We start from the raw sequence: 57671 nt of genomic DNA, 5'->3' as shown, positions 1-57671 counted from the left end.
ATTTGATCGTGGATTTATCTTTGGGGATGGGATTTATGAGGTTGTGCCGGTGATAAACTCAATTATAGTAGAAAAAGATGGATTTTGGGATAGATTTCAAAGAAGCTTAAATGAGATTAGCTTAAATTTACCCTATACACATGATGAATTTGAGAGTATATTAAACAATCTAATAGAGATAAACTCACTTAAAGAAGGTGGATTATATATCCAAATCACCCGTGGTGTAGCCCCAAGAGATTTTAGCTTTGTAAAAGGAGTTAAACCAACGATTATGGCCTTTGCTTTTAGTGATAGTGTGCTAGAGCATCCAGCAGCAAAAAGCGGTATTACCATCATTTCAACACCTGATATAAGGTGGAAGCGACGAGATATCAAGTCCATATCCTTATTAGGTCAATGCTACGCCAAAAATCAAGCTACGATAGCCGGGGCCGATGAGTGCTTTATGGTAGAAGATGGCTATGTAACTGAAGCTGGCAGTAGCAGTGCTTTTATCATCAAAGACCACACTCTCATCACCAAACCACTATCCAATGAGATTCTACCTGGGATTAGACGCAATAGACTCTTAAATTTAGCTAAGCAAATTGGCTTACAAATACAAGAGCGTAAATTTAGCATGGATGAAGTCTATAACGCAGATGAGTGCTTCATAAGTGCTGCGACTATAATATTATTGCCAGTCATTAAAGCCGATGGCAAGGCGATAAATGGCGGCAAAATCGGAGAATATACAACTAAACTTAGAGAGCTATATAAAAGAGCTTTAAAACTAGAGGCTAATATAAGTTGATAAATAGCACAATTGCCAATTTCTAATTATAAAGAAACGATAAAGATTTAAATCACTCAAGCCTAGCAAAGCTAATACTATATCCTTTGCTAAGCTTTAATAAATAGACCAAAGCAAGTAGATTTAAAATGGTATCTCATCATTGATTTTGTAACCATAAAACATACCACTCATATTAGTTACACTGCTAGTATTTATATAGCTTAAAATCAAATTTACATCTTTTACAAGCTCTATTAGCTCATCTTTTGTTTTTAGTGTGTATTTACTCATTTTTTTATTTTCTTTTTTGGTTTTGCAATTATAATACAAAAATACGAACGCTTTTGGTTATATTTTTTAAAATTATGGTAAAATTACAAATATTTTTTAGGAGTTAAAATGGCTGAATTCACACAAAAATATCAAAAGTTTTTTGATGAGTTTGAAAAGGCTTATAAAGAATATGAAAATAAGGTAAAAGAGCGTAGAGCTCGTGGAATTCATGATTATAATGTTTTTGATGTGCTTGAAACAAGAGAAGTAAAACACTCAAAATTTATAGCCTCTTTGCTAGACCCTAAGGGCTTACATTATCAAGGTGATTTGTTTTTAAATAAATTTATAGAAGTATGTGGTATAGATGATTTTGGGCTTAATACCTTAAACTCGCAAGTGTATAGAGAGTATAAAAACATAGATATTTATATCACTGATGGCAATAAACACATTATCATAGAAAATAAAATTTGGGATGCCAAAGACCAATATAAGCAAATATATAGGTATATAGAAACTATTAAAAAAGAAAATTCATCATTAGATAACGATGAAATTCTAGTTTTATATCTTACGCCTAATTTTGATAAAACACCGAGCCAAGAAAGCTTAAACGGCTTTAAAATCAAAGATGGCTTTTTAGAAAAAGGCAATGATAAAATTCCCTACAAACATATAATTTGTAATGACATTTTAAAGTGGCTAAATGAAGTAAAAATTGAAATTGTTAATTTAACTGATTTAAATGTAATAATCACGCAATACGAAAAAGCAGTAAAAAATCTAATAAATGGAGAGAAAATGGAAAATAACTTAATAATAGAACAAATCAAAAAAAATTATAAGCTTTGTGTAAATATACATAATGAGTTTGAAAACGCAAAAATAAATTTATTAAATGAATTGTTTAGCAAAGTTTATGAAACTTTAAAAGAAACAATAAAGACAAAAAATACAAAAGATTGGGAAATAGAAAAATTTCACGAAATAAAACGGAGTAATAAAATTTTTTCTATAAAATTAAAAGGATATAATGAAGAAAACCACGATGGCAATTATATTTATTATTGTGTAGAACCGCAAAACGGATATAATAATATATTTTTTGGTCTAAAACGTAGTATTAAAGTAAAGAATAGATTAGATAATGATTGTTTTCAAGATATTGTAAAAGAAAGTGATTATTATAAAAATAAAAGTAGTAATAATAGCGACGAATGGAACGGGAGCGGCGAATGGTGGGCATGGTATTATTGTAATAAAAAATTTAGCAATGCTGATAATTTGATTTTGGATTATTTAAGCAATGATGAAATTATTAGTGAAATCGTTAATAAAATCTGTGATGATTTGGAAAAATTAAAAGATGTCTTAGAAAAATTAAACAAAAAACTTATAGAAAAATACTCTTTGGCTAAGTAAATTGGCCTACAAATACAAGAGCGTAAATTTAGCATGGATGAAGTTTATAACGCAGATGAGTGCTTCATAAGTGCTGCTACTATAATCCTTTTGCCAGTCATTAAAGCCGATGGTAAGGCCATAAATGGCGGCAAAATCGGACCATTTACGACAAAGCTTAGAGAACTTTATAAAGAGATTTTAAAAGCCCAAGCTAAAATGATTTAAGATAATTTAAAGGGTGAAATAGACTATTTTACCCTTTAAAAATTATTTAAAAAAACTCTTTAAAAGCGAAGTTAAATTTGCTATCTCTTGCTCTCTTTGCTCTTGGCTAACGCTATTTCCAAGATGCTCTTTGATATGCCCATCCAAGACTTCTGCCATTAAAGATGTGATAGCACCTCTTGCGGCACTAATTTGCTGAAGTACTTTAAAGCAATCTTTCTCATCTTCTAAAGCCTTTTCTAAAGCTGAAATTTGCCCTTTTATCTTTTTAATACGCAAAAGAAGCTTATCTTTATTTGCTACTATGTGAGCCATAATTTTCCTTTATCTTTTTATAAGTTATACTGGGGTATAGTATCATAATATTTTTAAAAAGGATTAAATATGAGTAATAATATTTTAAATTTTTCATATAATCACAATTTTCACTCAGCTAATCTTACCGCCAAGAAAAACACGCTATATGCGATGATAATCACAATATCTATGATGATAGCTGAAATTATAGGCGGTATATACTTTAACTCTATGGCGTTACTAGCCGATGGTTGGCATATGAGCTCTCACGCATTAGCACTTGGACTAGCGTATTTTGCTTATATTATGTCAAATAGATATAAAAGCGATGCTAGATTTAGTTTTGGTACTTATAAGATGGAAATTCTAGCTAGTTACACTAGTGCCTTGTCGCTTTTAGTGATTGCATTTTTGATGATTTATCACTCTATTTTAAAGTTTATAAATCCAGAATCCATAGCATATAAAGAGGCGATTTTGATAGCTATTATCGGACTTATGGTGAATTTAATCTGTGCTTGGCTATTAAGGTCTAGCCACGATCATCATCATAACCATCATCATCACGATGATTTAAATTTAAAAGCTGCTTATATACATGTCCTTACTGATGCGCTTACTTCTATTTTGGCTATTGTGGCTTTGGGATTTGGGCTGCTTTTTGGAGTTGATTTTTTAGATCCACTTATGGGGATTATTGGTGCTATTTTGGTATTAGTGTGGGCTATAGGGCTATTAAAACAATCGGGCAAAATACTACTTGATGCTAATATGAATGAGCCAATAGTTAGCGAAGTGGTAGATATTTTACGCCTATTTAGAAGTGATATAGAAATCAAAGATCTACACCTTCTAAAAGTAGCAAATGACAAATATACTTGTATAATCTCTTTAAATTCCATTAATCCAATTGATATAAATCTTATCAAAAAAGAGCTATCAAAGCACGAAGAACTAGTTCATATAATAGTGGAAATATATCCCTATTAAGTATTTTTTAAGTATAGGGGGTAAAATTATTCTTAATTTTAATAACAAGGAGAAAATATGAACAAAATTTTATCTATTATATTATTTACTAGTGTTTGCTAAGCTTTAATAATTAGACCAAAGCAAGTAGCTTTAAAATGGTATCTCATCTTCATCATCATCTTTTTCCATCAAATCATACATATTAGTAAATTTAGGCTTATTCTCATCATTGATTTTGCAATCATCAAATATCCCACTCATTTTAGTTACATTAGATACATCCCAGTTATTAATTGGTTGATTAAAATTTTTGCAACCAGCAAACATCCTAATCATATTAACTACACTGCTTACATTCCAGCTATCAAGTGGTTGATTGAAATTTTTGCAACCTCTAAACATATAACTCATAACAGCTACACTGCTTACATTCCAGCTATTAAGCGGTTGATTGAAATTTTTGCAACCAGTAAACATATTTTCCATATAAATTACACTGCTTACATTCCAGTTATTAAGTGGTTGATTGAAATTTTCGCAACTAGAAAACATCCCATTCATATCATCCACACTGCTTACATCCCAGTTATTAAGCGGTTGATTAAAATTTCTGCAAACAGCAAACATCTGACCCATATCAGTCACACTGCTTACATCCCAGCTATTAAGCGGTTGATTGAAATTATCGCAAAGGCAAAACATCCAGCTCATATTAACTACACTGCTTACATTCCAGCTACCAAGTGGTTGATTGAATTTTGTGCAATTTCTAAACATCTCACTCATATCAGTTACACTGCTTACATCCCAGTTATTAAGCGGTTGATTGAAATTCTTAACTTTATAAAACATAGAATTCATATACTTTACATTAGATACATTCCAGTTATCAAGTGATTGATTAAAATTTCTGCAAACAGCAAACATCTCACTCATATCAATTATACTGCTTACATCCCAGCTATTAAGTTGTTGATTAAAATTTGTGCAACCTATAAACATCTGACCCATATCAGTTACACTGCTTACATCCCAGTTATCAAGTGGTTGATTGAAATTTTTGCAACCAGCAAACATCTCACCCATATCAGTTACACTACTTACATCCCAGTTATTAAGTGGTTGATTGAAATTTTTGCAACCAGAAAACATCCCACTCATATTAACTACACTGCTTACATCCAAGTTATCAAGTGGTTGATTGAAATTTTCACAATTATAAAACATCCAGCTCATATTAACTACACTGCTTACATTCCAGCTATCAAGTGGTTGATTGAAATTTTCGCGACCAGCAAACATCCCACTCATATTAGTCACACTGCTTACATCCCAATTATCTATACCGCTAAAATCTTCACGCCCACTCCAAGCAAACAACTCACTCATATCAGTTATAGCACTAGTATCTATATCGCCTAAATATATATCTTCATCATAAATTAAGCCCTTTAGCTCATCTTTGCTTTGTGGTGCATATAGCTTAATAGGAAAGAAATACTCCATATCCGCTACAGCTGTAATGTTGTAATTACTAGCAATACTCTTAGCTATAGAGCTATCTTGACAGATGATACCAGCTATCATATCAATTGACAAATGCGTAGGCACAAGCGCCTCAGCCATCATTTTATCTATTTTAGATTGTTTGATGGATCTATCGGCGTGGTTCCAGTCTTTTGACATCACCTCACTCCAGCTGATAAACTGCGTATTTAGTAAGTCGCTAAGCTCATTTGCACATTCATATCTAGCAGCAGTGGCACTAGCGTTAGTAAATATCACTCCATCAGCTAGTAGAGCAGTTTTGTGAATTTGTAGGATTATAACCTTACTTCTGTAACTCTTTTGTGCTGAGTATAAGGTGGCGTTGCGTGGGTTGAAATATAGGCTTACATATTCACTAATTGCCTTGCCATATATCGGCTCAGCGTGGGAGCGCTTTGGGTCAGTGGAGATAGCGCTAATGCCGTGGCTCATTATATCACTTAAATTATCAAGATTGGCAATATAATAGATGTAGCCATTTTTGAGTGGGAGCTTTTCTAGGATGCTAATTGTGTTAGTTACTTGGAAAATTGCCATTTATATGCCTTTAGATACTACTTGTTAATATAATATTATTTCACATAGACCTTATACTCAGAATAACCCCTTTTATCCATCTCATCATAAGGGATAAACTCCAAAGAAGCGCCATTGATACAATATCTTAATCCACCTTTATCGCTTGGCCCATCATCAAAGACATGCCCCAAATGGCTTCCACTCTGTCTAGAAGTTACCTCTATCCTATCCATACCATGGCTTAGATCACGATTATAGCCAGTCGCATCAGTGGTTATAGGCTTAGTAAAGCTAGGCCACCCACATCCAGCATCATACTTATCACTAGAGCTAAAAAGTGGCTTTTTGCTTACTATATCCACATATATACCACGCTCATCAAATTTATCATATTTGCTGCTATATGGGCGTTCGGTGGCCTTTTCTTGTGTTACCCTATACTCTAAATCACTTAGAGTATTTTTAAGCTCATCTTTGCTAGGGAGCTTAAATTTGCTCTCATCATATAGAGGTTTATTGGCTAAATTTAAATCTATATGACAATATCCATTTGGGTTTTTTTCTAAATATTTTTGGTGATACTCTTCTGCCTCTACATAGTTTTTCAAAGGCTCTATTTCAACGGCTATTTTCTTATCAAATTTAGCTTGTTTAGCCCTTATAAACTCAATTATAATCGGTTTTAAACTCTCATCATTATAATAAATTCCGGTGCGATACTGCCTACCTATATCGTTGCCTTGTTTATTTATAGAAAATGGATCTATAATGCGAAAATAGTGCTCTAAAATTTCATTTATATCCACCACATTAGCATTAAATTTCACTCTAACAACCTCAGCGTGATCGGTATTATTTATCTCATAATAGCTTGTATCTTTGCTCTTTCCATTTGCGTAACCTACTTGAGTAAATTCAACACCTTTAATACGATCAAAATAGCCTTGAGTCCCCCAAAAACAGCCCCCACCTAGATATATCTCTTTTAAATTTGACATATTTTCACCTTTTGGATTAGCCATTAAAGCAGTAATGGCAAGAATTATTGTAGTTATGTATTTTATCATTATACAACCTTGAAATCTAAATTTGGACAATTTTAGCAAAAGCAAAAAAATAAAATCTAAATATATTATTAAGGTTTAAATTTAATCAAAAGTCCATTTAAAGGGGCAAAACTCTCAAAAGAGCTTTGCTATATGTAACCCTATAAACGAAACCAAATAAGCAACAAATGTAGTAAAAATGAATAGATAAGCTATATATTTATATCCGCCAGCCTCTTTGCCAAAGACAATTGTAGCAGCCAAACAAGGATTATATAACATCACAAATAGCACATACGCCACAGCCACCTCAATCGGTATAGCTTCTTGAATTTTTTGTATTAATCCATCGTTATTTTCATCTACTTCGCCACCTAACGAATACAATACACCCATTGTAGATATCGCAACCTCCTTAGCTGCTAAACCACTAACAATAGAAACACTCAATCTCCAATCAAACTCCAACGGAGCAAAAAATGGCTCAATAAATTTGCCCACCTTTCCTAAATAGCTATTTTCTATTAAGATATTTTCTAATTCATTAGATAATCTCTCTTTGTCTTCATCAGTTGCGGCTATCTCTATTTTTTGTTCATAAATCTCTTTAGTAGAGTCTTGAAACGGAAAACTACTAGCAAACCATATAAGCACAGCTGCAGCTAGAATGAAGGTACCGGCCTTTTTGATATACATTTTAGCTTTGTTATAGACCATAAACCAAATGAGCTTCCAATTTGGCATTCTATATTTTGGCATCTCAACAACAAAAGGCTCATCAGGGCCTTTAAATGCCGTCATACGCAAAACCTTAGCCGCTATAAGCCCTAAAATCGCACCAAAAATATATATACCAAATAGCCAATTTCCAGCTTGAGCTTTTGGAGCAAAAGCACCTATAAATAGCACATATACAGGCAACCTAGCACCACAACTCATAAAATTAATTATGAAAAGAGTAAGCAAGCGGTCTTTTTCGTTTTTGAGAGTTCTTGTAGCCATAAATGCTGGGACAGAACACCCAAATCCAGTCACCAATGGGATAAAGCTTTTACCATGCAAGCCAAATTTATGAAAAAATCCATCTAACAAAAATGAAACCCTAGACATATATCCAGTAGTCTCCAAAAGCGCAATTCCAAAAAATAGTATCATAATATTTGGCAAAAATAGTATCACAGACCCAACCCCACCTATGATGCCATCAGCCAATAACGATGCCAAAAGCTCACTACTAACACTCTCTTTAACCATATCACCCAACGCCACATATCCAGCCTCGATATAGTCCATAGGCACCGCACCAAGAGTAAATGTAAGCTGAAATATCAACCACATAAAAAACAAAAATATCGGAATCCCAATATATTTGTTTATCAAAATTTTATCAATCATCCTAGTATAATTAATCTCTTTAGGTTTATGATATTTCACGCTCTCAGCGATCGCACCATTGACAAAATTACTACACTCTTGCATAAATATCTCACTTACAGATTGAGTTTTGTAGTGGATATATAGGTTATTGTGAGCTGTCTGGATCACCTTTGATAGCTCTATCCAAATGGGCTTATCGTGTAAATACTTATAAATTTGATTATCTTGCTTTAACAAAGCTATCGCTATATCTTTATTGCTTAATTTTAACTCTTTTATATTTGTATCATTTTTAGATTCTAAAAATTGCGAAATATTATCTATCTCTTTTTCAATCGCATCACTATAAATTCGCTTATTTGGGATATATGGTGATTTGTAAATTTCTATTATCCGTTCTATCAACTCATTTAAATTTGATTTTAAACTAGCAGATACTGATACGCAAGGCACTCCAAGGAGATTTTCAAATTTCTTAGCATCAATATTTATCCCCTCTTTTGATGCTTCATCGCTCATATTTAGAGCTAAAATCATCTTTTTATTTCTCTCCATAATTTGGGTAGTCAAGATCAAATTGCGCTCTAAATTTGTAGAATCTACCACATTTATGATGATATCATAATCATTTTTATTGATAAAATCTTTAGTTATCCTCTCTTCAAGCGAGTAATCATTAATAGAGTAAGTTCCAGGAAGATCTATAATCTTAATATCATAATCTTTATATTTAAAATTCGCTTCAGATTTTTCAACCGTCACACCAGGGAAATTCCCAACCTTCAAATGCGATCCGCTAAGCGAATTTATAAGCAGAGTTTTACCTACATTTGGTTGGCCTACAAGTGCGATTTTAATAATCTTTTTCATCTAAATTCTCTCTACCTCGATACTCTTTGCCTCATCATATCTTAGCATCAAGAACATTCTATTACACTCAATCAAGATAGTCGAACTCCCCAATGAACTCTCTATCTTTTTAATAGTTTTGAATTTAGATAACCCTAAACTAAAAAACCTCTCAAGCAATCTCTCAGTTACATTAAAATTTAAAATTTTAGCCATTTGACCATTTTCTAAAAGATCTAAAGTCATTTAAACCTCAAATAATGAAATTTATTATCAATTATAGCTAAATCAAATTTAATATTTAATTAAATTTGATTATTGTTTTATAAACAATTATAATAATATAAAAATCTAGATTTATCTATTTAAAGAATTATAAAAATTTATTACTTTTGTAGGAGATAAATAGTGGTCTCCCCAATAGGATTTGAACCTATGGCCTCAGAATTAGGAATTCTGCGCTCTATCCTGCTGAGCTATGAGGAGAAAACCCCACAAAAGCGGGGTTAAAAGATATTAGCCATTTCTTTTTTTGATTATCTCATCAGATACATTTTTAGGAACTTCTTCATAGTGATCAAATTCCATTGAGTATGAAGCACGACCTTGAGTTTGGCTCCTTAAATCTGTAGAATATCCGAACATTTCAGCAAGCGGACAGAAAGCAGTAACTATCTTGTTGCCGCCTCTTTCATCCATTGAGTTGATTTGACCACGGCGTCTATTTAAATCGCCTATTACATCACCCATATACTCTTCTGGAGTCTCTACTTCGACTTTCATCATAGGCTCAAGAATAACAGCACCAGCCTTTCTAGCACCCTCTTTAAAGCCCATAGATGCAGCTAGTTTAAATGCCATTTCAGATGAATCCACCTCATGATAGCTACCATCAAATAGCGTAACTTTAACATCCTCAACAGGATATCCTGCTAATACACCGCTTTGAAGTGCTTCATTACAACCTTTTTCAACAGCTGGGATATACTCTTTTGGTACAACCCCACCTTTGATATCATTGACAAATTCAAATCCACTACCTGGTTCAAGTGGCTCAAGGCGTAAAAATACATGACCATATTGACCACGACCACCTGATTGTTTAGCGTATTTATACTCTTGCTCAACTGTCTTTTTGATAGTTTCACGATAAGCAACTTGAGGCTGACCAACTTCAGCTTCAACCTTAAATTCTCTTAGCATTCTATCTACGATAATTTCAAGGTGAAGCTCACCCATACCAGCGATAATTGTCTGACCACTCTCTTCATCGGTACTAACTCTAAAGCTTGGATCTTCTTGAGCTAATTTGCCTAGAGCTATACCCATTTTTTCTTGATCAGCTTTAGTTTTTGGCTCAACAGCGACACTAATAACTGGCTCTGGGAAGTCCATTCTCTCTAGAATAACTTTATCTTTTTCACTAGCTAGAGTATCACCTGTTAAAGTATCTTTAAGACCAACTACAGCACCAATTTCACCAGCATAAAGCACCTTAATCTCTTCACGCTTATTTGAGTGCATTTTTAGTAAGCGGCCGATTCTCTCTTTTTTATCTTTTGTTGAGTTATAAGCATAGCTACCGCTCTCTAGTTGGCCTCTATAAACCCTTACGAATGTAAGTTGTCCAACAAATGGGTCAGTCATAATCTTAAATGCAAGACCAGCAAATTCGCCATCATCTGTGCTATCTACAACTACTTCAGTACCATCTTCAAGCTCACCTCTAATAGCTTCAACTTCATCTGGAGCTGGTAAGTAATCAACAACTGCATCTAGAAGTGGTTGAACGCCTTTATTTTTAAATGAAGTACCACAAACCATAGGAATTATGCTCATAGATAGACAACCAGCTTTGATACCTTTTTTAATCTCTTCAATAGTTAACTCTTCGCCACCAAAGAATTTTTCCATTAGAGCATCATCAGTCTCAGCTACAGCTTCAATCATTTTATTGCGATACTCTTCAGCTTTTTCTACAAGATCAGCTGGAATATCTTTAACTACAAAATCAGTTGGTTTTGTATCATCTTCCCAAACAAGTGCTTTCATAGTAATTAGATCTACAACACCCTTAAACTCATCTTCAGCACCAATTGGAATTTGGATAGGCACCGGATTTGCTTTTAAGCGGTTTTTGATCTGCTCTTCAACATTATAGAAGTTAGCACCGATTCTATCCATTTTATTTACATAAACCATTCTTGGAACACGGTATTTATTAGCTTGTCTCCAGACAGTCTCACTTTGAGGTTGGACGCCACCAACAGCACAAAATACAGCTACAGCACCATCTAAAACACGCATAGATCTTTCAACCTCTATAGTAAAATCAACGTGTCCTGGAGTGTCTATAAGATTGATTTGATGGTTTTTCCAAAAACAAGTAGTCGCAGCAGAAGTAATCGTAATACCGCGCTCTTTTTCTTGTTCCATCCAGTCCATAGTAGCAGCACCATCATGAACCTCGCCGATCTTATGGCTCATACCTGTAAAAAATAGAATTCTCTCACTAGTTGTAGTTTTACCAGCATCGATATGCGCAGCGATACCGATATTTCTAACCATATTTAATGGAGTTTTTCTTGACATAGATACTCCTTATTACCAACGATAGTGAGCAAATGCTTTATTAGCTTCTGCCATTTTATAGGTATCTTCTTTTTTCTTAAATGAAGCACCTTTTGAATTTGATGCATCTAGCAACTCAGCGGCTAATTTTTCTATCATTGTTCTCTCACTTCTTTTGCGAGCAAAACTGATAATCCAACGGATTGCTAGGGCTTGTTGGCGAGCTGGGCGGACTTCTACTGGCACTTGATATGTAGCACCACCTACACGGCGAGATTTAACTTCCATAATAGGTTTTACATTATCGATAGCGCTATTAAACACATCTATGCCTTTTAGCTCTCCACCTTTAGAATCAATAGCTTTTAAAGCGCCATACATAATCTGTGTAGCTACACTTTTTTTGCCATCATACATAAGTGAATTAATAAATTTAGTTATAACTTTATTGCCATAAATTGGATCAGGCATTACTTCCCTAACAGGGGCTTTTCTTCTTCTCATAACTTTCCTTCAAATTTAAATTTTACTCAAACTAAGCCATATCTAAGGGCTAGTCTGCGTCCTAAAAGATTACTTTTTAGCTTCTTTTGGGCGTTTAGCACCATATTTAGATCTAGATACAGTTCTTTTAGCCACGCCAGCTGTATCAAGTGCACCACGGACAATATGATATTTAAGACCTGGTAAGTCTCTTACCCTACCGCCACGCACTAGCACGATGCTGTGCTCTTGTAGATTGTGACCTTCACCGCCTATATAGCTGATAACTTCAAATCCACTTGTTAGCCTTACTTTGGCAACTTTTCTCAAAGCTGAGTTTGGTTTTTTAGGAGTTGTTGTATAAACTCTGGTGCAAACTCCTCTTCTTTGAGGACACTCTTTTAACGCTGGTGATTTAGATTTTACGATCACTTTTTTGCGTTCTTTTCTGACCAATTGATTAATGGTTGGCACAATTTTTCCTTTCAACTAAATTTATTAAAAAAGTCTAATTTTACTAAAAATTATCTTAAATTATAATGAAATAAAGAGTAATCTAGGCTAAAATATTAAAATAAATCTATGCTTTAGCAATTCAAAAATTTATTCAAAATTGCTAAATAATATCTATTTGTTTATAAAATTTTTTAAAGCTTGCTCTATTGCTTGATTTCTAGTTTCTATATCAGTTTTTGACCAAATTTTATCATCTCTATTGCCAAGATCTCTTACCTCTTGCGAGTTTTGACTCTCTTTATATGTTTCTTGTTTTAAAGAAAAAAAGTTATTAGCGCATTTGATATTTGTGGCTTTATCAAGTAAAATTTTATTACCTATTTGCTCTAAATACTCCGAATGGGTTATCTTATCCCACTCATCAAAATTTGCATTTTGCCAAGTTTTAGGCAAAATATGCTCTACTTCTAACTTATAATTTTTTATATCACTAGAGAAATCATCATAAAGATGAGCATAAAGATATAAAAGATATTTTACTTTTCTAGCGTCTGGCTTGATATCCTTATCATTACTAGAAAAATTATTTAAAAATCCCTCTAGTAAGGATTTGCTATAAGAAAAATTTATATTTTGATTTAGCTCTGCATTCATTTTAAAAACTAAATCTCTTATCTCATTTGCACTTGATCTATTGTTTAAAAATTTAATAGTTATCGCCTTTAATAATTCAAGTAAATTGCTCTCAAATTCATTACTAAAACTATCCTTAAATTCACCTTTTATAAAATTATCTTTGTTTCTCCAAATCAAAAAAGCTACAAAAAATTTCCACATATCATTTTGATATAAACAAAGAATTTTAAAATATCTATAAGCTTTTCCTTTTAAATATATCTTTGGTGAAGCCCAAAAATATACTAAAGTTTCAATAAATTTCATAAGCTCTTTTATCTGATCTTCTTTTACAAGATACCCACCTATTGCTCCAAAATTATTTTTATTAATCTTTGTAAAAAAGTCCAACACGCTTGGCGTAGTATTATCTGTATGATTGTTCATAGCCCTTATTGCATGCATTGCCTGGATAAAAAGCACACTCATATCTTCTTTTGGATTATATTCTTCAAATTTTGAGCTAATTTCTTGCCATTTTTTAGCAAATTCTTCTTTATTTTCTATATTTTTATAAATATAACCTTTTATGATATCAGCATTTGAAAGTGGCATACCACGAGAATTTAGAGTATTAAAAATAGTCATTGCTGATTCTTGACTATCGCAGGTCACACACAATACAAAAAATGTATCAGATAAAATAGTATCACATAATTCTTCAAACCTACGGGCGTTTTTTAGTTTAAAATCATTTATAGCTTCATGAAAAAAGATAAAATTTTTAGCATAATTAGATTTGAAGTTTTTTCTTAATTTTTCAATATCAATATCTTCCATTAAAATATATTCTAATTCTTCTTTATCTTTGTCAGTAATAACCTGAGAACTTAAATAGGGCTTATCAAATTCAAAGCCTTTATTTCTAATTTTCTTCCAAATAAACTTACCAAAATCATCTTGTTCATCCTTTTTGTCTTCACTTTTTAAGCTCTCAAAAAACGCTCTAAAAAGCAAGGTTAAAGTAGTGATTCTTTGCTGTCCATCTATGATTTCTAAATCACCATGATCATTTTCAAAACTTACAATAGAGCCCAAAAAATATTCAAATTTTTCATTACCTTCCTTTTCATTCTTATCACCTTTCTTTTCATAGAACGCATTTATAATATCGTCCCAAAGCGTTTGACACTCATCAATTTTCCATCTATAAGGCCTTTGATATTCTGGAATAATAAATTTTTGACTTTCTTTATCTCTTATATTTACTATAAATCTCTGTTTTGGTTCAAATCGCATTTTATCTCCTTTTTTAGAACAAATTGTATATTAGAATTTTAGCTGCAGGTTTAAGTAAAATTTGGATCCATAGACCCAAATTTTACTAAGTTGTATAAAGTTAATTAATTATTATACTTCATCTTGATTTTTTTATCTTGATAAAGTCCGGTGCCCACAGGTATCATACGACCTAAAATAACATTTTCTTTTAAGTCTTCAAGGTAGTCAAATTTAGCCGATATACTAGCTTCTGTAAGCACTTTTGTAGTCTCTTGGAAAGAGGCCGCAGAGATGACGCTATCGCTACCAATAGCTGCTCTAGTAACGCCTAAAAGCACAGGCTCAGCGATCGCTGGCTCTCCACCCATTTTGATAATTCTATCATTCTCTTCACGGAATTTGCGACGGCTAACCATATCACCAACGATGAAATTTGTATCGCCACTATCGATAATCTTAATCTGTCTTAACATTTGTGATACAATAATCTCAATATGCTTATCACTAATAGCAACGCCTTGAGAGCGATAAACTTGTTGAATTTCACTAATCAAATATCCATGAAGTGCTTTTTCTCCAAGGATTCTTAAAACATCATGGCTACTTACCAATCCATCTGTTAGCTTCTCACCAGCATGGACAAACTCACCATCACGGACTTGAATTTGGCGTGATTTATCTATCAAATACTCTGCTGTTGTGCCATCTTCTGCCATTATGACTACTCTTTCTTTAGAGCGAAGTGGCTTTTCGAATTTAATCACACCATCAATCTCGGCTATGATAGCGGTATTTTTAGGGCGTCTTGCTTCAAATAGCTCTGAAACTCTAGGAAGACCACCGGTGATATCTTTTGATTTGGCTACGGCTTTTGGGGTTTTAGCTATAGTATCAGCTCTATTTACTTTAGCTCCATCTTTGACAAATATCGCAGTTTTTGGATCTAGTTGATAGCGGATCAATTTGCCATTATTGGTAGTTATAACTATCGTTGGTTTGACTCCACTTGGTAGATATTCATTGATGACTAGCCTACTCTCGCCTGTTGCTTCATCATATTGCTCTGTTACACTATATCCTGGCTCGATATCTTCGTATGCTACTATACCGGCTTCTTCGGCGATTACAGGATTTGAGTATGGATCCCACTCAGCTATAACCAGCTTAGAATCAACCTGTGGTTTAGCCAAAATATCAGTAGCTACAACATTTGAGCTATCGTTAAATTCAATTACACTATTTCGTGGGATATAATGACGCACAGCCTCTCTATCTTCTTCATCAGCGATAACTACAAATAGGCCTTTTTCTGTTACTATATCGCCTTTTTTGATATCTTTGATTCTCTCTAGATAATCGCCTTTTAGGATATAGTATTTTAGCACACCATGCGCACTAGCTACAATCTCTTGAGTAACTGGATCACCATCAGCTACTTTAATTTCACTAGCAAATGGGATACGATTTGGTATATTCCATCCATCTTTAATCATCTCTACGATACTTTCATTCTCTTTTACTTTATCGCCTTTTGAGTATGGGATATAGAATTTACCATCGATTTTACCACTTACACCGGCTAGCTCATTTGGTTTAGCTAAATCATGTCTTCTTAAAACATACTTAACTTCATCTTTTTTGCCTTTTATAGTGATATTTACATCTTCATGAGCAACTTCAATATCTATAACACCATCAAATGGAGCTTTAATCTTTGGTTCAACCAACAATATAGCAGCATTGCGTCTATTTATAACTATAGATTTACCATTGTTTTCATAGGTTTTAAGATTATAATATCTTATAAAGCCCTCTTTTTGCGCTATTATTTGTCTATCTTGTTGCTCTGTAGAGGCGGTACCACCGATATGGAAAGTTCTTAGCGTTAGCTGAGTACCAGGCTCACCGATTGATTGAGCTGAGATGATACCTACGGCTTCACCTGGTTTGACTAATTTACCCTCACCTAGATTTATGCCATAGCACTTAGCGCATACGCCTTTTGGTGCTTTACAAGTGATTGGTGTTCTAATGCTAATTGATTTAATACCAGCATCGATAATCACTCTAACTTTATTTTCATCAATTAAAGTGCCTTCTGTGTATAGAATTTCATTTGTGATAGGATCGATCACATCATCGCTTAAAACACGACCCAAAACTCTCTCTTCAAGGCTCTCTATAAGCTCACCATTTTCAGTAATTTCTGTTATCTCAACGCCTTCGTGAGTACCGCAATCCTCCATTGTCACTTTTACATTTTGTGCTACATCAATTAGTTTTCTTGTTAGATATCCGGCATTTGCGGTTTTAAGCGCAGTATCAGCAAGACCTTTTCTAGCACCGTGCGTTGAGATGAAATACTCAAGGACATTTAGACCCTCACGGAAATTTGAAGTAATTGGTGTCTCAATAATACTACCATCAGGCTTAGCCATAAGACCACGCATACCGGCAAGTTGGCGAATTTGAGCCGCACTACCCCTAGCGCCGCTATCAGCCATCATATAAATAGAGTTAAATCCGCTCTTATCATTTTTGATGAGTTTCATCATATCACTGGCTACTTTATTGTTTGTATCTGTCCATATATCAACAATTTTATTGTATCTTTCTGAATCAGTTAGCAAACCTGAGCCATATTGATTTTGGATTTCACGAACTCTTTTTTTGGCTTCATCTACATATGAATATTTGCTATCAGATACTATTATATCAGCTATTGATATGCTAACTCCAGCTTTTGTAGCGTATCTAAACCCAAGATTTTTAAGCTTATCCAAAAATCCCGCAGTTGATTCTAGACCGCCGTTTTTATAGACATAATCAACTAAATTTGCTATGTCTTTTTTCTTCATTACTTTATTCCACATACTCTCTGGAACTGAATTCTCTCCCAAATCAGGTAGAATTGATTTGATAATCAATCTTCCCGCAGTTGTAAATACAGTCCTGCCATCTACCATTGTCTTAATCTTAGCATGTAGATCAAGGAAGTGAGTCTCAACTGCTATCATAACTTCATCAACGCTAGCAAAAATTTTATTTGAGCCTATTACATCTACTTTTTCAAGGCTTAAATAATAGATCCCCAAAACCATATCTTGGCTAGGGACTGTCACAGCCTTACCACTTGCTGGAAGCAAGATATTCATAGAGCTAAGCATTAAAATTTTACACTCAGCAATTGCCTCTTGAGATAAAGGGACATGAACGGCCATTTGGTCACCATCGAAGTCAGCGTTGAAAGCTGAACAAACAAGTGGGTGAAGTTGAATAGCCTTGCCCTCTATCAATACTGGATGGAAAGCTTGAATCGACATCTTATGTAGAGTTGGAGCCCTATTTAATAGCACTGGATGATCAGCAACAACCTCTTCAAGGCACTCCCAAACCTCATTTGTCTTATCTTCTATCATTTTTTTGGCTAATTTTACATTTGTAGCATAGCCTTTTTCTTCAAGGCGGGCTAAGAGATGTGGTTTAAATAGCTCTAAAGCCATTTTTTTAGGCAATCCACACTGATCCATCCTAAGTCTAGGGCCAACAACGATAACGCTACGACCAGAGAAATCCACCCTTTTACCAAGCAAATTTTGTCTAAAGCGCCCTTGCTTACCTTTGATAATCTCGCTTAGAGATTTTAGTGGGCGTTTATTCGCACCTTTTACAGCATTTGCTCTTCTGCCATTGTCAAATAGAGCATCAACTGACTCTTGTAACATTCTCTTTTCGTTACGGATGATAATCTCAGGTGCATCAAGCTCCATAAGTCTTTTTAGTCTTGCGTTGCGATTTATAACACGGCGATAAAGATCATTGACATCACTAACTGCGAATTTACCACCATCAAGGCTAACAAGAGGTCTTAAATCAGGCGGTAAAACTGGTAAATTTGTTATCATCATCCACTCAGGGCGGTTACCTGAATTTAAAAAGCTCTCAACTACTTTTAGTCTTTTTACAATACTCTTCTTCTTAGCTTCACTATTTGTGCTATCTATCTCAACTTTTAACTGCTCTAAAATAGCTACTAAATCTAAATTTTCAAGCATATCACGGATAACTTCACCACCCATTCTAGCCTTAAATCCACTCTCGGCAAATCTCTGTTCTAATAGCACATATTGCTCTTCATTTAATACATCATAAATTTCAACTTTTTTGCTATTTTCATTATCATAGTATGCTTCGCCTGGATTTTCTACTATGTATGCTTCATAGTATAATACACGCTCTAAATCCTTCATTTTAATACCAAGAAGAGTTCCGATACGACTAGGAAGTGAATTTACATACCAAATATGAGCCACTGGAGTAACTAACTCTATATGCCCCATTCTAGAGCGGCGCACCTTAGAGCTTGTGATTTCAACTCCGCATTTTTCGCATTTGATACCTTTATAACGCATCTTTTTATACTTGCCGCATAAGCACTCATAATCCCTAATAGGCCCAAATATTTTAGCACAAAATAGACCATCTCTTTCTGGTTTTAAAGTGCGGTAATTTATAGTTTCAGGCTTTTTAACCTCGCCATGACTCCAAGCTTTTATACGCTCAGGACTAGCTAATCTTAACTTAAACGCTTCAAAATCTCTTGGTCTTGAATCTTCTTTAATCTCTATAGGTTTTAACTCACTCATTATCATTATCCTCATCGTAAATTTCAACATCTAAGGCTAGAGATTTTAGCTCATTTGTTAAAACAAAAAATGTCTCTGGAATACCAGTACTCGGGACATTTTCACCTCTAGTTAATGCCTTATAAGCTAGCCATCTACCCTCAACATCATCAGATTTGACAGTTAGCATCTCACGAAGTGTATGAGCCGCACCATAAGCTTCTAAAGCCCAAACTTCCATCTCTCCAAATCTTTGACCGCCGCTTAAAGCCTTACCGCCGACAGGTTGCTGCGTAACTAAGCTATATGGACCAGTACTTCTAGCATGGACTTTTTCATCTACTAGGTGGTGAAGTTTTAACATATACATACAACCGACATTTACACGCTCAGCCATCTTAGATCCGGTTCTACCGTCGTATAATTCAGTTTTACCATCCATATCGATCTTTGCCATCTCAAACAATTTGCTAAACTCTTCAGCCTTAACCCCTTCAAATATCGGAGTAGCAAATCTAACGCCATTTGACCAATCTCTTGCGTATTCTATTAGCTTATCATCATCGATTTTTTCTAATATTGCTTTGGCATCCATTAGTCTTGATACATTGGCTATCTCTATCATTTTGGCTCTTAACTCATCAATCCACTCTTTTGACTTTCTATCAAATATCTCTTGAATTTGCTCGCCAAGTCTCATACCTATAAGCCCTAGGTGGCTCTCTAAAATTTGACCGATATTCATACGGCTAGGAACGCCTAGTGGATTTAAGACTATATCAACTGACCTACCATCTGGCAAATAAGGCATATCTACATCAGGGACGATATTAGACACTATACCTTTGTTACCATGGCGACCAGCCATTTTATCTCCAACTTTTAGCTTTCTTTTAGTTGCTACATATACTTTAACAAGTTTGACTACGCCACTTGGCAAAATATCATCTTTTTCTAAAATTTCAAGCTTAGCATCGTGTTCATCTTTTAGCTTTTTCTTCTCATTTTGAAAATATGCCTTCATATCTTCATAGCTTTTTTGAACATCTTTATTAAAATTTTTAACATATGAATTTAAGGTAAATCTATTTATATTAACAAGATCTTCTTTTTTGATTTTTTGACCTTTTTTATATGTAGTTTTACCAACTTCTAGCTCATTTTGAAGCTCGTTATTAGCTAATAAAGCAGTGACTCTTAACATCTCTTCACGATCAAGCATTAAAAGTCTATCGTGATGCTCTTTTTCTAAGATATTTTTCTCATCTTCATAAGCTTGGAATGATCTTGAGTCTTTTTCATAGCCTTTTTTAGTAAATATCTTAACATCAATTACTACGCCCTCCATACTTGCTGGAGCATATAGAGATTTATTTACCACATGGCCAGCTTTTTCACCAAAGATTGCTCTAAGAAGTCTCTCTTCTGGAGTTGGCTTCACTTCACCTTTTGGTGAAACCTTGCCTACTAAGATCATACCTGGTTTTATATGAGTTCCGATTCTTACGATACCACTTTCATCAAGATGTTCGATCTCTTCTTCTTTCATATTAGGAATATCTCTAGTAATCTCTTCTACGCCATCTTTAAGCTCTCTAGCCTCAATCTCTTTTTCATAGATATGTACGCTTGTAAAGGCATCAGTGCGAATCATTCTCTCGCTCATCACAATCGCATCTTCGTAGTTATATCCATTCCAAGGCATAAATGCAATTAGAGCATTTTTACCTATTGCCAACTCGCCTTGATCCATGCTAGAGCCATCAGCGATTATTTGACCGGCCTCTACTTTTTGACCTTTTTTTACGATTGGATGTTGGCTAAATGTGGTATTTTGGTTGGTGCGCATATTTTTTTCCATGGTGTATTGATCTATATATGGACCATTTTCATCCTCACCAAGGATAAATATATTTTTGTTATCAACTTTTTCTATTATACCGCCACGCTTTGCCTTTATAGCCTCCCATGCATCACGAGCAACTATCGCTTCCATACCAGTCCCAACAATAGGAGCGCTAGATTTTAAGAGCGGAACGGCTTGTCGTTGCATGTTTGAGCCCATCAAGGCACGGTTAGCATCATCATGCTCTAAAAATGGAATTAACGAAGCAGCAACACCCATTACCATACCGCTACAAAGGTCTATTAAGGTTACATCATCTCTTTTAGCAAGTATCATCTCACCATCTTGCCTAACCTCTATTAAATCCTCAACTATCATACCATTTTCATCCAAAATCGTAGATGCAGGAGCTATAATGTGACCCTCTTCTTGCGTAGCTGTGAGATAGACAATTTCATTTGTTACCTTGCTATTTTCTACCTTGCGATATGGCGATTCAACAAAGCCTAGATCATTGACTTTAGCATATGTAGAAAGAGTGTTAATAAGACCGATATTTTGACCCTCTGGGGTCTCAACTGGACAAATTCTACCATAGTGAGTTGGATGGACATCACGAACTTCAAATCCGGCTCTCTCTTTTACCAATCCACCCTCGCCAAGTGCTGATAATCTACGCTTATGTGTAATCTCACTAAGCGGATTTGTCTGATCCATAAATTGACTTAGCTGACCACCGGTAAAAAACTCCATAATAGTGGTTGTAATCATCTTAGGATTTACAAGATCATAAGGCATAATCTCATCTATATTATTGCTAAGGCTAGTAAATTTATCTCTAATAGCTTTTTGCATCTTGACAAAACCAAGATGTAACTCATTAGCCAAAAGCTCACCGATAGAGCGAATACGGCGGTTACCTAAGTGATCTCTATCATCTATATGACCTTGACCATTTTTGACCTTAATTAGATATTTAGCAGTTTTAATAATATCTTCATTTGTCAAAACTGTGACATATTCAGGAGCATTTAGGCCTAATTTATGATTCATCTTCATACGACCAACTTTGGTCAAATCATATCTTTCAGGATTGAAAAAGAGATCATTAACAAAACTTCTAGCCGCTTCTTTAACCACAGGCTCACCTGGGCGCATAACTTTGTAAATTCTAATTGCCGCTAGATCATTTTCATCTTCTACACCTTCAGTTTGTTTAAGAAGTTTCAAAGCCTCATAATCTTGTAAAAATGAGTTAATAATAGCATCATCGACTCCATTTGCTAAATCATTTGCTATCTCTATACTATCTTGCTCATTAGCGATTTTAGCTATTTTATTCTCATCAAGTTGTGTAAGAGTATCATATAAAACCTCGCCGCTATCTTTATCTATAACAGGACTAGCAAGATATCTATTTACCAATGTTTCAAGCGGATATTCTATAAATTTAACGCCATCTTCTATTAATTTATCAGCTTTTTTTCTAGTTAATCTCTTACCAGCTTGATGTAAGATATTGCCACTTTCATCCTTGATATCATAATCAACCCTACCAGTAAAATCATCTGGATTAAACTCTACTAAGAATTTATTATTTTGAATTTTTAGAGTTTGCATAGGATAAAATAACTTCACAATATCTTGTTTTTTATATCCTAAAGCCCTAAATAAGATGGTGATTGGCACCTTACGACGCTTATTAATACGGACATATAATACATCTTTAGTATCATACTCAAAATACAACCATGACCCACGATCTGGGATAATTTGAGCTGTATATATCAATTTATTTACAACAGTAGGACTCTCTTCTTCTTTGAAAATAACACCAGGACTTCTATGCAATTGATTGACTACAACTCTTTCAACACCATTAATAATAAATGAGATTCTATCAGTCATTAAAGGAATTTCACGAACAAATATCTCTTGTTCTTTTATATCTTTTACACCGATTTTCTCACCTGTTTTTTCATCTCTATCATGAACTATTAATCTAATTTTAATTTTTAAATTTACAGAATATGTCAAGCCTCTTTCCATACACTCTCTAATAGTATATCTAGGCTTACCAATTTCGCTACTGACATATTCAAGCGAAAGTCTATTTTGCGGATCGTGAATAGGAAAAATAGATTTAAATACTTTTTCAATTCCGCTTTCAGTTTGTGAATTATCAAGATTTAAAAAATGATCAAAACTCTTTTTTTGTAATTGTAATAAATTTGGAACATCAATCTCTTTAGCTACATTAGAAAAATCTACCCTAAGACGATTTCCAGAATAAAGGCTATTTAGCATTTTACTACCTCTATAGAATAGTTAATTGAAAGAACCGTTGTAAAAACGACAAGTGAATTGGAAGCGAGAGTATCTCGCTTCTACAAAATTGTAAATTATTTAAGTTCGACTTTAGCGCCAGCTTCTTCAAGTTGTTTTTTAGCTGCTTCAGCTTCTTCTTTGCTCGCACCCTCTTTAAGAACTGATGGAGTACCTTCAACAGCATCTTTAGCTTCTTTAAGACCAAGACCAGTTAAAGCACGAACAACTTTAATTACTTCTATTTTTTTAGCACCACTATCAACTAAAACGATATTGAAATCAGTTTTTTCTTCAGCAGCTTCAGCAGCACCTCCAGCAACAGCACCAGCTACCATAACAGGAGCAGCACTTACACCGAATTTTTCTTCAAATTCTTTTACTAATTCACTTAGCTCAAGAACAGATAAATTTGAAATAAACTCTAATACATCTTCTTTAGTTATTGCCATTTTAATTCTCCTAAATTTTATTTTTTAAATTAAGCAGATTGCTCTTTTTTCTCTTTAAGCGCATTTAAACCGATAGTGAAATTTTGAATCGGAGCATTCCAAACTTGTAATAGCATAGCGATAAGCTCATCACGAGATGGCATTTTAGACAATGCGATAACTTTAGAAGCAGGTGCAACCTCACCATCGATATAAGCTGTTTTAATCTTAAAAAGATCTTTATTTGACTCTTCAAATTTAGCCACAACTTTAGTAACTGCTAGTTGATCTTCGCCCCATACAAAAATATTTGTATCTTTAAGCTCCATACCATCTTTAGCAGAGTTATTTAAAGCTATTTTTGCTAAAGTGTTTTTAACAACTTGAACTTTAACATTTTGTTCTCTAGCAGCATTTCTAAGCGCTTCAAGTTTTTTAACACTTAAACCTCTATAGTCGCAAACTACTATAGCTTCACTAGCTTTAAATTCAGCCTCAAGGTTTGAAATAATTTCAGCTTTTTCGTTTCTAGTCACTTTATTCTCCTTTCCGACCGGCGATTTCAAGCAGAGAGAGTGATAAAATCACTCAATTAAGCATAGACCTCGGCTATCTCCAATCTAAGATAAAAAAAATATTTATATTATTTAAGATCCATGAGCTCTTGAGTTTCAAGAGATATTGATGGACTCATTGTCAAAGATAGCGCAGCAGATTTGATATATTTACCTTTTGCTGCTGCTGGTTTATGCTTATTAATTGTTTTTATAAAAGCAGTGATATTCTCATTTAACTGCTCTTTGCTAAAGCTTACTTTACCAAGACCAGCATGGATATTTCCTTGTTTATCAACACGGAAATTCACTTGACCACCTTTAGCATTTTTAACAGCTTGAGCAACATCCATAGTTACAGTACCTGTTTTAGGATTAGGCATTAAACCTTTAGGGCCTAAAAGACGGCCAATTTTACCTACTAAACCCATTAAATTTGGAGTAGCTATAAGGACATCGAAATTTATAACACCTTTGGCAATCTCATCGACAAAATCCTCAGCACCAACAATATCAGCACCAGCTGCTTTAGCTTCATCAGCTTTAGCATCTTTAGCTATTACAGCTACTCTAACAGTTTTACCAGTACCAGCAGGTAAAACTACTGAACCACGAACCATTTGATCAGCGTGTCTAGGATCAACATTCAATTTAAGTGCTATTTCAACTGTTTCATCAAATTTTGCTGAAGCAAGTGTTTTAACTGTAGATACAGCCTCATCTAAATTATAAATTTTATTTGAATCTACTTTTTTAAGTAATTCTGTAAATCTCTTTGTAGTTTTTTTTGACATTAATTTCTCCGCATTTTAAAGTGCTACCACTAATTTAAAATCCTAGTGGTGAGGATTAATCTACTACGGTTATTCCCATAGAACGAGCTGAACCAGCTATAATTTTAGCAGCTTGCTCTCTATCTTTTGTATTCATATCAACTATTTTTTTATCTACTATTTCAAGAATTTGAGCTTTAGTTAATTGACCTACTTTATTTTTAAGCGGGTTATCCGCACCTTTTGTGATTCCTGCAGCTTTTTTAATTAGATCTGTTGCTGGTGGTTGTTTTGTGATAAATGTAAAGCTTTTATCAGCATAAACAGTAATAACAACTGGAATATTATAACCAGCCATATCTTTTGTTCTCTCATTAAATGCCTTACAAAATTCCATAATATTGACACCTTGCTGACCCAAAGCAGGACCAACTGGCGGACTTGGATTTGCTTTTGTAGCTGCAATTTGTAATTTAATTTCGCCTACAACTTTTTTAGCCATAAACTATCTCCTTAGACTATCTTTTCAACTTGTGAATACATAATTTCAACAGGCGTACTTCTACCAAATATAGATACATTTAAGCGAAGTTTACCATGAACCATATCATACTCTTCTACAGTTGCATTAAAGTTTGCAAATGGACCTTCAGTAACACGAACTACCTCACCAGCCTCAAATGAAATTTTTGGCTTAGGAGCTGCTCTTTTATTAACCTTTTCTAAAATAAGATTTATATCTTTATCACTCAAAGGTGTAGGTTTTTTTGCTTCACCGATAAATCTACCAACCTTAGGAAGAGACTGAATTTTGTGCCAAAGTGCTGTATCAAGATCTAAATGCGCAAAAGCATAACCTGGATATAAACTTCTTTCGTTAATTTTTTGCTTGCCATTTTTAATCTCTATCACATCTTCTGTAGGAACAACAACTTCTAAAAGTTGCTCTTCAATGCCATGATCTTTTACTAAATTTTCAATGGCTCTTTTGACACTCATCTCACTACCTGCATAAGTTTGAATAGCATACCACTTATGTGCCATAACAGATCCTTATACAAGCTTTGAAACAGAAAAAGACATAATCAAATCAACCAAAGCTAAAAATAGAGATACCACAGTTACAACAGCAAAAACTGTTATAAACGCATTTCTAATTTGCTCTTTAGTAGGAAAGATAACCTTGCCTATCTCTGTGCGTGATAATTTTAAATAACTTATAAACTTTTCCATATCTAACCTCTTGTGGCAGGGCAGGAGGGATTCGAACCCCCAACCATCGGATTTGGAATCCGGCGCTCTACCGTTGGAGCTACTGCCCTATGCAGATACAGCTAAGAAGTTAGCTTATTTTAGCTTAACTTCTTTATGAACTGTATGTTTTTTCAATCTTGGACAATATTTTTTAAGCTCTAACTTTTCAGTTTTTGTTTTGCTATTTTTGGTTGTTGTGTAATTAATATCATTACATTCAGAACATTTTAAACCAATTTTAACTCTATTTGCACTTGCCATTTTTTTTCCTTAAAAGTGGCGTGAATTTTACTCACACCACTAAGTTAAATTACTTAATAATTTTAGATACAACGCCTGAACCAACAGTTCTACCGCCTTCACGGATAGCAAATCTTGTACCCTCTTCTAGCGCAACTGGAGCTATAAGTTCAACCGTGATTTTAAGGTTATCACCTGGCATAACCATCTCTGTACCTTCTGGTAAAGTTATTGAACCAGTAACATCTGTTGTTCTAACATAGAATTGTGGTCTATAGTTATTAAAGAATGGAGTATGGCGACCACCCTCTTCTTTGGTTAGGATATAAACTTCACCTTCAAATTGTGTATGTGGAGTGATAGATTTTGGCTTACATAAAACCATACCTCTCTCAACATCTTCTTTTTTAGTACCGCGCAATAGAACACCAACATTATCACCGGCTTCGCCTTGATCCATCTCTTTTCTAAACATCTCAACACCAGTAACTGTTGTTGTTTGAGTATCACGAATACCAACGATTTCAATAGTATCACCAACTTTCACAACACCTTTTTCAATTCTACCTGTAACAACTGTACCACGACCAGAAATTGAGAAAACATCTTCGATTGGCATCAAGAAATCTTTGTCTGTATCACGAACTGGAGTTGGTATATAGCTATCAACAGCATCCATAAGAGCCATAATTTTAGCTGACCACTCGCCATCGTTGCCAGCTTTAGCTTCTTCAAGTGCTTGAAGTGCCGAACCGCTAATGATTGGAGTATCATCACCTGGGAAATCATACTCATTTAGAAGTTCACGAATTTCCATTTCAACTAGCTCTAAAAGTTCAGCATCATCAACCATATCAGCTTTATTCATAAATACAACTATATATGGAACACCAACTTGGCGAGATAGCAAAATGTGCTCACGAGTTTGCGGCATTGGGCCATCAGCAGCAGATACAACTAAGATAGCACCATCCATTTGAGCGGCACCTGTGATCATATTTTTAACATAGTCAGCGTGGCCTGGACAATCAACATGCGCATAGTGGCGATTTGTTGTTTCATACTCAATGTGAGAAGTAGCAATTGTAATACCTCTCTCTTTTTCTTCTGGAGCGTTATCGATATTATCATAATCTTTAAGCTCAGCAAGACCTTTTCTTGATAAAACAGCAGAAATAGCAGCTGTTAATGTAGTTTTACCATGGTCAACGTGACCGATAGTACCAATATTTACGTGTGGCTTATTTCTTGAAAACTTCTCTTTAGCCATTGTATCCTCCGTTATAAAATTCAACTTTTATACTTAAGTTTGTATCTTTTGTATTTCTTATTTTAACTTTTATGGAGCTCATAGCGGGACTTGAACCCGCGACCTCTTCCTTACCAAGGAAGTGCTCTACCTCTGAGCCATATGAGCGTTTCTAGATTTGGAAACTTCAGCTTGGCAAAACAGAGTTATACTAAATTAATACAAACACCGAAAACTAAAAATGACTAAGAATAACTGCAGAATAGAATATAAATTCAAAAAAGACAGCTCCCAGTCAAATCCAAATGGAGCGGGAAACGGGACTCGAACCCGCGACCCTCAGCTTGGAAGGCTGATGCTCTAGCCAACTGAGCTACTCCCGCATATAGCAATGGTGGTGAGACGTGGATTCGAACCACGGAAGACATAGTCAGCAGATTTACAGTCTGCCCTCGTTGGCCGCTTGAGTATCTCACCTTAGAAAAATAAATTAAAAAATGATTGCTATATATATCTGGTCAAACACTGTAAAGATAAATGGAGCTGGTGAACGGAATCGAACCGCCGACCTACTGCTTACAAGGCAGTTGCTCTACCGGCTGAGCTACACCAGCACCTTTAACTTTTGAGCTGGAATTATATCTTATTATTTAACATTTGTCAAGAGTTTTTTGGAAAAAATTGAAATTTTGCCGACATTTTGAGTCGGCAAATCAGAATTAAAATTTATTTTTATTGATATTAGCAAGCATCTCTTCGCTCATTGTCTCTACATCGTTTGAAATACTAGCTATTTTATTTGTCTCTTCGTGGTTTCTCTCTGTCCCATCGCCTATTACACTCATAGCTTCATTAATCTGATTGATAGCTGCTGTTTGTTCGTGGATACTAGAGCTCATATCAGTGATGCTTTGAGTTAGGATATTTACATTAGCTTCAATTTCTGTAAGAGATTTGCCTGTTTTTTCAGCTAAGGTTCGCACCTCATCAGCCACGACTGAAAATCCCCTACCATGCTCACCGGCACGAGCTGCTTCTATAGCGGCATTTAGAGCAAGCAGATTGGTCTGTTCTGCTATATCTTTAATTATGGTTATAATATTTTTTATATCATCACTTTGTTTGATAACCTCATCTGCTCTTTCATTTATGGAATTCATTGAGCTGCTTAGTTCTTCAACGGCTGCAGCACTCTCTTGTAGTGAATTGACTTGAAGTTTTGAGGATTCATTTAATTTATCAATTCCATCTTTCATCTTGTGTGATGCTTCATATAGTGTTTGACTGGATTTTTGAGATAGTTTTAGCATAGCTACTGTTGAGTCTCCAAGTCCGTTTATACCATCTGCCATTTTAAGAAGATAGTGTTTTAAATTCTCATTTGAGGCTCTTTGAGTATAGTCATGCTCTGAGTATTTGGCTATAATTTTAACTATCTCATTTACATTTTTTTCAAGTGCTAAGGCCATGTTATTTAGCGTCTCTTGTAGTTGTTTCATTAGTGGAGAGTTACAATTATTATTTAAGCGAACTCCAAAACTACCTTGGGATAGATCTTTTAGCGCATTGACTGTATCATTGATAAATTTACGCTCAGAGCCGATTTGGATGCGTAAATTTGATATATTTTGATTAATCATTTTAGCTATGACGCCAAATTCATCTTTTGAGTTTATATTTATAGTTTTGCAATCTTCTTTTTCATTACCAAGGAAGGCGAAAAATCCTCTAAGACCATCGCTGACAACTTCGATTTGGCCGATTTTTTTACGAAGTAAGATAGAGCCAACAACTATTATTATAATATTGATGATAAATAATCCGATTGTCGCATTAAAATATAGATCTGTTTTATCGATTTTGGATTGGACTTCATCGGTGGTTCTCTTTTTTAGCATTACGAAAAATTCATCAATAGGCTCCATAATTTTAGCTTTTTCGATATGATACTCTTTAGAGTGAGTAAGATTCATAGCTAATTCTCTGTCTGGCTCGCCTGAAATAGTATATCTACCAGAATCATCTGCGAATTTACCAATGACAGCATTCATAGCCTTTGTCTCTATGCCTACTAAATTATTTGAGCGATTTTCTGACTCTTTTAACTTTGCTAATTCAGCTTGGCTAAATCCTAAATTCTCCATTTTTTGCGTTAAAGAGATCATCTCATTACTATCTGGGCGAGGCTTTTGGCCTGTTGCTGCTACAAAATCCCAATAAATTCTATCATACTCTATAGGGCGTGGCGCCTTACCATTACGGATATTTAAAATTGAGTTATATTGATCTACATAACTACTATCACCTGTTACACTATATGCACGAGCAAGTCTAGTCAAATCATCTGAGCTTTGGCGAAGCTCATCAGCAAGCAAATATGACTGATATCGTTTTTCAGAAGCTTCAATTAGCTCACCTTGCACCCCGATAACTTCAACTAAAGCTATCAAATTTAGCACAATAGCAACAAAGATTGCTCCAAAAATAGCATAAAACAAAGTAGTGAATTTCATAAAAATCCTTAAAATAGTAAAAATTAGATTTTGTTATAATACTAACATTGTAGTTAAATATTGCTTAAGTTTGTGGATAATATTAATAATTTATTTAAAAAATTTTTAACTTAGCGTGAGAAAACTCACGCAATAAATATAATTGAGTTTATAAACTCTCTTTGATCTCTATAGTAGTGATTTTATCCCCTTGTCTAATCGCATCTAAAACACTCTTACTCTCATCATCTATTAACTCGCCAAATATAGTATGGACGCCATTAAGATGTGGTTGTGGGCTATGGCATACGAAAAATTGGCTACCGCCTGTATCTCTGCCAGCGTGCGCCATGCTTAGGCTACCTCTATTATGTTTGCGTTTTTGACCGACACATTCGCATTTGATTCTCCAACCTGGGCCACCAACTCCATTACCGTACGGGCAACCACCTTGGATAACGAAATTTGGTATAACTCTATGAAAATTAAGTCCATCATAAAATCCAGATTTAGCTAATTCTACAAAGTTAGCTACAGTTTGTGGGGTCTCATCTGGATATAACTCGGCTATCATATCGCCTTTATCTGTTTTGATAACTGCGAATTTACATTTAGATAATTCATTGGTATCTATATCATATATTTTTAACTCTTCCATTAATTCTCCTTATTCTATATTTGTATATACTGCTTGGATATCATCGTCATCATCAAGCTTATCTAAAAGCTTTTCAATCTCGCTAAGCTCTTCATCATTGAGCGAAATTGTGGAATTTGGAATGTATTGTAAGCTACCTTTTTTAAGTGTTAAATTGCACTTCTCAATCCCATCACTAAGTGTGCCAAAGCTCTTATAATCACCATATATCATCAAGCTATCTTCGCCTTGTTCTAATAACTCAAGACCATAATCTATAAGCTCTAATTCCAACTCTTCTAGATCGCCACTTGGTAACTCTACTTCAAATACCGCCTTACGACTAAACATAAAACTAAGGCTACCACTTGGTAAAATCTCTCCACCATTTTTGTTAAATATAGCCTTTACATTTGCTACTGTCCTAGTGGCATTATCAGTAGCTGCTTCTACGATGATTTGAACGCCGTGAGCAGCCTTACCATCATAAAATATCGTTTTGATATCGCTACTATCTTTGCCGCTTGCTCTTTTGATTGCTGCGTCAATATTATCTTTTGGCATATTTTGAGCTTTGGCTGTAGCTATGGCTGAGCGGAGTTTTGGGTTCATATCTGGATCGCTCCCGCCCTCTTTGGCCGCTACTGTGATCGCTTTGGCTAATTTTGGGAATAACTTGCTCATCTTATCCCATCTAGCCTCTTTACTAGCTCTTCTATACTCAAATGCTCGTCCCATTTTTGTCCTTTTGGATTTTCTAAGGCGGTAATTATATCAAAAAATCGTTAAATTTTAATTAGCTATATAATTATATAATTTTTAAAATCTCAATTAAATTTAGGATAAATCGTGAAATTTGAAGTTAAAAATATCAATTGCCAAAGTTGTGTAAATTTGATTAAGAATTCTCTTGAAGATGAATTTGGAGATATCGATATTGATCTATCTTGTGAGCCAAAAATTTTAAATGTCAATATAACTGATAATCAAACCAAAGCTAAATTTATAGATGAATTAGATGAGCTTGGGTTTGAGATTATAAGAGAAATTTAGGATTATAATTGAAAAAAATTGAGCTAAAAATTGGCGGTATGAGCTGTGTTAATTGTGCTAACTCAATTGCCAAATCAGCCTTAAAAATCCCTGGCATTAAATCAGCAAATGTTGATTTTAACACTCATTGCGGGATTTTTGAATATGAAAAAGATGCCGATATACAAGCCCTTAAAGATAAGATAATTAAGCTTGGTTTTAACATAGCTAAAAGCCAAAATGAGCTAGAGATATCACAACAAAAAGAGCTAAAAAGCCTTAAAACCAAATTTATCATCTGCACCATTATAAGCGTGATTTTAATGTGGATAGAGATGGGCGGGCATGATCTTAAAATAGTGATGATTATACTAGCTAGTATTGGGGTGTTTTATTGTGGGTTTGGGTTTTATTCTCATGCTATAAAGAGCTTAAAAGAGCGTAATTATGATATGAATGTGCTAATATTTTTAGGCACTTTTTGCGCATTTTGCTACTCTATTTTTGCTACAATTTTTCATAATCAAATTCCAACAAATCTAAACTATCTATATTTTAGCGGCGCAACTATGATACTATCATTTGTTTTGCTTGGTAGATATCTAGAGTCCAAAGCCAAGGCCTTAGCCCTATCTCACTTAAAATCCTTAATGGATTTAAGCCCCACTAAAGCCTTTATCATAACTAGTGATGGTAGCACCAAAGAGATAGAGGCAAATAGGCTTAAAATCGGTGATATAGTTCTAGTCAAAACAGGCTCTATCATCCCATGCGATGGCGTGATAACAAATGGTGGAGCTGAGATTGATACAAGTGCGATAAATGGCGAGAGTATGCCTGTATATCGTAGCGTGGCTCAAGAGGTTTATAGTGGGACTTTGGTCTGTAATGGTCATATATTAATCAAAGTTAGCAAAAATCCAGATTCAACTCTTTTAGCTCAAATTTCAAAACTCATCCAAACCGCAGCAAGCAAAAAACTAGCCATCTCCAAACTAGCTGATAAGGTGGCTAATATCTTTGTTCCTAGCGTTGTTGGCGTGGCGGTGGTTACCCTTTTAGCTTGGATGAGTGCGAATATGCCTTTTCAAGGGATTTTAAGCGCTATTTGTGTGCTTATCATCTCATGCCCTTGCGCTCTTGGACTAGCTACTCCGATTGCTGTGGTATGCGCTATTTCACTAGCTTTAAAACACTCTATTTTAATCAAAAATCCATCTGCCTTAGAGCAGTTTAGCAATCTCAAATTTGCAGTATTTGACAAAACTGGCACCATCACAACTGGCGATATCAGCGTGATAGAAACAAATTTAAATCAAGAGAGTTTATCATTAGTAGCTAGTATTTCAGCCTTAAGCTCTCACCCCATCTCAAAGGCAATAGCGCAATACGCCAAAGAGCTGATAGATACAAAATTTCAAGCTAAATTTGAGTATATTAGCGGGCTTGGGATTAAAGGTGATAATATCTTAATTGGCAATGAGAGATTACTAAACTTAAATAAAATATTTATAGATGAGAGTAAAAAGGCTATAATAGAGCAAAAAATGGATATTGGCTATGGGGTTATCTTAGTAGCGATTGATGGCGAATTTAGCGGATATATCGCAATTAGCGATACTATAAAGCCTGAGGCAAAAGAGATTATAAAGAGCCTAAAATCACAAAATATAACTCCGGTTATTTTAAGCGGTGATAGCCATAAAATCAGCAATTTAGTAGCCAAAGAGCTTGATATAGATATGGTTTATAGTGAGGTTTTGCCACAACAAAAATATGAGATAATAGAGAATTTAAAACAATCTGGCAAAGTCGCCTTCATCGCTGATGGCATCAACGATGCAGCCGCATTAAGGGCTGCTGATATATCTATAGCTATGAACTCAGGTAGCGACCTAGCCAAAAATAGCGCCGATATAATTTTGATGAGAAATAATCTAAATGGCGTCTTAAAAACATTAAATTTAGCTCAAAAAAGTAGCACCACAATAAAACAAAATTTGATTTGGGCTTTTGGCTATAATGCCCTTTGTATCCCTGTAGCTGCTGGAGTTTTGGAGCCTCATTTTGGAATTCATCTAACGCCTATGTGGGCGGCATTTGCTATGAGTCTTAGCTCTATTAGTGTGGTTTTAAATTCGCTTAGATTAAAGCTTAGTAAAATTTAAATTTATGTTTATTCATATTGATCTTGATGCGTTTTTTATCAGCGCTGCATCCACTATCGATAAAAGCTTAATCGGCAAAAAAGCAGCCGTAGCAAGTGGAAGCAAATTTGATATATTTGGCGATTATCAAGATATTGGCATAATATTAAGCGCTTCTTATGAGGCTCGCTCTGTCGGAATCCGCTGTGCTATGCACGCAAATTTAGCCAAAAAAATTTGCCCAGAGCTGATCTTAATCCCCACAGATTTCAATCTATACCACAACTTATCCAATCAGCTCTACAAGCTACTTTTAAACTACACTGATGAGATAGAAAAATATAGCATTGATGAGTGTTTTGTGGATTTAAGCGGGACGAAATTTGATAATAATCCTTTAGAATTTGCTAAAAAACTCAAATTTGAAATTAATAATATTTTGAATTTACCATGTAGTATAGGCATAGCCCCAAATAAGCTTCTAGCCAAACTCGCAACTGACCTAGCCAAACCTAGTAAAATATATCAGATAAATAGTGCTTATGAAGTAGAAAATCTAGCTATTTCAATGCTACCAGGCGTTGGCAAAAGCTTATATAAAAATCTTAGTAAATATGGAATTTCCACTATAAAAGATGCTTTATATGCTGGGCAAATATTTGATAATTTAGGTAAAAATGCTCTAAATTTATATAACTCTTTAACTCTAAAGTATAAAGATAAAATTATTAAAAATCAACCCAAAAAATCCCTAGCCATCGCTAGAAGTTTTAGCCCCATTAAAAATAGAGATGAGATTGATAAAAGAGTTATGATACTATGTAGGCATCTATATTTTTCAGTCGCTTCACAAGCGATGAGCCCAAGCAAATTTGAGCTGAAAATTCGCTATAAAGGCCAAGAGCCATCTAGTGCTAGTGTGAGTATAAATGAGCATTTCACCCATAAATTATTGGAGCAAAAAGTGCGTGAGATGCTCGTAAATTTGGATAAATTTAAAGAGTATGAGATAAACTATTTAAGCCTATGCGCAGCTGGTTTTGACAAGCAAAAAGAGATAACGCTATTTGATAATCAAAATCCCAAAAATAGCAAAATCAGTAGCGCGATAATTGAAATTCAAAAAAAATATGGTATCGATGCGATCAAGACTCTATCTGAGTTTTAAGCAAAATTTAGCTAAAATCCACCAAAAATTTAAGGAAAATTTATGAAAGTAGCCGAGGCTTACTCAATTATTTGTATGATTTTTGCGTCAAATTTCGCAGATGCCATCACCGATGAAGCTCTTAAAAAACTCAAACCAAATTGGATTTTAAAGACCCAAAATCCAGAAAATACCAAAGGTAATGAACTCTTAATTAAAGCCTTATCTAGCTGTAATTCTAGTGATATAGCTGCGGATTTGGATAGCTTTAAGGGGGCTTGTTCTTTAAAATTTTTTAAGCAAATTAATGATGAAGATATAGATAATTTTTATAAACAGATAAATTTTAATAAACCATTTACAAATCTGCGTCCTACGCATATATCAAATATGCTCTCACTTCTTGGTGTGATTTTCAAAAATGATACAAACGACAAAACTCACGCTCTTTTGGGTCTGTATCTGACAAATTATCTATTGCCTAGCCTTATATTGTTTGCTAAATTCCTAAGATACAACGCCAAAACTCCGTATTATCAAGCTATGGCTGAATTGATAATGGATTTTATCAAGACTATTAAAGCAAATTTAGGACTCAAAATTGACATTCAATAGCTGGAATTTAATCTATTTAAATATGAATCCCGTGGCATTTAGCCTATTTGGGATAAGCGTTCATTGGTATGGGATTATGTATGTTTTGGCTCTTTTAATCGCTCTTTGGGTGGCCAAATATTTTGTCAAAAAAGATAAAATTCCAATCTCAAATTCCCTTTTAGATAGCTACTTTTTCTGGGTTGAAATAGGCGTAATTTTAGGCGCTAGGCTAGGCTATATCATCATTTATGACCCAAATACCCTATACTATCTCACTCAGCCTTGGCAGATATTTAATCCATTTATAAATGGTGAATTTGTAGGTATTAGAGGGATGAGCTATCATGGAGCTCTGGTTGGATTTATCCTTGCTACTATACTATTTTCTTATCGATATAAACAAAATATATTTTTATATTTAGATCTTGTGGCTATCAGTGTGCCTTTGGGATATATCTTTGGTAGGATTGGCAATTTCTTAAACCAAGAGTTAATAGGTCGCCCTACTGATGTGAGCTGGGGCGTAGTGAGCGCTGGAGTGCTTCGCCATCCTAGTCAAATTTATGAAGCTATGCTTGAAGGGGTGGTGATATTTGTGATTTTGTATTTTTATAGACATTATAAAAAATTTAATGGCGAATTAATCGCCCTTTATGCTATGCTTTATCCTATTATGAGATTTATTTGTGAATTTTATAGAGAGCCTGATTTTGGTATTGGGTTTGTCGCATTTGGACTAAGTATGGGGCAAATTCTCTCTATTATTATGTTTGGCTTTGGTCTTTGGCTATACTTTTGGCTTAAATTTATTAAAAAAGAGAAGCCAATATAGCGGCAATTACATTTGCCACTATATTGGATTATTATGAATTTACCTATTTTTAAGTGATTCTTTTAATATATTTTTGATATCCTTAGTTATCTCTTCTTCGCTCTCAATCATCTCGTATAGCTTAAATCCAGCCTCGATAATCGCATATAGCTCAGGCTTTGTTGTTCGCCATCTTTGTAGTGTTCTAGTAGTGGTGCGTAGTATCCGCGCTTTATCTTGCATAGTGTATTTCATAGTAGTAGATTAGCAGATTTGTATTTAAATAAAAATTCGGATATTATTTCGTAAATTTATTAAAAATTTAGACTTAATGTCTTATAATTCGCCTTTACCTGACTAAATTTGCAAAAGGGGTTGAAATGTTTAAGTTTTTTAACTGTTTTATTCTTACTGTAATAATTTTAGCTTTAACAGGCTGCACTAAGGCTACAGTGAAAGTTACGCCAAGCATTGAAAAGCAAAGTTTTAATGAACAAATAATTTACGCTAAATTTGATAGTAATAAAACATATATGAAAAAGTATCTACCAAGTAATGTTATAATAAAAGATGATGCTCCTATTAATGTGGAATATTATTTTGTACATAATATCGCTCAAGCAAGCGCAGAAATGGATTTTGCTCATCAATTATTTAATCCATTTGCAATATTTGGAGCTTCAATAGGCGATAAAACTTTACAACTTGGAGCTAGTTTAAGATTTTTTAATGAAAATGGACAACTTGTTATTGCTGCGCTATGTAATAGCAATCAAGATAGAAATGTATTTTCACAAGGTAACTTAACAAAATTAAGAAAGCTATGCATTCCTGAAATTCAAAAAAATCTACAACAACAGATAAATATTAAATTTGAAAAAGGAGAATTTAATGTATTTAAATAAAAGTTTTGCAGTTTTAACCATCACTGCTATAACAATTATTTTTACTGGATGCGGTGCTAAAGGGGCTTATTTTGATAAATTTGAACAACCAGCCGATGGTAATGCTTCGATTTATATCTATAGACCTACTGCATTTTACGGTGGAGGAATTAGATATAATGCTATATTAAATGATGGTGAAGAAGAAAGAGTTATTGGCTTAATTAGTAATGGCTCTTATCTATATACTCAGGTTTTTGCCAATAGAGAAATAGAGATTAAAACTGATACTATGGCTGAAGGCTCAATAACCATAGATACAGAAAATCAAAAAATATATTGCATGAGATCAACAGTTGCGATGAGCATAATGACGGCTGCTACTATAGAACAAGTAGATATGGAGACTTGTCAAAAAGAGATTATAAATACTCAATTACATGAATAATCTTTTTAAGCCTAGATTTCTAGGCTTGTTACTATTTAAATTTAGCTTTATGATAATTTCCGATCATCTATAACTCGAGTACTAAGCTATGGATACGCTCTAAAGCTTTGTTTAATGCCATATTTAAAGCATTTATGGGGTTGGTTTCATAACTTTGTTCTATAGTGATTATATCGCTTAATGCCATCTTATCGCTATCTTTTAGCTCTACAGCAATCTGGATAAAAGCTATATCATCCCTAAGGCTCATCTCAATGATATTTAGCCCCATTTGCAGTGTCGCATCGCTGGCGAATTTCACATGGCAGTTATTATACATATAGAGCATAAGCGCCTTTTTAAGCATATCTTTTGGGGTGGCGATATATTTTATATCTTTCATTTTGGATATATTTGTTCCATTTTTGATGATTATATCCCTGCTATCATAGCCGCTTTGAGCCTTGATATATGCTAAATTGACAAATCTATCAGCCCGCCTATCGCAGATTAAATTTCTACTACTCTCATCATATCCAATCTCATAATACTCTAGCTTGTTAGCATTTTTAGCCAAACAACCACTTAACATAAAAGCTGATATAGCCCCAAGACAAATTCTACTCATCAACCCTATTTTTAAATAAAAACTCATAAGGATTATCCTCCAAATTATTTAAATTATTTTTTATCTGTGTTAATAGATCATTTAAATTCTCAATACTCTCCATAGCGGAATTTAAAGTAGGATTAAGTATGGATTTAAAGTCTATTTGACCATCTTTTATTCTATTATCTATATTAACCCAAGTCGCATCAATATTGCTAATAGTCTTATCTAAATTATTAATAACCTTTGGCAAATTAGCCCTATTTAAATCATAAGTTATCATATCTATATTTGAAATTATATTATCTATTTTGCCCAAATTCTCACTACTTCCTATAACGCTCATTAGTGAATTTAAGCGATCAATTGAATTTACTAATTTATCTAAATTTTCTTGCTTTAATGATACATCAATTTTATTTGCTATTCTATCTAAACTCTCGGCCAAATTTGCCGTTTTGGTGCCTATTTTATCCAATAATCCTTCGCCAATCTCTATTTGAGCACGCTCTTTTTTATCAAATACCATAGCCTTATCGCTACCTTTTGTGATATTGATATGTGCAATTCCGCTAATTCCAGATCTCTCCACAATCGCTTTGCTATCTGTTTTTATAGGTAGATCATCGCTCAAACTAAGCCGAATTTCGATAATAGCCAAGCTAGGATCTTTAAAATATATATCCTTTACATATCCCGCAGGGACACCTACAAAACGCACTTCGCTATCTTTTTTAAGCCCATTTGGTAACTCTTTTGTAACTATATAGTAATCCCTTAAATCTCTATTATCATAACCTTGCATAAATAGCAAAAATACCCCTATAAAGCCCAAAACCAAGCAAAAAAACAGCCCAGCTATAAAGTATGAGTTTTTATTTTCCATATTTTACCTCATCAAAAATAGATCTTTTAAAGGATTATCTTTAAATTCCAAAGCTTGTTTAAGATCTCCTTCAAAAGCGATTTTTTTATTATCTACTATCAAAAATCTATCCAAAATATTAAATATACTATCCACATCGTGAGTCACCATCACCACAGTAATACCTAAGCTATCACGAATTTCACAAATCAATCTATCCATTGCTCTAGCGCTAATAGGATCAAGCCCAGAGTTTGGCTCATCTAAAAATAGCACCTTCGGACTAAGTACCAAAGCCCTAGCTAAGGCCACTCTCTTTTTCATCCCGCCACTTAATTCACTTGGGTATAGACTCATGGAATTTGGCTTTAATCCAACCTTGATTAACCACATTTTAGCTATCTCATCGATATCATTTGGTTCAAATTTACTATACTCTCTAAGCATAATTCCGATATTATCTAAAACACTCATATTACTAAATAGCGCCCCAAACTGAAACATAACCCCAAGTTCTAGCTTAATCTCTTGTTGCTTTTTAGGCGTAGCCCTCCAGATATCCACTCCATCAATCTCCACGCTACCGCTACTTGGTTCTTTAAGAAATATCATACTCTTTAAAAGCGTGGTTTTACCACTTCCAGACCCACCCAAAAGTCCGTAAATTTCGCCTTGTTTTATATGGAAATTCACATTTTCATGGATAATTCTATCATTATATTTAGTTACTATATCTTTACCAACTATCATACGCCAAGCTCTGTATAAATCACTGAAAATAACGCATCCAAAGCAATAATCCAAAATATCGCATTTACCACGCTTTTAGTAGTTAGCTCACCTACGCTACTAGTACTCCCACTAACTTCAAATCCCCTCATACAGCCAATAAGCCCGATCACAGCACCAAAAAACGGCGTCTTAATCATTCCAACAAAAAAATGTCTTAGCTCCACGCTCTCTTTAAATCTTTGTAAATACTCATAAAAGCTAAAATCCAAATATATCTTACACACAATCATCTGAGCAAAAATACTAATCATATTAGCCAAAAACACCACTAGCGGCACAGCGATTATAAGCGACGCAACCCTTGGCATAACGGCAAATTTAAATGGATCAAAACCCATAGTTTTCATAGCTTCAATCTCTTCGGTTATCTTCATAACCCCAATTTGCGCCGTAAAGCTAGATGCGGATCTACCAGCTATCACAATCGCAGCTATCAAAGGTCCAACCTCACGCAAGGTCATTATCCCCATGATATCGACTACATAAATACTAGCACCAAATTGGCTAAGCATACTAGCACCTTGATAAGCCAAAACCACACCAATCAAAAAGCTAGTAAGCCCCACTATCCCCACAGCGCCTAACCCAGCACTCTTAATATGATTAGAAAGTTCTTGCAATCTAATCTTAGATGGCTCTTTAAACCCATCTAAAAAGACAAACAAAAACTCTCCCAAAAATATACAAAAATTCACAATATTACGCCGTATATCGATGATAATCTTGCCGATTTTTTCAAGCGAATTTATATCTCTTATCTTATCAATTGTTAAATTCAAAATCCCCTTATCACGCACTAAAGCAAAGATTTTATCGAATTTATCATTAGAATTAACTAGATTAAATTCACCCAAATTCTTACTCAAAAATATCGCCATAGCATAATCAATATGCTCTAAATTAGCTAGATCAATCTTAGATGGTTTTAAGCTTTTTAATCTCTTTAAATCGTCCTTTTTCGCCCGATAATCCCATCTCCCATACAAACTCAGCGTATCGCCATTAAACTCAAATTTACTCATCTTTTCGCATAAACCCTAAAAGAAGCTATAAAAAGCGTTAAAATCGCAGGACCCAACACAATCCCCCAAAATCCAAAGCTAGATAGCCCAGCCATCATAGAAAAAAAGATTAAAAGCTCATTTATCCTAGTCTCATCACCGATTAATTTGCGGCTTATAAATTTAATTATCAAAGGCTTGATGAAGTTATCAGCCAAAGTAGATATCACAACTATAGTATAAACCGCAATTATAATCGCATTAATCCACCCAGAAACGCTCAATTCATATATACACAGCGGCACAAAAACCAAAGCCCCACCAACAACCGGTATCAATGAAGCAAAAGCAAAAAGCACCCCAAACAAAGCCCAATCATACCCATACAACCCAACAATCAAAGCAAACAAAACCCCTTGTAACACCATATTTACAATAGTAGAATAAAATACCACACTCATCGTATTAGATACTTCATTAAATATCTCTTTGATCTCCTTAGTCGCAATAGGCGCCACAGCTGCGACATAACTACTAAGATAAGCCCCATAATAATGCGTAAAAAATATAAAAATCATAATAAAGCTCATATCCACAGCGAAATTTACCCCACCACTAAGAGATGAGCTTAGGTATTTTAAAGAGTTGCTTACCATAGTATTTATATCAAAAGTAGCCAAAAACTCGCTAATCTTAGGCTTCAAAAATCCAAATTTATCAAGCAGAGCTATACTATAACTTCTAATATGATTTATACTCTCATTTATAGCGTTCATATCTAAATTTGAAAGATACTTAAACACTGAAAAAATTAGATAAAAAAGCGGCAAACAAAATAGCCCAAAAAGAGCAATTATAGTAATGGTAGTAGCTAGAATTTGGCTATTTTTGGATATTTTTAAGCTAAATTTTTGGATACTTAGAGTTGAGATAGCTAGCAAAATCCCAATTGACATAGTCATCAAATAATCTTTAAAAAGATACAATAAAGCCGCCAATAAAACAAGCAAAAATCCAGAATAAAACACCTTGCTAGTGCGGAGCTTTTCACTCATCAAAAAGCCCCTTATCAGCTTCATTTATCATATGCTTAGGCGGATTTTTACCAAAAATTTTATAAGTTTGATCGCTTAGAATTCTACCTTTAGCTGTCCTTTGGATATATCCATTACTTAGTAGATACGGCTCTATAACATCCTCTATGGTTCCCTCATCTTCGCTTAGTGCTGCCGCTATAGTAGAAAGCCCAAGCGCACGAGTAGAATAAGCTAAAATATTTAGATATTTCAGATCCATCTCATCAAATCCAAGCTCATTTACCCCTAAGCTATCAAGCGCTATTTTAGCTCTTTCGTGGCTAATTTTGCTCTCATCAGCAACTTCAGCAAAATCACGAATTCGCCTAAGCAACCTAAGAGCGATTCTAGGCGTCCCACGACTACGCCTTGCTATCTCTAAACTAGCCTCTTTACTAGCCAATTTACCTAGTTTATTAGCCGCTAAAGAGATGATTTGAGCCAACTCATCAGCGTTATAAAATTGTAATCTAAATTGCATCCCAAAGCGATCACGAAGTGGAGCTGAGATCATCCCCGCTCTAGTTGTAGCGCCTATTAGCGTAAATTTAGGTATATCTATCTTAATAGTTTGAGCCGCTGGCCCACTACCTATGATAATATCCAAGCGAAAATCCTCCATAGCCGAGTAAAGCACCTCTTCAATAGCTGGACTTAGGCGGTGAATTTCATCTATAAATAGCACATCACCCTCTTCTAAATTTGTCAAAATCGCTGCTAAATCTCCACTTTTTTCTATCATTGGCGCTGATGTTATCTTAATATTTGCGTTCATCTTAGAAGCAATTATATGAGCCAAAGTTGTCTTGCCAAGTCCTGGTGGCCCATAAAACAAGGCGTGATCTAGACACTCACCACGCTTTTTAGCCGCTGCGATAAAAACCTCTAAATTCGCTTTAATCTTATCTTGACCGATATACTCATCAAAATTTGAAGGCCTTAAGCTCACTTCATATTCAGCATCAAAGCTAACTCTCTCAATCTCTACAATTCTATCCAAATCCTAGTCCTACAAATCAAATTTATCAAATTTAGCACCCATTTTTTCATAATAATACGCCCCGCCCCTAATCTCTTTAACTGCCTTAAATCCATGCTTTTGCAAGAGCTTTAAAGCCTCTTTAGAGCGAGTTGCCGTAGCACACATTAGATAGAATTCATCATCTTTTTTAAAAATATTCTCCACAGAGCTTACAAATAGCGGATTTACCTTGCCACTTAAATTCGCATAAGTTATCAAATGCGACCCTTCTAAAATCCCAAATTCCAGCCACTCGCTAGGCAGCCTGATATCTACTATTTTGCTATTTGGTATATTCATATTGACTACTTGGGAATTTAATATTTCTTACTTCATCAGCGTAATTTTTCATCGCTTCACGAATCAAATTCGCCCCATCCATATATCTTTTGACAAATTTAGGCCTAAACTCATTATAAAACCCAAACGCATCACTCCACACAAGCACCTGCCCATCACAGCTAGCACCAGCCCCAATCCCGATAGTAGGCACTTTAAGAGCTTTTGTTATCTCTTTGGCTAGATCACTTGGGACGCCTTCTATTAAGACCATTTTCGCCCCAGCAGACTCTAAGGCCAAAGCATCTTCAAGGATGGATTTTGCCTCTTTATCATCCTTGCCAGCAACTCTATATCCCCCTTCTTGGCGTGAGAGTTGAGGCTTTAAACCTATGTGAGCGATCACAGCGATTCCATTTTGATCTAGTAATTTTATTGTAGGCGCTATCTCTTTTGAGCCTTCTATTTTTACGGCATCGCAAAGGGTATTTTTGTAAATTTTCACAGCATTTTTCAAACTAATTTCTGGCGTGATAGTAGAGCCAAAAGGCATATCCACAACCAAAAACGCTCTTTTAGCACCCCTTTGAACGGCTCTTGCGTGATATATCATCTCATCAACACTTATCCCCAAGGTCTCATTAGCACCGCCAAAACTCATATTTAAGCTATCGCCTACTAAAATCATATCAGCATAATCATCAAAAAGACGAGCAAACAAAGCATCATAGGCTGTTATCATAACGATTTTTTCTCTATTTTTCTTAGCGATTAAATCAGTGATTTTTATTTTTTTCACGCTTTTCCTTTAATTTTTTGAAATATTTTACTAAATTTAACCTAAATTTTGTTACAATTTGGCAAAAAATCAAAGAGTAAATGATGGGTTTGTTAAAAGAGCTAGAGGCAAATTACGATTTAGATACTATTGAGGATTATCTCACCCACTTTAATATGATGAACGCAAGCCTTGATAAACTCATTGTAAATTTAAATCGTGATGATAAATTTCAATCTAATAGCCTTGAATTAAATAGAATTTTTCACAATATCAAAACCGCAAGTCAATATCTAGAGCTTAGCCCCATTGCCAAATTAAGCGCAATTGCTGAAGATATCACAGATAGATTAAAATCCAATCGCACCACTGGCGTTAAGGCTTCAAATGAGCTTATAGATTGGCTACTTTTGGTAGCTGATCAACTCCAAGGTTATTTAGATGATATCGAAAATGACGAGATCTATCTAAGGATATTAAATCCCAAAATCATCGCTATCCCTAATGAGATATTTAATTAAATTTTAAGCTAAATTTGAGTATTATTCTCGCCTTTTTATGGGGGTGACTTGGCTTCGACAGGAGTAGTGAGGTCACGGTGGCATGCAGCTTTTGGCATAGCTTAAAAAGCCTAAATAAAATTAAACGCAAACAACGTTAAATTCGCTCCTGCTTACGCTAAAGCTGCGTAAGTTCAGTTGAGCCTTGCTATTTGGCGATGCTATCTAGCTAAATCAGCGAGTAATTTTAGATAGTGTAGCTTTGCTATTTGACGAGTAGCAAGGTGAAATTTAGTCTTAGCTTGGCTAGTTGTTTTGGGAAGTGAACACGGCTGGGTGAAATTTTCACTTCTGCTAAGCATGTAGAGGCTGTGGGTTTGTTATTTTTGGACTGCGGTTCGATCCCGCACACCTCCACCATCTCTATTTATCGCCATATCTGACATTTTATTATCGCTTGTTTTAATAGCAATATAAGCCATATTCGGGTTTTTAAAGCTATTTCCAGCATAATCTTGATAGCCTATAAGCATTTTGATAGTATTATAAACATCTCTTTTATTTTTAAACATTCCGTCTTTTGCGTGATTATCCCATAAATACTGCAAACTAGCTCTTATTTGTGCTTGTGGCAAATTTAGCTCTGTTGCTAAATCTTTTTCAATATCTAAAAAGCATTATAAGGGTATTTTTGCGTTGCTGTTTGTGGATAAGTCACAAATCCATCGCCTTTTAAAGCGTTTTGTAGATAAGATATTTGTTTGGTTAGGCTATCTATATTACCGCCATTTAGTTGATTTGCTAAATTTACTTGATTTTCAGCTTGATTGTCTGCTTTAACTACTTGTTTTTCTATCTCTTTAACTGCTTCTTTAAACTCATTTAATAGATTTCTTGTTGGTGTTGGCAAGTTACCATCTGGGATATTATCTATATTTTTAATCGCTAGTTTAAAGTCGCCATTAGCGTTTAGTATGGCTTTGTTTACTATCTATCTTATACTATTTGAGAAAATTTAAAATATTAAAGAAATTTATTTTCTTTTTTAAGGGTGAGAAGAGAGTGCTTTTGGCAGCTAAGTAGAGTGATAAATAAATAATACAAATGATAGTAATACAATAGCTCCATTTTTTAATACTTCAAATTTTCACACAGGTTTATATCATTTGACTTAAAATATACAATTTGATCTTTTGGGAATTTAATTTTATTAATACTTAATACGCTTTTAGATATAATGAGCCCCAATAATCCCTAAGGAAATTTATGAAAGAAGTGATACTAGTAGGCCGACCAAATGTCGGTAAAAGCTCGCTTTTTAACCGCTTAGCTAGGCAAAGAATTGCTATAACTAGCGAAGTTAGCGGCACTACAAGAGATACAAATAAGACTGAAATTCAAATAGATGATAAGAGCTGTATTTTAATAGATAGCGGTGGGATAGATGAGAGTAATGAGCTATTTATCAATGTCAAAAACAACACGCTAAACGCCGCAAAATACGCCGATATCATAATCTTTATGGTAGATGGCAAGATGCTTCCTGATGATGTGGATAAAAGGCTATTTTACTCTTTATTAAAATTAAATAAGCCAATTGCGCTTGTGGTAAATAAAGTTGATAGCAAAAAAGATGAAGAGCGTAGCTGGGAATTTAATGAATTTGGTGCTAGCGTAGTCTTTAATCTCTCTGTAAGCCACGCTACTGGAGTTGATGAGCTTTGTGAGTGGATCTATAAGCAGTTGCCAAAATCAAATTTAAAAGCTGATAGCGATGAATTTGATGAGTTTTTAGATGATTTTAATGATAGTGGCGAGTTGGATTTAGATAATAAAGCTATAGATTATGAGAATAAAAATATCAAAGTCGGTATCGTAGGGCGTGTAAATGTAGGTAAATCAAGCCTATTAAACGCACTTGTCAATGACAATCGCTCCGTAGTAAGCAGTATCGCTGGGACGACTATTGATCCTGTTAATGAGAGTTTTGTTTATGATGGTAGGGTTTTTGAGTTTGTTGATACGGCTGGGATTAGAAAGCGTGGCAAGATAGAAGGGATAGAAAAATATGCCCTAAATCGCACTCAAAAAATTCTTGAAGTAGCTGATATCGCCTTGCTTGTGCTTGATGCAAGTGAGCCATTTACTGAACTTGATGAGAGAATCGCTGGACTAGTGGGTAAATTTGAGCTTGGTGTTATCATTGTGTTAAATAAATGGGATAAGGAGCATGGTGAGTTTGATAAAGTGGCGTTTGAGATTAGAGATAGATTTAAATTTTTAGCTTATGCGCCTATTATAAGCGTATCTGCCCTTGGCAAAAAGCGAATTCATAAGCTATATCCGCTCATAAAAGAGGTATATCAAAACTACACTCAAAGGATCAAAACTTCAGAGCTAAACGCACTTATAGAGGAGGCTGTAAAGATCCATCCTATACCAAGAGATCATGGTAAGGTTGTAAAGATTTTCTATGCGGCTCAATTTGGATTTGCCCCACCTAAAATAGCCTTAGTGATGAATAAGCCTAGATCTTTACACTTTAGTTATAAGCGATATTTGTTAAATAAGCTTAGGGATAAATTTAATCTTAGCGGGACTCCAGTGATTTTAATACCAAAAAATAAGGGAAAAAATGAGACAGACATATAAAAATATAATTTTAATTGGATTTATGGGCGTTGGCAAGGGTAGCGTAGCTAGAGTTTTAGCTCGTAAAATGAGAGTTTTTGCCATTGATTGTGATGACTTGATAGAGAGTTTTGCCAATAAAAAGATTATTAAAATTTTTGAAGAAGATGGTGAGGCTGAGTTTAGAAAGATAGAGAAAAATTTAGCCAAATTTTTAGAAAAATCTGTAAATGGTGCTGTGATATCTACTGGTGGTGGGTTTTATAAGGTTAAAAATTTAAACAAAATAGGCACGGTAATCTACCTAAAATCAAGTTTTGATAAGATAATGGAGCGTATCTTAAATGCACCAAACGCAGAGAAAAAAATAGCCAAAAGACCACTTTTAAGCGATCTAGCTAAGGCTAAGGCTTTACATAAAGAAAGAGATGAAGCATATACCAAAAAGGCTGATTTAATCGTAAATGTGGAGGGTAAAACTCCTGAACAAGTAGCTACAAAAATTATAAAATTGCTAAATAAAAAGTATCTAAAAGGATAAAATTTGAGAATTCTAACAGGACTTCAGCCCTCTGGCAAACTTCATCTAGGCAACTACTTTGCTAGTATCAAACCGATGATAGATAGGCAAAATAGTAGTGATAATGAGATGTTTATATTTGTAGCTAATTATCATGCGATGACCTCTTTAAGCAATGCCAAATCACTTAAATCTAACACCATAGAAGCAGCGGCGGCCTTTTTGTCTCTTGGGATAGATCCTAATCGCTCTACATTTTGGGTTCAAAGCGATGTTAAGGATGTTTTAGAGCTTTATTGGGTTTTATCACAGCTTACGCCGATGGGGCTAGTGGAGAGAGCTCACGCCTATAAAGACAAGGTGGCCAAAGGCTTAGAGGCAAATCACGGATTATTTAGCTATCCGATATTGATGGCGGCCGATATCTTGCTATTTAATGCTGATATAGTCCCAGTAGGCAAAGATCAAATTCAACATGTAGAGATAGCAAGGGATTTAGCACTTAAATTCAATCACACTTATAAAGAGATATTCTCTCTACCTAAAGCCGAAGTAGCTCAAAATGTGGCCACGATCCCAGGGACTGATGGGGCTAAAATGAGTAAAAGCTACAAAAATACAATTGATATATTTAGCGATGCTAAAACACTGAAAAAGCAGTGTGGCTCTATAGTTACTGATAGCACTCCGCTTGAAGAGCCAAAAGATTGGCAAAATTGTAATATCTATGCTATTGCTAAGCTATTTTTAAATAAAAATGAGCTAGGGAATTTACAAGATAGATATGCCAAAGGTGGCGAAGGATATGGGCATTTTAAGGCCTATTTAAATGAGTTAGTATGGAACTATTTCGCACCTGCTAGGGATAAATTTGATTACTATATAAATAACCAAAATGAGGTTATAGAGATATTAAAAGAAGGAGCTAAAAAAGCTCAAAAAACTTCAGATGAAATCATAGCCAAAGTTAGAGATGCTGTGGGAATTTACTAAGGAAAAAATATGATAAATTTAAGATTAATCGAGACAAATTATGATGAATTAAATGCTAAATTAAAAGCCAAAAAAGTAGATGATGGGGTGCTAGCTAAGCTTTTAGAAGCTTACAATAACCTTAAATCCAAAAGGCTTGAGCTAGAAAATATCCAAGCCATACAAAACGCAAAAAGCAAGGAACTTGGCATAAAAGCTAAAAATAAAGAGGATATAAGCGAGTTAAAATCGGAGCTAGATGCTAATAAAAAAGAGCTTCAATCACTCTTAGGCATAGTAAGTGAGCTAGAATTAAATTTAGAAAAAATAGCCAAAAGTGTGCCAAATATCATTGATGATGATGTCCCATTAGGTAAGGATGAAGATGATAATGTCTGTATATTAAGCGTCTTAAGTCCTAGGGAATTTGACTTTAAGCCAAAAGAGCATCATGAATTGGGCGAAGCGCTTGGTTGGCTAGATTTTGCTACTGGGGCTAAGATATCAGGGAGTAGATTTACAATTCTTAGAGGTGATGGGGCTAGGCTATCAAGGGCGCTTGTGAATTTCATGATTGATTTTAATATGAGTCGTGGATTTGAGCTAGTTAATGTGCCATTTTTGGTAAATTCTAATACCCTTTATGGCACAGGCCAACTACCTAAATTCGCCGATGATTTATATAAGGTAGATGGAGAGGATCTATATCTTATCCCTACTAGTGAGGTACCAGTAACTAATATCTATAATGATGAGATTATCCCTGCTGAAAAACTGCCTATTAAGATGACTTGCTACTCATCTTGCTTTAGGCAAGAGGCCGGAAGTGCGGGTCGTGATACTAGGGGGATGATAAGACAGCATCAATTTGAAAAAGTAGAACTAGTAGCAATCACCAAAGCTGATAGTAGCGAAGCTATGCTAGATGAGATGGTAAGTTGTGCTAGCGATATGCTAAGTGCTCTTGGTTTGCCACACCGTCATATGATGTTGTGTAGCGGGGATTTGGGATTTAGTGCGGCTAAGACAATTGATTTAGAAGTTTGGCTACCAGGTCAGGGCAAATATAGAGAGATTAGTTCTATTTCAAATACTCGTGATTTTCAAGCTAGACGAGCCAAAATCAGATACAAAGATGATAAGAAAAATATCTTAGCACATACGCTAAATGGCTCTAGCCTAGCAGTTGGTAGGACGCTAATTGCTATAATGGAGAATTATCAAAATAGCGATGGCACAATAACCATTCCAGAAGTTTTGAAAAAATATTTTTAAAATAGGAATTTAAAGTGGCTGATGAGTTAAAAGAGCAACAAGAGGTAGTAATACTAGATAAAGAGAGCGATTCTAATGATGATATTTCACCTATTGATGATGATATTATCCCTATAGATTCTCAAAGTGATAATTCTGCATCTGTAAATTCTGATGGCAATTCAAATTCCGCTCAAAAAGAGAAGTTAGAAGAGCCTGAAGAGATAAATTATGGGTCTAAATTTAAATTTGATAAAAAGCTTATAATAATCGCTATTTCATCTTTTGTTTTGTTAATTATCCTTATCATCATAGCCATTTCTAGCTCTTCTGATGATCCAACGCCTACCCAGCCTATCACACAAGAAGAGCCAAAACCTATTGTCCCACCGACAATAACGCAAAAATTTCAAAATTCAAAAATAGATAGCATGCTAATCAAAGCCAACAAATTATACGAAAGTGGCAACAAAGTAGAAGCTCTAAAATTATACGAAAATATCGCCCTTTATAATGAATCTTTATCAAAATATAATCTAGGTGTATCTAAGATGAATCAAGGGCTATTTAAAGAGGCGATTGAGACATTTAAAGATGCCATTAGCAATAACGAAAATATCACAGTAAGCGCTATCAATATCGCTGTGTGTGCTTTAGAGATTGGCGATGAAGAGCTATTTAAATACTATATAGATTTAGCAAATGCCTTTATAAATAGAGATAGTGATGTGAATTTATATGAGTTTTATAACGCATTAGTTAGCTACTATCGTGGCTATTATATCGAAGCTTTACACACACTAGACCTATCAGATTCTAAATACTACACCAGCCAAAAAGAGTATCTAAGATCTAAAATTCTAAGCTACCTACACGAAGATAAAGAGGCTATTAAGGCTATTAAAGCTGCGCAAGATTATGATACTAATCTACCGCTTGGACTTTTATACGCAAGACTTGGCGAGTATAAAGAGGCAAAACAATATCTAAATAAAGCCCTAATAGATGATAAAAACGCCCCATTAACTCATCTATCTATATCTCTTATAGATCTCAAAACGGGTCAATTCTCATCAGCAGCCAAAACCCTAAGAATGCTAAATGATTATAATTCCACTTTTATCAAAGATACATACCCTATAAAAACTATATTAAATCCAGAGATTTTCGATATAAATTTAGCCCAAAAAAACTACAATATGAATAGATTTTTTAGCCGAAATACCCTATATCAAATTCTATTTTATTACACTCCATATAAGGCATTTGACCCTAAACAGACAATAGAATATATCAGAAAGGGCGGATTAAGCCTATTTGTAGATGAAAATAGCGTAGCTGATGAGTATCTCAAGACTAGTGGAGCAGTATCCAAAGCCAACGCAATGCTATCTCAAGCGATATTTAAAGCACTAAATAATAATCTAAGAGAGGCTAATAGCGACTTTTTGGAGATTGTAGAGCTATACCCAAACCACTCAATTGTCCAATTCAATCTAGCTCTTACCTTTGCTCAGCTTGGTGATTTTGCTCTAGCTTATAAGCATTTTGTGACTAGCTACCATTTAGATCCGCTAAATTACATAGCTGGAGCTTACGCTATAATGAGCGCTCAAATGATAGGCAAAGAGAGTAGGCGGCTTACAAATGAGGTATTAGATAATATAGATTTAGACCCAAATTTAGAACCAAATAATATCTATAAAGCTATGATTCAGCTCACTCAAAGCAATGAGAGCGCACTAAATAACTGGCTAGATCAAAACAAAAATGATAATATCTTAAATATCGCATTTAACATAATCGCAGCCTACATAACCAAAAGAGATGAGATAATCACCCAAGCCACAAGCAAACTTAATGAGAAATTACCAAATGATGTATTAACCAATATAATATACTCAACAACTAGATTTAATACCAATGATATCAAAAACTACGCCAAAGATATACAATTTAAATTCCTAACAACAAATCTAAATAAAGGCGCTTTATATGGTGGTGCATCTATCATACGAACAGAGTATATCAAGCTTTTACAAATCGCAGGATTATTAAATAAAGAGCGTGAGAGTATCACCGCAGATCTTAAAATTTCAACTCAAAATACTAAAGATATTCTATACACTCTAGCATACATAGATCTATTTACTAATCAATATGAAGAGGCCTATACCATCTATAACGAGCTGATAAATAATGAAAAAATCGATGACGCAAATACGCTATTTTTAGCTAGTGTCGCAAGCATTGGGGCTAATCATCCAGATAGTGCTATTGGTTATTTAGAACTTGCTAAACTCACCAACCCAACTTATAGCGAAGCTAGATTGGCTCTTGGGCTTTTATATCAAGAAGTTGGCAATATAGAAGCCGCTATAACGCAGTATAATGGGCTAGGTGATAGCGGATATATTAGTGAGTTTTTCACATTTAAATTAGAATAATTATCTAATTTGCCCATCACCTCTAATAATATATTTATAAGTTGTTAGCTCACTAACCCCCACAGGCCCACGAGCGTGCATTTTGCCAGTGCTTATACCGATCTCACCACCAAAGCCAAACTCCCCACCATCGCTAAATCTAGTTGAGGCATTAGCATACACGCAAGCACTATCAACCAAGCTTAGAAATCTCTCACATGCGCTATAATCATCACTTACTATCGCTTCACTATGTCCGCTACTATGTTCATCGATATGAGCTATGGCCTCATCAAATCCGCTTACGACTTTTAAATTTAGCTCAAAATCCAAATACTCATTATAGTAGCTATCCTCGCTAGCTTTTTGGCAATCAATTATTTGGCTAGATTTTTCACAACCATGGATTATAACGCCAAATTTATCTAGCTCACTTTTCAAAAGTGGCAAGAACTCACTAGAGAGCTCCTCATCTACTAGCACACTCTCAGCAGCATTACAGACTCCCGGGCGTGAGCATTTGGCATTTACACAGATATCTAGAGCTTTTTGGATATTTGCTGATTTATGGATATAGATATGGCAAACGCCCTTATCATGTTTTAATACAGGCACACTAGAATTTGAACTTACAAATTTCACAAGCCCTTCCCCGCCCCTAGGCACCACTAAATCCAGATACCTGTCCATTCTAATAAAATCAATAATCTCATCTCTACTAATATCAAAATACTCCACACAACCGCCATACTCTTTTAAGCTATCTTTAATAATCTCCACAAGAGCTAAATTCGAATTTATAGCCTCTTTGCCACCTTTTAACGCACATCCATTAGAACTTTTAATAGCTAGAGCCACCACTTCAGCCGTTACATTTGGGCGAGATTCATATATGATGGCAATCACTCCAAGCGCAACGCTGATTTTTTCTATCTTTAAGCCACTTTGGGTTATCCAACCATCTTTGATCTTACCTATTGGATCTTCTAATAACGCTATATCTCTTAAGCTTTTAGCCAAATTTATAATGCGTTTTTCATCTAATTTCAATCTATCTTGAAGTGCTGGGCTTAGATTTTTGGCATTTTGTAGATCTATAGCATTAGCTTTGATAATTTTATCTATATTTTGCTCTATTGCCTTAGCTATATTTTCTATCAAATTTGATCTTTGACTTTGAGTTAATGTTTGTAATTTTTTTGTAGATTTTTTAAGATTTTTAAGTTTTGTCTCCATAGTTTTACCTAAATATTTTTTAGCCCTTATATTAGCAAGTTTTTATTAAATTTACCCTTTTATCCGCTCCAAAAACCCTTTTAAAGCGCCACTTTGCCCAATGCGATATAGAGCAAAATCATACTTAATCGGATCATTAGGATCAAAAATCGCAAGATTATTGCTAATTAGCTCTGCGGCCTTATAGTCATAGCTCTTTCTATCGCACAGACCGATTGCTTGAGCGACTTTGTGAGTGTGGGTATCAAGTGGCAAGATTAAATTTGATTTATCAATATTTTTAAACACCCCAAGGTCAATATCACTATCCCTTACCATCCATCTAAGCCACATATTATAGCGTTTGTATGGGCTTTTTGGCTCATTATCAAAGACCTTACCAAAGAAAAACTCATACCCAGTGGATCGATAATTATTTAATTTATATAGCGATTTTATTAGCCCATTTATACCATAAATTATCTTATTATCTCGCATATTTTTAGCGATTATCTCTTCTAAATTTAGCTCTCTAGCCCTAGATATAGTGATGAAAATTTGCGCTACATCAATGCTATTTTGAAATCTATATAGCCAACTGTTTTTGGTTATATAATCATAAATTTTACTTTCATCTAAATTTAAAATATCAAATTCCAAACTATTTAAAAACTTCACAATAGCCTTAGCATTACCATAAGCAAAAAGAGCACAAATAAGCGTTATACCGATATTATCTTTAAATTTAGTAGCGACTTGAAGTGGATCAGCGGCACTATACAATCCATCAGTGGTATTTGCCCTAGATAGTTCATCATCTAAGGCAATTTTGAGCCTATTCATCACTGCTTAATACTCAAAAGCGAATTAAGCATCTGATCAACCGTGGTTATAATCTTAGCTGCGGCTCCATAGCTGCTTTGAAAGCGGATTAAATTTGATAACTCCTCATCCATATTTACCCCGCTAATGCTTTGATGCTCGGCATATACACTAGCATATAGAGATTGATTGGTTGAGTTTAGAGCTATTACCGATTCGGTCCTACTAGCTATATCAGAAGTCAAATATCGATAATACCCAACTATACTCTCATTTTTAACGCTACCATCTTTATTGACAAAATCTATTTGCTTAGTTTGAAGCTGTATCATCTCATTTGCCATTGTGTTATCGCCATCGATTGGGGCTTTGTTTCCTTTGATTTTAGAGCTATCGGCTCTTAGGCTTTGCTCTACTTGCATATTTGCAGCCTTATCACCTTCAAAGAATTGACTCATACCAAACACACCGGCGAAATTTGTTCCATTATCCTCAATTGATATGGTATATTCCCCTATAGCTTGTTTAGGCAAAAATCCCAAATGCCCGGTGCCATTTTTCTCATCATAAGTATATATCGCCTCAAAATAATCATCCAAATCATTATTTAAGTTATTATCGTTATTTCCATCTATATTTGAGTTAAACTGCGATACGATAGAATTACCTTGCCTTGTATCATCCATCGTAGTTGAAGCGTCTATATTTATAGTTTTTGTAGCGACTACTTGGCCTGTGGCATTATACACATTTACAGTGAAACTACCACTTTTTATATATGAGCTGTGATTTTGTAGTGGCGTCTCTGGTAGCATATTTTTGACATCCACACTTGTCATGGAATTTTGAGCTGATAGAGCGTAGATATTGTTTGTATTTACTATCATGGTAGTAGCAAAGGTATCTAAATTATTTCTAAAATCAGTGATAGTCCCATCGGTTAAATTCCCCTCACCATCAAGATTTCTACCACGCATATCTAGCATAGCGCCTACTTTGCCATTGGTGATTTTGCTACTCATCTCCACTCTAGTTTCATCATTTAACTCATAATAAATCGTAGCAAATCCATCTTTTGATCCTTGCGTATCTAGCTTTAATGGGTGAAAATTTGTCCCTTCAACTATAGTTATACCATCGATACTAAGAGTATAATCCCTACCTTGGTCAGTCATACTACCACCATATCTGCTATCAGATAGTATATCATTTTTAAATGTAGAGATATTCATTAAATTTGCCATTGTGGCTTCTAATTGATCACGCTTATCTCTTAAATCATTTGAATTCACCGTCCCACCTTTGGTCTCTGCGGCTTGAATTTGCTTATTTAAATCAGCGATTTGCTGACCTAAGCGGTTAAATTCATCCACTGCCAAAACTATATCTTCATTGATTTTTGAGTGAATGCTTTGTAATTGATAGGCTGTATCATTTATCCTATTTGTCAAAGTTGTAGTGATATTTAACAAATTTGCCTTTTGGCTTGACTCATACGAGTGAGAAGCAAAATCATTCCACGCTTGGTAGTAATTTTGGATATCATTTAACAAACCAGTATCTTGTAAATCCGGAAATCTTTGAGCAATCTCTTTTAAAATCTGCTCTTTATAAGCGGTACTCTCTTTATTTGAAGCTGAATTTTTAAGCTTGGTAAAGGTAAATTCATCATGAATTCTAATAATAGTATCAACCTTAGTCCCAAGACCGATATCGCCAGGAGTTGTATTTAGTGGATTAGCAGCTGATTGGACTACCCTTTGGCGTGTGTAGTAATCACTATTTACATTGGTGATATTTTGACCTGTTACTTGAATTTGAATTTGAGCCGCATTTAGCCCACTTACTCCTGTATATAAAGAATCGAAAATTCCCATATCAAACCCTTAATTTAAGTAGTTTTTCAGCATCAGCTAGGCTAGAGCTTTTATCATCGCCATACGAGCTAGCGCCATTTTGCGCTCCTAACATCGCTTTAAGCAATGAGTCGTAAAATTCCTTTACTACTACTACGGATTTCGCGTACTCTTTATTGACTTTTTGAAGTAACTCTAAAGAGCTTCTTAACTCACCTAGCTTATCTTTTATCTCATCTGATAAGATACTAGCAAGATCTGTTCCGCTATTTGCTTGTGCTAATTTGATTAACTCGCTATCTAATTTGGATTTTGTCTTTTCGAATTTGCGGACTAACTCATTTTTTTTCTTAGTGTGTTCATCTACACATGAGTGGTCAGCTTTTTGTATATTTTGTATATCTTGATTTGTGATTGAAATTAACTCATTAAGCTCTGATATCGCTTCATCTAAATATCGTTTTACCATAATTTTGCTCCTTTGATACCCCAAAGAAGCAAAATGAAATTAGATTAAAGAATCAGCGATTTTTTCAGAAAGGGCGTTTATATCCACCTTATACTCTCCGCTTTTTATCTGTGCGGCTAACTCTTTTATTCTACTATTATTGCTACTTTGAGTTTGTGATATTTCTTGGTTTTTTTTATCTTCGTTTTTTGGCGTTATTACATTGTTATTATAGATAGCGCCTGCTTTTATAGAACCTATCATTATAATTCCTTTTAGCTAATTTATTTAAGCTAAATCGGAAAAATTCAACTTTTATTTAGGCTCTCTCTTTCAAAAAATCATACAACATCTGCGAAAACCCAAATCCACCACTTAAAGACTTGCTAATCGCATCATTATACATAGAATTGTAAATTTTATCCCCTGGATCTTTT

55 protein-coding genes, 6 tRNA genes, 1 other RNA gene and 2 pseudogenes (2 of these 64 only partly in view) are annotated in these 57671 nt (G+C 34.6%); 18 read left to right on the top strand and 46 right to left on the bottom strand.

The window, feature by feature from the left end; all coding sequences use genetic code 11:
* Nucleotides 1-796, top strand: the 3' portion of a protein-coding gene (locus CLAN_RS02660) for a D-amino acid aminotransferase (protein WP_100590517.1). It extends 77 nt beyond the left edge of the window; 796 of the gene's 873 nt are visible here — the last part of the coding sequence; the start codon falls outside the window, past its left edge; the stop codon is at nucleotides 794-796.
* A 123-nt stretch (nucleotides 797-919) separates the two neighbouring features.
* Here CLAN_RS02660 and CLAN_RS08275 read toward each other — a convergent pair whose 3' ends face one another.
* Complete coding sequence (locus CLAN_RS08275; RefSeq protein ID WP_167368921.1) at nucleotides 920-1069, bottom strand: hypothetical protein; 150 nt, start codon at nucleotides 1067-1069, stop codon at nucleotides 920-922.
* A 108-nt stretch (nucleotides 1070-1177) separates the two neighbouring features.
* Here CLAN_RS08275 and CLAN_RS08345 point away from each other — a divergent pair, with 108 nt between their 5' ends.
* Together CLAN_RS08345 and CLAN_RS02645 are read left to right on the top strand one after the other, a co-directional pair.
* Nucleotides 1178-2476 carry a PDDEXK-like family protein gene (locus tag CLAN_RS08345; RefSeq protein WP_197736421.1) on the top strand — a complete coding sequence of 433 codons (1299 nt, stop codon included), beginning with the start codon at nucleotides 1178-1180 and terminating at the stop codon, nucleotides 2474-2476.
* Nucleotides 2477-2683, top strand: a pseudogene (locus CLAN_RS02645) (D-amino acid aminotransferase); the annotation flags it as partial.
* A 42-nt stretch (nucleotides 2684-2725) separates the two neighbouring features.
* On the opposite strand, the gene CLAN_RS02640 reads toward CLAN_RS02645, so the two are convergent.
* Nucleotides 2726-2998: a metal/formaldehyde-sensitive transcriptional repressor gene (locus tag CLAN_RS02640; protein WP_086224842.1), complete on the bottom strand. Its 273-nt coding sequence runs from the start codon at nucleotides 2996-2998 to the stop codon at nucleotides 2726-2728.
* A 69-nt stretch (nucleotides 2999-3067) separates the two neighbouring features.
* On the opposite strand from CLAN_RS02640, the gene dmeF reads away from it, so the two are divergent.
* Nucleotides 3068-3970, top strand: coding sequence for a CDF family Co(II)/Ni(II) efflux transporter DmeF (gene dmeF / locus CLAN_RS02635; protein ID WP_100590515.1), 903 nt, complete (start codon nucleotides 3068-3070; stop codon nucleotides 3968-3970).
* Nucleotides 3971-4102: 132 nt separating this feature from the next.
* Here the strand turns inward: dmeF and CLAN_RS02630 are convergent, their stop codons facing one another.
* The 27 genes and pseudogenes from CLAN_RS02630 to CLAN_RS02500 form a co-directional block, all read right to left on the bottom strand.
* The gene (locus CLAN_RS02630; RefSeq protein ID WP_100590514.1) at nucleotides 4103-6037 is read right to left on the bottom strand and encodes a DarT ssDNA thymidine ADP-ribosyltransferase family protein; all 1935 of its coding nucleotides are present in this window, start codon (nucleotides 6035-6037) and stop codon (nucleotides 4103-4105) included.
* 35 nt (nucleotides 6038-6072) lie between these two features.
* Entirely contained in the window at nucleotides 6073-7086 is a 1014-nt protein-coding gene (msrB, locus tag CLAN_RS02625) for a peptide-methionine (R)-S-oxide reductase MsrB (RefSeq protein ID WP_100590513.1), read from the bottom strand.
* Between the two features lie 114 nt (nucleotides 7087-7200).
* Nucleotides 7201-9312: a ferrous iron transport protein B gene (gene feoB, locus CLAN_RS02620; protein WP_100590512.1), complete on the bottom strand. Its 2112-nt coding sequence runs from the start codon at nucleotides 9310-9312 to the stop codon at nucleotides 7201-7203.
* A complete protein-coding gene (locus CLAN_RS02615) occupies nucleotides 9313-9537 on the bottom strand; it encodes a FeoA family protein (RefSeq protein WP_096013468.1) in 225 nt (74 codons plus the stop codon).
* A gap of 163 nt (nucleotides 9538-9700) precedes the next feature.
* Nucleotides 9701-9777 (bottom strand) — tRNA-Arg (locus CLAN_RS02610).
* A gap of 30 nt (nucleotides 9778-9807) precedes the next feature.
* Complete coding sequence (gene fusA, locus CLAN_RS02605; protein ID WP_100590511.1) at nucleotides 9808-11883, bottom strand: elongation factor G; 2076 nt, start codon at nucleotides 11881-11883, stop codon at nucleotides 9808-9810.
* Between the two features lie 12 nt (nucleotides 11884-11895).
* Nucleotides 11896-12366, bottom strand: a complete 471-nt coding sequence (gene rpsG / locus CLAN_RS02600; protein ID WP_086232363.1) for a 30S ribosomal protein S7 — start codon at nucleotides 12364-12366, stop codon at nucleotides 11896-11898.
* A 69-nt stretch (nucleotides 12367-12435) separates the two neighbouring features.
* Nucleotides 12436-12819 (bottom strand): 30S ribosomal protein S12, encoded by a 384-nt coding sequence (rpsL, locus tag CLAN_RS02595; protein WP_086298233.1) that lies wholly within the window; start codon nucleotides 12817-12819, stop codon nucleotides 12436-12438.
* Nucleotides 12820-12972: 153 nt separating this feature from the next.
* Nucleotides 12973-14715: a DUF262 domain-containing protein gene (locus CLAN_RS02590; protein WP_096027389.1), complete on the bottom strand. Its 1743-nt coding sequence runs from the start codon at nucleotides 14713-14715 to the stop codon at nucleotides 12973-12975.
* 104 nt (nucleotides 14716-14819) lie between these two features.
* Nucleotides 14820-19343: a DNA-directed RNA polymerase subunit beta' gene (rpoC, locus tag CLAN_RS02585; protein ID WP_100590510.1), complete on the bottom strand. Its 4524-nt coding sequence runs from the start codon at nucleotides 19341-19343 to the stop codon at nucleotides 14820-14822.
* Entirely contained in the window at nucleotides 19336-23475 is a 4140-nt protein-coding gene (rpoB, locus tag CLAN_RS02580) for a DNA-directed RNA polymerase subunit beta (RefSeq protein WP_096013471.1), read from the bottom strand. The genes rpoC and rpoB overlap by 8 nt, the downstream gene beginning before the upstream one ends.
* Before the next feature lie 95 nt (nucleotides 23476-23570).
* Nucleotides 23571-23945 (bottom strand): 50S ribosomal protein L7/L12, encoded by a 375-nt coding sequence (rplL, locus tag CLAN_RS02575; protein WP_086224027.1) that lies wholly within the window; start codon nucleotides 23943-23945, stop codon nucleotides 23571-23573.
* A 29-nt stretch (nucleotides 23946-23974) separates the two neighbouring features.
* Nucleotides 23975-24460 (bottom strand): 50S ribosomal protein L10, encoded by a 486-nt coding sequence (gene rplJ, locus CLAN_RS02570; protein WP_096013472.1) that lies wholly within the window; start codon nucleotides 24458-24460, stop codon nucleotides 23975-23977.
* A 107-nt stretch (nucleotides 24461-24567) separates the two neighbouring features.
* Nucleotides 24568-25272: a 50S ribosomal protein L1 gene (gene rplA, locus CLAN_RS02565; RefSeq protein WP_096013473.1), complete on the bottom strand. Its 705-nt coding sequence runs from the start codon at nucleotides 25270-25272 to the stop codon at nucleotides 24568-24570.
* Between the two features lie 55 nt (nucleotides 25273-25327).
* Entirely contained in the window at nucleotides 25328-25753 is a 426-nt protein-coding gene (rplK, locus tag CLAN_RS02560) for a 50S ribosomal protein L11 (RefSeq protein ID WP_096013474.1), read from the bottom strand.
* An 11-nt stretch (nucleotides 25754-25764) separates the two neighbouring features.
* The gene (gene nusG, locus CLAN_RS02555; RefSeq protein WP_096013475.1) at nucleotides 25765-26295 is read right to left on the bottom strand and encodes a transcription termination/antitermination protein NusG; all 531 of its coding nucleotides are present in this window, start codon (nucleotides 26293-26295) and stop codon (nucleotides 25765-25767) included.
* 9 nt (nucleotides 26296-26304) lie between these two features.
* Nucleotides 26305-26484: a preprotein translocase subunit SecE gene (gene secE, locus CLAN_RS02550; RefSeq protein ID WP_086246780.1), complete on the bottom strand. Its 180-nt coding sequence runs from the start codon at nucleotides 26482-26484 to the stop codon at nucleotides 26305-26307.
* A gap of 13 nt (nucleotides 26485-26497) precedes the next feature.
* Nucleotides 26498-26573 (bottom strand) — tRNA-Trp (locus CLAN_RS02545).
* A 25-nt stretch (nucleotides 26574-26598) separates the two neighbouring features.
* Nucleotides 26599-26766, bottom strand: coding sequence for a 50S ribosomal protein L33 (gene rpmG, locus CLAN_RS02540; protein ID WP_086226555.1), 168 nt, complete (start codon nucleotides 26764-26766; stop codon nucleotides 26599-26601).
* Between the two features lie 49 nt (nucleotides 26767-26815).
* Nucleotides 26816-28015 (bottom strand): elongation factor Tu, encoded by a 1200-nt coding sequence (gene tuf, locus CLAN_RS02535; RefSeq protein ID WP_096013476.1) that lies wholly within the window; start codon nucleotides 28013-28015, stop codon nucleotides 26816-26818.
* A 72-nt stretch (nucleotides 28016-28087) separates the two neighbouring features.
* Nucleotides 28088-28162: transfer RNA gene (locus CLAN_RS02530), tRNA-Thr, on the bottom strand.
* Between the two features lie 138 nt (nucleotides 28163-28300).
* Nucleotides 28301-28377: transfer RNA gene (locus CLAN_RS02525), tRNA-Gly, on the bottom strand.
* Nucleotides 28378-28386: 9 nt separating this feature from the next.
* Nucleotides 28387-28471, bottom strand: a tRNA-Tyr gene (locus CLAN_RS02520).
* A 61-nt stretch (nucleotides 28472-28532) separates the two neighbouring features.
* Nucleotides 28533-28608, bottom strand: a tRNA-Thr gene (locus tag CLAN_RS02515).
* A 105-nt stretch (nucleotides 28609-28713) separates the two neighbouring features.
* A pseudogene (locus CLAN_RS08480) lies at nucleotides 28714-29208 on the bottom strand (methyl-accepting chemotaxis protein); the annotation flags it as partial.
* A 1447-nt stretch (nucleotides 29209-30655) separates the two neighbouring features.
* Complete coding sequence (locus tag CLAN_RS02505) at nucleotides 30656-31144, bottom strand: peptidylprolyl isomerase (protein ID WP_086234262.1); 489 nt, start codon at nucleotides 31142-31144, stop codon at nucleotides 30656-30658.
* A gap of 9 nt (nucleotides 31145-31153) precedes the next feature.
* A complete protein-coding gene (locus CLAN_RS02500) occupies nucleotides 31154-31861 on the bottom strand; it encodes a YebC/PmpR family DNA-binding transcriptional regulator (RefSeq protein WP_086229551.1) in 708 nt (235 codons plus the stop codon).
* Between the two features lie 111 nt (nucleotides 31862-31972).
* On the opposite strand from CLAN_RS02500, the gene CLAN_RS02495 reads away from it, so the two are divergent.
* From CLAN_RS02495 to lgt, 5 genes are read left to right on the top strand one after another with little or no spacing between them, the layout of a single operon-like run.
* Nucleotides 31973-32176: a heavy-metal-associated domain-containing protein gene (locus CLAN_RS02495; protein WP_096013478.1), complete on the top strand. Its 204-nt coding sequence runs from the start codon at nucleotides 31973-31975 to the stop codon at nucleotides 32174-32176.
* Between the two features lie 8 nt (nucleotides 32177-32184).
* Nucleotides 32185-34323: a heavy metal translocating P-type ATPase gene (locus tag CLAN_RS02490; protein ID WP_232045856.1), complete on the top strand. Its 2139-nt coding sequence runs from the start codon at nucleotides 32185-32187 to the stop codon at nucleotides 34321-34323.
* 4 nt (nucleotides 34324-34327) lie between these two features.
* Complete coding sequence (locus CLAN_RS02485; protein ID WP_096013479.1) at nucleotides 34328-35470, top strand: Y-family DNA polymerase; 1143 nt, start codon at nucleotides 34328-34330, stop codon at nucleotides 35468-35470.
* A 42-nt stretch (nucleotides 35471-35512) separates the two neighbouring features.
* Entirely contained in the window at nucleotides 35513-36064 is a 552-nt protein-coding gene (locus CLAN_RS02480; RefSeq protein ID WP_096013480.1) for a hypothetical protein, read from the top strand.
* 22 nt (nucleotides 36065-36086) lie between these two features.
* Nucleotides 36087-36878 (top strand): prolipoprotein diacylglyceryl transferase, encoded by a 792-nt coding sequence (lgt, locus tag CLAN_RS02475; RefSeq protein ID WP_096013684.1) that lies wholly within the window; start codon nucleotides 36087-36089, stop codon nucleotides 36876-36878.
* A gap of 39 nt (nucleotides 36879-36917) precedes the next feature.
* Here the strand turns inward: lgt and CLAN_RS02470 are convergent, their stop codons facing one another.
* Nucleotides 36918-37112 (bottom strand): hypothetical protein, encoded by a 195-nt coding sequence (locus CLAN_RS02470; RefSeq protein WP_086228798.1) that lies wholly within the window; start codon nucleotides 37110-37112, stop codon nucleotides 36918-36920.
* 125 nt (nucleotides 37113-37237) lie between these two features.
* Here CLAN_RS02470 and CLAN_RS02465 point away from each other — a divergent pair, with 125 nt between their 5' ends.
* Together CLAN_RS02465 and CLAN_RS02460 are read left to right on the top strand one after the other, a co-directional pair.
* Nucleotides 37238-37762 (top strand): hypothetical protein, encoded by a 525-nt coding sequence (locus CLAN_RS02465; RefSeq protein ID WP_086298223.1) that lies wholly within the window; start codon nucleotides 37238-37240, stop codon nucleotides 37760-37762.
* Complete coding sequence (locus CLAN_RS02460; RefSeq protein WP_096013481.1) at nucleotides 37749-38189, top strand: hypothetical protein; 441 nt, start codon at nucleotides 37749-37751, stop codon at nucleotides 38187-38189. The genes CLAN_RS02465 and CLAN_RS02460 overlap by 14 nt, the downstream gene beginning before the upstream one ends.
* A 67-nt stretch (nucleotides 38190-38256) precedes the next feature.
* On the opposite strand, the gene CLAN_RS02455 is transcribed toward CLAN_RS02460, so the two are convergent.
* The 8 genes from CLAN_RS02455 to panB are packed head-to-tail and all read right to left on the bottom strand — an operon-like array spanning nucleotide 38257 to nucleotide 44611.
* Nucleotides 38257-38823, bottom strand: coding sequence for a hypothetical protein (locus CLAN_RS02455; RefSeq protein WP_100590509.1), 567 nt, complete (start codon nucleotides 38821-38823; stop codon nucleotides 38257-38259).
* A complete protein-coding gene (locus tag CLAN_RS02450) occupies nucleotides 38789-39664 on the bottom strand; it encodes an MlaD family protein (RefSeq protein ID WP_100590508.1) in 876 nt (291 codons plus the stop codon). Before CLAN_RS02450 ends, CLAN_RS02455 begins: the two co-directional genes overlap by 35 nt.
* Before the next feature lie 3 nt (nucleotides 39665-39667).
* Complete coding sequence (locus CLAN_RS02445) at nucleotides 39668-40393, bottom strand: ABC transporter ATP-binding protein (protein ID WP_096021123.1); 726 nt, start codon at nucleotides 40391-40393, stop codon at nucleotides 39668-39670.
* On the bottom strand, nucleotides 40390-41457 hold the full coding sequence (locus CLAN_RS02440; protein WP_100590507.1) for an MlaE family ABC transporter permease: 1068 nt from the start codon (nucleotides 41455-41457) through the stop codon (nucleotides 40390-40392). The genes CLAN_RS02445 and CLAN_RS02440 overlap by 4 nt, the downstream gene beginning before the upstream one ends.
* Nucleotides 41454-42491 (bottom strand): AI-2E family transporter, encoded by a 1038-nt coding sequence (locus CLAN_RS02435; RefSeq protein WP_232045855.1) that lies wholly within the window; start codon nucleotides 42489-42491, stop codon nucleotides 41454-41456. The genes CLAN_RS02440 and CLAN_RS02435 overlap by 4 nt, the downstream gene beginning before the upstream one ends.
* Nucleotides 42484-43512 carry a Holliday junction branch migration DNA helicase RuvB gene (ruvB, locus tag CLAN_RS02430; protein WP_096015157.1) on the bottom strand — a complete coding sequence of 343 codons (1029 nt, stop codon included), beginning with the start codon at nucleotides 43510-43512 and terminating at the stop codon, nucleotides 42484-42486. The genes CLAN_RS02435 and ruvB overlap by 8 nt, the downstream gene beginning before the upstream one ends.
* 9 nt (nucleotides 43513-43521) lie before the next feature.
* Nucleotides 43522-43833 (bottom strand): rhodanese-like domain-containing protein, encoded by a 312-nt coding sequence (locus CLAN_RS02425; protein WP_086244238.1) that lies wholly within the window; start codon nucleotides 43831-43833, stop codon nucleotides 43522-43524.
* Nucleotides 43817-44611, bottom strand: a complete 795-nt coding sequence (gene panB / locus CLAN_RS02420; RefSeq protein WP_100590505.1) for a 3-methyl-2-oxobutanoate hydroxymethyltransferase — start codon at nucleotides 44609-44611, stop codon at nucleotides 43817-43819. The genes CLAN_RS02425 and panB overlap by 17 nt, the downstream gene beginning before the upstream one ends.
* 80 nt (nucleotides 44612-44691) lie before the next feature.
* Between panB and CLAN_RS02415 the strand changes: the two genes are divergently transcribed.
* Together CLAN_RS02415 and ssrA are read left to right on the top strand one after the other, a co-directional pair.
* Complete coding sequence (locus CLAN_RS02415) at nucleotides 44692-45111, top strand: phosphorelay protein (RefSeq protein WP_232045854.1); 420 nt, start codon at nucleotides 44692-44694, stop codon at nucleotides 45109-45111.
* Between the two features lie 39 nt (nucleotides 45112-45150).
* Nucleotides 45151-45510, top strand: a transfer-messenger RNA (tmRNA) gene (gene ssrA / locus CLAN_RS02410).
* Here ssrA and CLAN_RS08230 read toward each other — a convergent pair.
* Nucleotides 45471-45698 (bottom strand): hypothetical protein, encoded by a 228-nt coding sequence (locus CLAN_RS08230; protein WP_152023675.1) that lies wholly within the window; start codon nucleotides 45696-45698, stop codon nucleotides 45471-45473. The genes ssrA and CLAN_RS08230 overlap by 40 nt on opposite strands.
* A gap of 59 nt (nucleotides 45699-45757) precedes the next feature.
* Nucleotides 45758-46000, bottom strand: coding sequence for a hypothetical protein (locus CLAN_RS02405; RefSeq protein ID WP_096029701.1), 243 nt, complete (start codon nucleotides 45998-46000; stop codon nucleotides 45758-45760).
* A gap of 356 nt (nucleotides 46001-46356) precedes the next feature.
* On the opposite strand from CLAN_RS02405, the gene der reads away from it, so the two are divergent.
* Genes der through CLAN_RS02380 form a run of 5 tightly spaced genes read left to right on the top strand, consistent with a single transcriptional unit; the run spans nucleotide 46357 to nucleotide 52914 of the window.
* Entirely contained in the window at nucleotides 46357-47742 is a 1386-nt protein-coding gene (gene der, locus CLAN_RS02400; RefSeq protein ID WP_096015634.1) for a ribosome biogenesis GTPase Der, read from the top strand.
* The gene (locus CLAN_RS02395; RefSeq protein ID WP_096019815.1) at nucleotides 47726-48262 is read left to right on the top strand and encodes a shikimate kinase; all 537 of its coding nucleotides are present in this window, start codon (nucleotides 47726-47728) and stop codon (nucleotides 48260-48262) included. The genes der and CLAN_RS02395 overlap by 17 nt, the downstream gene beginning before the upstream one ends.
* Nucleotides 48263-48265: 3 nt before the next feature.
* Complete coding sequence (gene trpS / locus CLAN_RS02390; protein ID WP_100590503.1) at nucleotides 48266-49234, top strand: tryptophan--tRNA ligase; 969 nt, start codon at nucleotides 48266-48268, stop codon at nucleotides 49232-49234.
* Between the two features lie 9 nt (nucleotides 49235-49243).
* Nucleotides 49244-50488, top strand: coding sequence for a serine--tRNA ligase (serS, locus tag CLAN_RS02385; protein ID WP_096020951.1), 1245 nt, complete (start codon nucleotides 49244-49246; stop codon nucleotides 50486-50488).
* 14 nt (nucleotides 50489-50502) lie between these two features.
* Entirely contained in the window at nucleotides 50503-52914 is a 2412-nt protein-coding gene (locus tag CLAN_RS02380) for a tetratricopeptide repeat protein (protein ID WP_232045853.1), read from the top strand.
* Here the strand turns inward: CLAN_RS02380 and CLAN_RS02375 are convergent, their stop codons facing one another.
* The 6 genes in view from CLAN_RS02375 to CLAN_RS02350 are tightly spaced (at most 55 nt apart) and all read right to left on the bottom strand, a layout consistent with a single transcriptional unit that may run on beyond the window.
* Nucleotides 52915-54129: a glutamate-5-semialdehyde dehydrogenase gene (locus CLAN_RS02375; RefSeq protein WP_100590502.1), complete on the bottom strand. Its 1215-nt coding sequence runs from the start codon at nucleotides 54127-54129 to the stop codon at nucleotides 52915-52917.
* Nucleotides 54130-54180: 51 nt separating this feature from the next.
* Nucleotides 54181-54951 carry a TIGR02757 family protein gene (locus CLAN_RS02370; RefSeq protein ID WP_096017850.1) on the bottom strand — a complete coding sequence of 257 codons (771 nt, stop codon included), beginning with the start codon at nucleotides 54949-54951 and terminating at the stop codon, nucleotides 54181-54183.
* A complete protein-coding gene (flgK, locus tag CLAN_RS02365) occupies nucleotides 54951-56807 on the bottom strand; it encodes a flagellar hook-associated protein FlgK (RefSeq protein ID WP_100590501.1) in 1857 nt (618 codons plus the stop codon). Before flgK ends, CLAN_RS02370 begins: the two co-directional genes overlap by 1 nt.
* Before the next feature lies 1 nt (nucleotide 56808).
* On the bottom strand, nucleotides 56809-57255 hold the full coding sequence (flgN, locus tag CLAN_RS02360; protein WP_100590500.1) for a flagellar export chaperone FlgN: 447 nt from the start codon (nucleotides 57253-57255) through the stop codon (nucleotides 56809-56811).
* Between the two features lie 39 nt (nucleotides 57256-57294).
* Nucleotides 57295-57498: a flagellar biosynthesis anti-sigma factor FlgM gene (locus tag CLAN_RS02355; RefSeq protein ID WP_096022399.1), complete on the bottom strand. Its 204-nt coding sequence runs from the start codon at nucleotides 57496-57498 to the stop codon at nucleotides 57295-57297.
* 55 nt (nucleotides 57499-57553) lie between these two features.
* A protein-coding gene (locus CLAN_RS02350; RefSeq protein ID WP_390885750.1) for a rod-binding protein crosses the window boundary here: on the bottom strand, nucleotides 57554-57671 show its 3' end. 137 nt of this gene lie beyond the right edge of the window; 118 of the gene's 255 nt are visible here — the last part of the coding sequence; its start codon lies off the right edge, out of view; it ends in the stop codon at nucleotides 57554-57556.

This window comes from Campylobacter lanienae NCTC 13004, assembly GCF_002139935.1.
Classification (GTDB): domain Bacteria; phylum Campylobacterota; class Campylobacteria; order Campylobacterales; family Campylobacteraceae; genus Campylobacter; species Campylobacter lanienae.
The sequence above is the reverse complement of the archived record's forward strand: the minus strand, read 5'-3'. Positions and strand labels throughout refer to the sequence as shown.

Coding starts and splice junctions, on each gene's coding strand:
- CLAN_RS02425 (WP_086244238.1), bottom strand. CDS start 43,833: ATGAATATACCAAATAGCAAAATAGTAGATATCAGGCTGCCTAGCGAG.
- feoB (WP_100590512.1), bottom strand. CDS start 9,312: ATGAAAAAGATTATTAAAATCGCACTTGTAGGCCAACCAAATGTAGGT.
- CLAN_RS02440 (WP_100590507.1), bottom strand. CDS start 41,457: ATGAGTAAATTTGAGTTTAATGGCGATACGCTGAGTTTGTATGGGAGA.
- CLAN_RS02460 (WP_096013481.1), top strand. CDS start 37,749: ATGTATTTAAATAAAAGTTTTGCAGTTTTAACCATCACTGCTATAACA.
- CLAN_RS02375 (WP_100590502.1), bottom strand. CDS start 54,129: ATGGAGACAAAACTTAAAAATCTTAAAAAATCTACAAAAAAATTACAA.
- CLAN_RS02590 (WP_096027389.1), bottom strand. CDS start 14,715: ATGCGATTTGAACCAAAACAGAGATTTATAGTAAATATAAGAGATAAA.
- CLAN_RS02455 (WP_100590509.1), bottom strand. CDS start 38,823: ATGAGTTTTTATTTAAAAATAGGGTTGATGAGTAGAATTTGTCTTGGG.
- rpsG (WP_086232363.1), bottom strand. CDS start 12,366: ATGAGAAGAAGAAAAGCCCCTGTTAGGGAAGTAATGCCTGATCCAATT.
- rpoC (WP_100590510.1), bottom strand. CDS start 19,343: ATGAGTGAGTTAAAACCTATAGAGATTAAAGAAGATTCAAGACCAAGA.
- msrB (WP_100590513.1), bottom strand. CDS start 7,086: ATGATAAAATACATAACTACAATAATTCTTGCCATTACTGCTTTAATG.
- fusA (WP_100590511.1), bottom strand. CDS start 11,883: ATGTCAAGAAAAACTCCATTAAATATGGTTAGAAATATCGGTATCGCT.
- CLAN_RS02370 (WP_096017850.1), bottom strand. CDS start 54,951: ATGAATAGGCTCAAAATTGCCTTAGATGATGAACTATCTAGGGCAAAT.
- CLAN_RS02395 (WP_096019815.1), top strand. CDS start 47,726: ATGAGACAGACATATAAAAATATAATTTTAATTGGATTTATGGGCGTT.
- CLAN_RS02435 (WP_232045855.1), bottom strand. CDS start 42,491: ATGAGTGAAAAGCTCCGCACTAGCAAGGTGTTTTATTCTGGATTTTTG.
- serS (WP_096020951.1), top strand. CDS start 49,244: ATGATAAATTTAAGATTAATCGAGACAAATTATGATGAATTAAATGCT.
- rplK (WP_096013474.1), bottom strand. CDS start 25,753: ATGGCTAAAAAAGTTGTAGGCGAAATTAAATTACAAATTGCAGCTACA.
- CLAN_RS08275 (WP_167368921.1), bottom strand. CDS start 1,069: ATGAGTAAATACACACTAAAAACAAAAGATGAGCTAATAGAGCTTGTA.
- der (WP_096015634.1), top strand. CDS start 46,357: ATGAAAGAAGTGATACTAGTAGGCCGACCAAATGTCGGTAAAAGCTCG.
- CLAN_RS02450 (WP_100590508.1), bottom strand. CDS start 39,664: ATGGAAAATAAAAACTCATACTTTATAGCTGGGCTGTTTTTTTGCTTG.
- flgK (WP_100590501.1), bottom strand. CDS start 56,807: ATGGGAATTTTCGATTCTTTATATACAGGAGTAAGTGGGCTAAATGCG.
- rpmG (WP_086226555.1), bottom strand. CDS start 26,766: ATGGCAAGTGCAAATAGAGTTAAAATTGGTTTAAAATGTTCTGAATGT.
- CLAN_RS08345 (WP_197736421.1), top strand. CDS start 1,178: ATGGCTGAATTCACACAAAAATATCAAAAGTTTTTTGATGAGTTTGAA.
- CLAN_RS02465 (WP_086298223.1), top strand. CDS start 37,238: ATGTTTAAGTTTTTTAACTGTTTTATTCTTACTGTAATAATTTTAGCT.
- CLAN_RS02470 (WP_086228798.1), bottom strand. CDS start 37,112: ATGAAATACACTATGCAAGATAAAGCGCGGATACTACGCACCACTACT.
- rplA (WP_096013473.1), bottom strand. CDS start 25,272: ATGTCAAAAAAAACTACAAAGAGATTTACAGAATTACTTAAAAAAGTA.
- tuf (WP_096013476.1), bottom strand. CDS start 28,015: ATGGCTAAAGAGAAGTTTTCAAGAAATAAGCCACACGTAAATATTGGT.
- CLAN_RS02640 (WP_086224842.1), bottom strand. CDS start 2,998: ATGGCTCACATAGTAGCAAATAAAGATAAGCTTCTTTTGCGTATTAAA.
- nusG (WP_096013475.1), bottom strand. CDS start 26,295: ATGGCACATAAGTGGTATGCTATTCAAACTTATGCAGGTAGTGAGATG.
- secE (WP_086246780.1), bottom strand. CDS start 26,484: ATGGAAAAGTTTATAAGTTATTTAAAATTATCACGCACAGAGATAGGC.
- CLAN_RS02485 (WP_096013479.1), top strand. CDS start 34,328: ATGTTTATTCATATTGATCTTGATGCGTTTTTTATCAGCGCTGCATCC.
- CLAN_RS02505 (WP_086234262.1), bottom strand. CDS start 31,144: ATGGAAGAGTTAAAAATATATGATATAGATACCAATGAATTATCTAAA.
- lgt (WP_096013684.1), top strand. CDS start 36,087: ATGAATCCCGTGGCATTTAGCCTATTTGGGATAAGCGTTCATTGGTAT.
- rpoB (WP_096013471.1), bottom strand. CDS start 23,475: ATGCTAAATAGCCTTTATTCTGGAAATCGTCTTAGGGTAGATTTTTCT.
- CLAN_RS02415 (WP_232045854.1), top strand. CDS start 44,692: ATGATGGGTTTGTTAAAAGAGCTAGAGGCAAATTACGATTTAGATACT.
- dmeF (WP_100590515.1), top strand. CDS start 3,068: ATGAGTAATAATATTTTAAATTTTTCATATAATCACAATTTTCACTCA.
- CLAN_RS02630 (WP_100590514.1), bottom strand. CDS start 6,037: ATGGCAATTTTCCAAGTAACTAACACAATTAGCATCCTAGAAAAGCTC.
- CLAN_RS02615 (WP_096013468.1), bottom strand. CDS start 9,537: ATGACTTTAGATCTTTTAGAAAATGGTCAAATGGCTAAAATTTTAAAT.
- CLAN_RS02355 (WP_096022399.1), bottom strand. CDS start 57,498: ATGATAGGTTCTATAAAAGCAGGCGCTATCTATAATAACAATGTAATA.
- CLAN_RS02445 (WP_096021123.1), bottom strand. CDS start 40,393: ATGATAGTTGGTAAAGATATAGTAACTAAATATAATGATAGAATTATC.
- rplL (WP_086224027.1), bottom strand. CDS start 23,945: ATGGCAATAACTAAAGAAGATGTATTAGAGTTTATTTCAAATTTATCT.
- CLAN_RS02500 (WP_086229551.1), bottom strand. CDS start 31,861: ATGGGACGAGCATTTGAGTATAGAAGAGCTAGTAAAGAGGCTAGATGG.
- flgN (WP_100590500.1), bottom strand. CDS start 57,255: ATGGTAAAACGATATTTAGATGAAGCGATATCAGAGCTTAATGAGTTA.
- CLAN_RS02480 (WP_096013480.1), top strand. CDS start 35,513: ATGAAAGTAGCCGAGGCTTACTCAATTATTTGTATGATTTTTGCGTCA.